This is a genomic window from Saonia sp. (assembly GCF_056326165.1).
This window is the reverse complement of sequence record NZ_JBWFBN010000011.1, coordinates 1-49,243: the sequence shown is the minus strand read 5'-3', so window position 1 is coordinate 49,243 and position 49,243 is coordinate 1. Positions and strand designations below refer to the sequence as shown.

42 protein-coding genes are annotated in these 49,243 nt (G+C 34.5%); 22 read left to right on the top strand and 20 right to left on the bottom strand.

Features of this window, described 5'->3' with window-relative positions; all coding sequences use genetic code 11:
• Positions 1-560: 560 nt before the first annotated feature.
• A complete protein-coding gene (locus tag AC000W_RS10885; protein WP_474748260.1) occupies positions 561-1,181 on the bottom strand; it encodes a hypothetical protein in 621 nt (206 codons plus the stop codon).
• A 133-nt stretch (positions 1,182-1,314) separates the two neighbouring features.
• Between AC000W_RS10885 and AC000W_RS10880 the strand changes: the two genes are divergently transcribed.
• The 9 genes from AC000W_RS10880 (at position 1,315) to AC000W_RS10840 (ending at position 10,764) form a co-directional block, all read left to right on the top strand.
• Positions 1,315-1,617: an ArsR/SmtB family transcription factor gene (locus tag AC000W_RS10880; protein ID WP_474748258.1), complete on the top strand. Its 303-nt coding sequence runs from the start codon at positions 1,315-1,317 to the stop codon at positions 1,615-1,617.
• 52 nt (positions 1,618-1,669) lie between these two features.
• Positions 1,670-2,272, top strand: a complete 603-nt coding sequence (locus AC000W_RS10875) for a short chain dehydrogenase (protein WP_474748256.1) — start codon at positions 1,670-1,672, stop codon at positions 2,270-2,272.
• A gap of 11 nt (positions 2,273-2,283) precedes the next feature.
• A complete protein-coding gene (locus AC000W_RS10870) occupies positions 2,284-3,084 on the top strand; it encodes a PhzF family phenazine biosynthesis protein (protein ID WP_474748254.1) in 801 nt (266 codons plus the stop codon).
• Between the two features lie 226 nt (positions 3,085-3,310).
• The gene (locus tag AC000W_RS10865) at positions 3,311-3,769 is read left to right on the top strand and encodes a cold-shock protein (protein ID WP_474748252.1); all 459 of its coding nucleotides are present in this window, start codon (positions 3,311-3,313) and stop codon (positions 3,767-3,769) included.
• A 66-nt stretch (positions 3,770-3,835) separates the two neighbouring features.
• Complete coding sequence (locus tag AC000W_RS10860) at positions 3,836-4,768, top strand: EamA family transporter (RefSeq protein ID WP_474748250.1); 933 nt, start codon at positions 3,836-3,838, stop codon at positions 4,766-4,768.
• A gap of 95 nt (positions 4,769-4,863) precedes the next feature.
• Positions 4,864-6,417, top strand: a complete 1,554-nt coding sequence (locus AC000W_RS10855; protein ID WP_474748248.1) for a DEAD/DEAH box helicase — start codon at positions 4,864-4,866, stop codon at positions 6,415-6,417.
• A gap of 75 nt (positions 6,418-6,492) precedes the next feature.
• Positions 6,493-7,842: a DEAD/DEAH box helicase gene (locus AC000W_RS10850; protein WP_474748246.1), complete on the top strand. Its 1,350-nt coding sequence runs from the start codon at positions 6,493-6,495 to the stop codon at positions 7,840-7,842.
• A 5-nt stretch (positions 7,843-7,847) separates the two neighbouring features.
• A complete protein-coding gene (locus tag AC000W_RS10845; RefSeq protein ID WP_474748244.1) occupies positions 7,848-9,200 on the top strand; it encodes a DEAD/DEAH box helicase in 1,353 nt (450 codons plus the stop codon).
• Between the two features lie 16 nt (positions 9,201-9,216).
• Positions 9,217-10,764 (top strand): SDR family NAD(P)-dependent oxidoreductase, encoded by a 1,548-nt coding sequence (locus AC000W_RS10840; RefSeq protein ID WP_474748242.1) that lies wholly within the window; start codon positions 9,217-9,219, stop codon positions 10,762-10,764.
• A 225-nt stretch (positions 10,765-10,989) separates the two neighbouring features.
• On the opposite strand, the gene AC000W_RS10835 is transcribed toward AC000W_RS10840, so the two are convergent.
• The 6 genes from AC000W_RS10835 to AC000W_RS10810 all read right to left on the bottom strand — a co-directional run bounded on the left by AC000W_RS10835 (position 10,990) and on the right by AC000W_RS10810 (position 15,331).
• Complete coding sequence (locus AC000W_RS10835; protein WP_474748240.1) at positions 10,990-11,814, bottom strand: carboxypeptidase-like regulatory domain-containing protein; 825 nt, start codon at positions 11,812-11,814, stop codon at positions 10,990-10,992.
• A gap of 66 nt (positions 11,815-11,880) precedes the next feature.
• Positions 11,881-12,240 carry a hypothetical protein gene (locus AC000W_RS10830; protein WP_474748238.1) on the bottom strand — a complete coding sequence of 120 codons (360 nt, stop codon included), beginning with the start codon at positions 12,238-12,240 and terminating at the stop codon, positions 11,881-11,883.
• 25 nt (positions 12,241-12,265) lie between these two features.
• Positions 12,266-12,925, bottom strand: a complete 660-nt coding sequence (locus AC000W_RS10825) for a VOC family protein (RefSeq protein WP_474748236.1) — start codon at positions 12,923-12,925, stop codon at positions 12,266-12,268.
• Positions 12,926-13,017: 92 nt separating this feature from the next.
• The gene (locus AC000W_RS10820) at positions 13,018-13,329 is read right to left on the bottom strand and encodes a DUF2834 domain-containing protein (protein WP_474748234.1); all 312 of its coding nucleotides are present in this window, start codon (positions 13,327-13,329) and stop codon (positions 13,018-13,020) included.
• A 74-nt stretch (positions 13,330-13,403) separates the two neighbouring features.
• The gene (locus AC000W_RS10815; RefSeq protein ID WP_474748232.1) at positions 13,404-13,973 is read right to left on the bottom strand and encodes a hypothetical protein; all 570 of its coding nucleotides are present in this window, start codon (positions 13,971-13,973) and stop codon (positions 13,404-13,406) included.
• A gap of 347 nt (positions 13,974-14,320) precedes the next feature.
• Positions 14,321-15,331 carry an AraC family transcriptional regulator gene (locus AC000W_RS10810; protein WP_474748230.1) on the bottom strand — a complete coding sequence of 337 codons (1,011 nt, stop codon included), beginning with the start codon at positions 15,329-15,331 and terminating at the stop codon, positions 14,321-14,323.
• Positions 15,332-15,713: 382 nt separating this feature from the next.
• Between AC000W_RS10810 and AC000W_RS10805 the strand changes: the two genes are divergently transcribed.
• Complete coding sequence (locus AC000W_RS10805) at positions 15,714-16,163, top strand: KTSC domain-containing protein (RefSeq protein WP_474748228.1); 450 nt, start codon at positions 15,714-15,716, stop codon at positions 16,161-16,163.
• Positions 16,164-16,216: 53 nt separating this feature from the next.
• Here AC000W_RS10805 and AC000W_RS10800 read toward each other — a convergent pair whose 3' ends face one another.
• Together AC000W_RS10800 and rlmF are read right to left on the bottom strand one after the other, a co-directional pair.
• Positions 16,217-17,752, bottom strand: coding sequence for an alpha/beta hydrolase-fold protein (locus tag AC000W_RS10800; RefSeq protein ID WP_474748226.1), 1,536 nt, complete (start codon positions 17,750-17,752; stop codon positions 16,217-16,219).
• A 90-nt stretch (positions 17,753-17,842) separates the two neighbouring features.
• Positions 17,843-18,700: a 23S rRNA (adenine(1618)-N(6))-methyltransferase RlmF gene (gene rlmF, locus AC000W_RS10795; RefSeq protein WP_474748225.1), complete on the bottom strand. Its 858-nt coding sequence runs from the start codon at positions 18,698-18,700 to the stop codon at positions 17,843-17,845.
• Between the two features lie 118 nt (positions 18,701-18,818).
• Between rlmF and AC000W_RS10790 the strand changes: the two genes are divergently transcribed.
• Entirely contained in the window at positions 18,819-19,340 is a 522-nt protein-coding gene (locus AC000W_RS10790; RefSeq protein ID WP_474748223.1) for a PepSY domain-containing protein, read from the top strand.
• Between the two features lie 15 nt (positions 19,341-19,355).
• On the top strand, positions 19,356-20,402 hold the full coding sequence (locus AC000W_RS10785) for an adenylate/guanylate cyclase domain-containing protein (RefSeq protein ID WP_474748221.1): 1,047 nt from the start codon (positions 19,356-19,358) through the stop codon (positions 20,400-20,402).
• Positions 20,403-20,416: 14 nt separating this feature from the next.
• On the opposite strand, the gene AC000W_RS10780 is transcribed toward AC000W_RS10785, so the two are convergent.
• Positions 20,417-21,274, bottom strand: coding sequence for a transporter substrate-binding domain-containing protein (locus tag AC000W_RS10780; RefSeq protein WP_474748219.1), 858 nt, complete (start codon positions 21,272-21,274; stop codon positions 20,417-20,419).
• Positions 21,275-21,426: 152 nt separating this feature from the next.
• Between AC000W_RS10780 and AC000W_RS10775 the strand changes: the two genes are divergently transcribed.
• A complete protein-coding gene (locus AC000W_RS10775) occupies positions 21,427-22,704 on the top strand; it encodes an aminotransferase class V-fold PLP-dependent enzyme (RefSeq protein WP_474748217.1) in 1,278 nt (425 codons plus the stop codon).
• On the opposite strand, the gene AC000W_RS10770 is transcribed toward AC000W_RS10775, so the two are convergent.
• Positions 22,688-23,266: a pseudouridine synthase gene (locus tag AC000W_RS10770; RefSeq protein WP_474748215.1), complete on the bottom strand. Its 579-nt coding sequence runs from the start codon at positions 23,264-23,266 to the stop codon at positions 22,688-22,690. The genes AC000W_RS10775 and AC000W_RS10770 overlap by 17 nt on opposite strands.
• Before the next feature lie 114 nt (positions 23,267-23,380).
• On the opposite strand from AC000W_RS10770, the gene AC000W_RS10765 reads away from it, so the two are divergent.
• Positions 23,381-26,197 carry an alpha/beta hydrolase family protein gene (locus AC000W_RS10765; RefSeq protein WP_474748213.1) on the top strand — a complete coding sequence of 939 codons (2,817 nt, stop codon included), beginning with the start codon at positions 23,381-23,383 and terminating at the stop codon, positions 26,195-26,197.
• Positions 26,198-26,273: 76 nt separating this feature from the next.
• Here AC000W_RS10765 and AC000W_RS10760 read toward each other — a convergent pair whose 3' ends face one another.
• From AC000W_RS10760 to AC000W_RS10750, 3 genes are all read right to left on the bottom strand, one after another.
• Positions 26,274-27,149: a sugar phosphate isomerase/epimerase family protein gene (locus tag AC000W_RS10760; protein WP_474748211.1), complete on the bottom strand. Its 876-nt coding sequence runs from the start codon at positions 27,147-27,149 to the stop codon at positions 26,274-26,276.
• 101 nt (positions 27,150-27,250) lie between these two features.
• A complete protein-coding gene (locus tag AC000W_RS10755; RefSeq protein ID WP_474748210.1) occupies positions 27,251-28,123 on the bottom strand; it encodes a sugar phosphate isomerase/epimerase family protein in 873 nt (290 codons plus the stop codon).
• A 106-nt stretch (positions 28,124-28,229) separates the two neighbouring features.
• Positions 28,230-29,153: a DUF6268 family outer membrane beta-barrel protein gene (locus AC000W_RS10750; protein ID WP_474748208.1), complete on the bottom strand. Its 924-nt coding sequence runs from the start codon at positions 29,151-29,153 to the stop codon at positions 28,230-28,232.
• 171 nt (positions 29,154-29,324) lie between these two features.
• Here AC000W_RS10750 and AC000W_RS10745 point away from each other — a divergent pair, with 171 nt between their 5' ends.
• From AC000W_RS10745 to AC000W_RS10735, 3 genes are read left to right on the top strand one after another with little or no spacing between them, the layout of a single operon-like run.
• Positions 29,325-31,307: a hypothetical protein gene (locus AC000W_RS10745; protein WP_474748206.1), complete on the top strand. Its 1,983-nt coding sequence runs from the start codon at positions 29,325-29,327 to the stop codon at positions 31,305-31,307.
• Positions 31,297-32,121: a DUF2490 domain-containing protein gene (locus tag AC000W_RS10740; RefSeq protein WP_474748204.1), complete on the top strand. Its 825-nt coding sequence runs from the start codon at positions 31,297-31,299 to the stop codon at positions 32,119-32,121. Before AC000W_RS10745 ends, AC000W_RS10740 begins: the two co-directional genes overlap by 11 nt.
• A 33-nt stretch (positions 32,122-32,154) precedes the next feature.
• Positions 32,155-33,000 (top strand): MORN repeat-containing protein, encoded by an 846-nt coding sequence (locus tag AC000W_RS10735; protein ID WP_474748202.1) that lies wholly within the window; start codon positions 32,155-32,157, stop codon positions 32,998-33,000.
• A 62-nt stretch (positions 33,001-33,062) separates the two neighbouring features.
• Here AC000W_RS10735 and AC000W_RS10730 read toward each other — a convergent pair whose 3' ends face one another.
• The 6 genes from AC000W_RS10730 to AC000W_RS10705 form a co-directional block, all read right to left on the bottom strand.
• Positions 33,063-33,701, bottom strand: coding sequence for a response regulator (locus AC000W_RS10730; RefSeq protein WP_474748201.1), 639 nt, complete (start codon positions 33,699-33,701; stop codon positions 33,063-33,065).
• Positions 33,692-35,617 (bottom strand): tetratricopeptide repeat-containing sensor histidine kinase, encoded by a 1,926-nt coding sequence (locus AC000W_RS10725; protein ID WP_474748199.1) that lies wholly within the window; start codon positions 35,615-35,617, stop codon positions 33,692-33,694. The genes AC000W_RS10730 and AC000W_RS10725 overlap by 10 nt, the downstream gene beginning before the upstream one ends.
• A gap of 65 nt (positions 35,618-35,682) precedes the next feature.
• Positions 35,683-36,129, bottom strand: a complete 447-nt coding sequence (locus AC000W_RS10720; protein WP_474748197.1) for a hypothetical protein — start codon at positions 36,127-36,129, stop codon at positions 35,683-35,685.
• Positions 36,130-36,281: 152 nt separating this feature from the next.
• Entirely contained in the window at positions 36,282-37,625 is a 1,344-nt protein-coding gene (locus AC000W_RS10715; protein ID WP_474748195.1) for a putative oxidoreductase C-terminal domain-containing protein, read from the bottom strand.
• 3 nt (positions 37,626-37,628) lie between these two features.
• Positions 37,629-39,002, bottom strand: a complete 1,374-nt coding sequence (locus tag AC000W_RS10710; RefSeq protein WP_474748193.1) for a Gfo/Idh/MocA family protein — start codon at positions 39,000-39,002, stop codon at positions 37,629-37,631.
• Between the two features lie 18 nt (positions 39,003-39,020).
• Complete coding sequence (locus AC000W_RS10705) at positions 39,021-39,980, bottom strand: DUF6807 domain-containing protein (RefSeq protein WP_474748191.1); 960 nt, start codon at positions 39,978-39,980, stop codon at positions 39,021-39,023.
• Between the two features lie 281 nt (positions 39,981-40,261).
• Between AC000W_RS10705 and AC000W_RS10700 the strand changes: the two genes are divergently transcribed.
• The 5 genes from AC000W_RS10700 (at position 40,262) to AC000W_RS10680 (ending at position 49,094) form a co-directional block, all read left to right on the top strand.
• Positions 40,262-40,825, top strand: coding sequence for a mycothiol transferase (locus AC000W_RS10700; RefSeq protein ID WP_474748189.1), 564 nt, complete (start codon positions 40,262-40,264; stop codon positions 40,823-40,825).
• A gap of 181 nt (positions 40,826-41,006) precedes the next feature.
• The gene (locus AC000W_RS10695) at positions 41,007-42,518 is read left to right on the top strand and encodes a PQQ-dependent sugar dehydrogenase (RefSeq protein WP_474748187.1); all 1,512 of its coding nucleotides are present in this window, start codon (positions 41,007-41,009) and stop codon (positions 42,516-42,518) included.
• Positions 42,519-42,758: 240 nt separating this feature from the next.
• Positions 42,759-44,453, top strand: coding sequence for a leucine-rich repeat domain-containing protein (locus AC000W_RS10690; protein ID WP_474748185.1), 1,695 nt, complete (start codon positions 42,759-42,761; stop codon positions 44,451-44,453).
• Positions 44,454-44,875: 422 nt separating this feature from the next.
• Positions 44,876-45,478 carry a hypothetical protein gene (locus AC000W_RS10685; RefSeq protein WP_474748183.1) on the top strand — a complete coding sequence of 201 codons (603 nt, stop codon included), beginning with the start codon at positions 44,876-44,878 and terminating at the stop codon, positions 45,476-45,478.
• A 448-nt stretch (positions 45,479-45,926) separates the two neighbouring features.
• Positions 45,927-49,094, top strand: a complete 3,168-nt coding sequence (locus tag AC000W_RS10680) for an SIR2 family protein (RefSeq protein WP_474748182.1) — start codon at positions 45,927-45,929, stop codon at positions 49,092-49,094.
• Positions 49,095-49,243 lie beyond the last annotated feature (149 nt).

Here is a 49,243-nt window from a genome sequence, read left to right as displayed (position 1 = left end):
AATTTAACCCAACTCTTAATGTGTGTGATTTCTATTCTCTGACCAGCGTACTCTTTTGCTGTCCTTAAAAGTTGAGAAAAATGAATGTCTTCTTGATTCTGTCGGTGTGTGATTGATAAAAGTTCTCATGATGTTGTTTTTTTTGATTGATGATGAATTTTTTGATTGATTCGTTATACCTAATGGGTATGATTTCTACTTTCTGACCATTGTACTCTTTTGCTATTTCTAAAGTTAGAAAAGTAAGAATGTCTTCTTGATTCTGTTGGTGTGTGATTGATAAAAGTTCTCATAATATATTGTTTTTAAATTGTTATAAATAATTGTTTTATATCTATAAGACGAGAACAATTATGTTTTGTTACAGTACTATGTAATAAATAGTACTGTTTTAAACAAAATTTAACAATTTCAATATTACAAAAAATGTATAACTAATTGATTAATAGATATTTAAAATAATTATAATTTTTAAATATTTAACATATATATTTTTGAGAATGTGGCAGAAAAGTCAAAATAGGTACTTTGGTGGTATGTAGAAACTAAATTAATTTGGCTTATTCTTTGTTTAATTCTACTAATAACTCTTCAAAATTTTCTATTCCTTTATATAACCGGCCACCTATATTTAGGATAGGGGTTTTAAGTGAGTCCAATTGTACACCGGAACCATAAGCTTTGCCCAATTGTTCTTTTATATTTGGTTTTTCGTTTAGGTTATAATGTCTAAATATGTAGTTATTGGTCGTTAAGGAATCTACTAGCGTCGTACACGCTTCACAATCATTGGTTAGATACACAGTAACATGTTTTTTAGGCTGTATCTTTTTTGGTGGTACTTTAATAATAGTGAATTCCTTTTTTACTGAACGTCTAGATAAACTATCATTTGCAGTAATTTCATAGGAGTAAGTCGGTTTCTTATCCCTAAACAACACAATGGTCTTTAAGTGTACTTTGGAAGTAGCGGGTATTCGTATCAATCGGGGAGGAGCGGCACTTTGTCTAAAATTAGAACCTTTTACCTTAAATAAAACATCATAATCGGTATCAGTTTCATTTAAACCATAGAATGCCAACCGATTGGGTAATTCTTTTACCTCAATTTTAATAGGTTGTTCTTGAGCGTTTAATTGATTAAAAGCCACAAATAGAATTAGGAGTAATTTTTTGAGCATACTTTTTTTGTTTTCAATGTATGAAAATAGTTTGATTTAATTTGAATAGAGAAGTTAATCTGCTGATTTTATTCGTTTTAAAATAACATATCTATAAATCTGGATATATAAATATAATTTGTATATTTGCACCATGGATATTATAGAAATTAGTAAAGTACTCTCTAATGTAACCAGAGTCAATATATTAAAGTGGCTTAAGGAACCAGAGAAGAACTTCCCACCACATAAAGATATTGATGGTTTTGAGGATGGAGTATGTGTGGGTAATATACAGGACAAGGCTGGTTTGTCCCAATCTGCCACATCAACATATTTAACAATGATGCAGAATGCCAATTTATTAATTCCTACTAGGCATGGTAAATGGACTTATTATAAAAGAAATGAAGAAGTAATTGCAGAATATATTAAATCCCTGAGCAGGGAGCTGTAATTTTTTAAATGCATATATCTATAATTCTAGATAAATAGATTAATAAAAAAATATGAAAATAATAATAATAGGAGGGAACGGGACAATTGGCAACAAGGTATCATCTCATTTTAAAAAGAAACATGAAGTTGTAATTGCTGGAAGAAAAAAGGGAGACATACAAGTTGACATAAAGAATTCCAAGTCTATATTAAAGATGTTTGAGGATATAGGCAAAGTGGATGCCATTATATCCATTGCAGGGGAAGCTAAATGGGCTCCTTTTAATGATTTAAGCGAAGAGGATTTTCATATAGGGCTTCAAAGCAAACTTATGGGTCAGGTAAATTTGGTTAGAATTGGCAAGGACTATCTCAATCAAAAAGGCTCCATAACATTAACCACAGGTATTTTAGCTGATGACCCAGTTAAAATGACGACAAGTGCAGCCATGGTGAACGGAGCACTTCATAGTTTTGTAAAGGCTGTTAAATTGGAAATGAAAAATGGAATTCGTGTAAATGTAGTTTCCCCAGGATTGGTGGAGGATGCAGTCGAAAAATATCAGGATTATTTCCCTGGACATGTTGCCATTACCATGGACAAAGCAGTAAATGGCTATGTAAGAAGTTTAGAAGGCACTGACAATGGAGAAATAATTAAAATTTATAACTAAACAACAGAACAATGAAAACATATATAATAGATTCGTTTACAGATGAGCTTTTTAAAGGAAATCCAGCAGGAGTTAGCCTTGTTGAAAATAACATTAGTGAAGAAAAGATGCAGCATATAGCTCATGAATTGGGATTGTCTGAGACTGCTTTTATAAAGAAGCAAAGTGAAAACGTTTATTCCATTCGCTATTTTTCTCCGTTTGAAGAAATTCCATTGTGTGGACATGCTACTTTGGCTTCAGCAAAAATTCTTTTTGATAATCACAATTTGGAGGAAATTCACTTTATAACTCATAGCGGAGTGGATTTGGTCACAAAAAAGGATGGTGAGTTCATTGCTATGGAGTTCCCTACCTATGAAACAACGCCATCCAAAGCACCCAAAGAACTTTTGGCAGCTTTGGGAATAGATGAAATTGTAAATGCAGAGTATAATAAAGAGAATAACATTCTTTTGGTAGAAATAGCTGACCCTCAACTTTTGATTGACTTGGCACCAGATTTTGTTGCTTTAAAAAAATCATCAAACAATATAAGTGGAGTTTTAGTTACTTCGCCTTCTAATAATCCTGAATATGATTTTCAATCTAGATATTTTTGGCCTTGGGTGGGCACCAATGAAGACCCAGTTACTGGAGCTACTCATACTTTTTTAACTCCGTATTGGGGAAAAAGAAATGGAAAAACCAAAATGAAATCTTTTCAGGCGTCCAAAAGAACTGGTTTTATGGAACTAGAATTATTAAATAACGGGAACTTAATTATTAAGGGAAAAGCGGTATCAGTATTGGAAGGTGCTCTATCTATTTAAGTTTCCATAATTTAAGGGATTAATAAATACAGATATCATAACAGCACTTTTAAAAGGAAATTTTATATTTGCAGTGTTTAAGAAGATAAACATAAACCAGTAATTTAGTTGCAAGCTAGCTTTTAGGTAAAATTTAAGTATACATTCATTGTTCTTTCCAAACATTCGTTTCGTATTTCATCTTCTTTAAACATTAAAGTAAAAGAAGTATAACTAATAATAACGAATGGCAAAATCACAGCAGACATTTAATAAGAGTGAAAAAGAAAAAAAGCGTTTAAAAAAGCGTGAAGAAAAAAGAAAGAAGATGTTGGCTCGTAAAGAAGAGGCAAAAGAGAATGGGAAAACAGGAATTCCTATGGCCTATGTAGATTTTAATGGAAATCTTGTGGATACACCGCCAGACCCAACAATGAAAGTGGAGATTGAAGCTGAAAGTATTGTATTGGGAATTCCTAAGAAAGAAGAGGGTGATGAGGAAGAATTTGACCCAGTAAGAAATGGAAAAGTATCATTTTTTGATACCTCTAAAGGATTTGGGTTTATTATTGATTCTGAAAATCAAGAAAAATATTTTTGTCACGTTAGTGGTTTGATTGATGAAATTTTTGAAAATGACAAGGTCTCTTTTGAGTTAGAGAGAGGTATGAAGGGTATGAATGCCGTTCGTGTAAAGAAAATATAAGACTTTCTAAGTGTTCTAGGCGAAGCTAAAAGGTCAAATTATTACCACTTACTTTTTTGAATCTTTATGAGTAAAACTGAGAATAGAACACTCATCATTCTTGCTTTTTTTTCTATTTATGTTATTTGGGGCTCCACCTATCTGTTAAACAAAATTGCCGTGACAGAGTTGCCTCCATTTATGTTGGCCTCAATACGTTTTGTTGTGGCTGGCATTCTCATATTTATCCTTTCCAAGTTAATGGGTATTTCTATAGCCATTAGTAAAAGGGAATTGTTAAATACAACTATAGCTGGATTTCTATTTTTAACACTTGGTAATGGTATTGCCGTTTGGGCATTAAAATATGTAGATAGTAGTTTTGCGGCATTATTGATTTCTGGGCAACCCTTGGTCATTCTTATTTTAATGAGAATTGTAGAAGGTAAAAAAATACAACCTATGTCTTATGTAGGTGTAGTTTTGGGTGTTTTAGGAATGTATCTTTTGGTAAGTCAAAGACAGATTGTTCTACAAGAAGGCGCTGTCATTGGAATGATTATGATTTTTGTATGCATGATTAGTTGGGCATTTGGAAGCCTTTTTGTTGCCAAAGCAAAATTGCCAAGTAATTTCTTTGTAAATACTGGCTACCAAATGATAACGGGTGGAATTTTAATGGCTGCTTTTAGTTTATCCTATGAAGATGCCTGGTCATGGCCAACACAATGGAGTGGTAAAGTACAATTATCCATGATTTTGTTGATTGTCTTTGGTAGTATAGTGGCTTTTACTTCTTTTAATTATTTATTAAAAGTGGTCTCTCCAGAAAAAGTCGCTACCAATACGTATGTAAACCCTATTATAGCGTTGCTTTTGGGCTGGTACTTTTTAAACGAACAAATTACATTTCAATCAATTATTGCCGCCGTAATACTCTTAACAGGTGTATATTTTATTAATACAAAGAAAAGACTTAGGGGATATTCAAGGTTTTTGGGTAAGAAGTCCAAAGTGTAAAACATCCTTGTTTTTTTACGTTCATCATAATTTTATTGCAATTATTCGTCAAACCTTATTAAAGACAGTAAATTTGCACTCCCTTAAAAAATGGTATGGCAGAATTGGCACAAGAATTACAGGAAAAAAAAACTGACAAAGAACTCTATAGCTATCAGAAAGGCGCTATTGATAAAATCTTTGAAAAATTTGACTCAGCTCCTGATGATTACCATTTGTTATATCAACTTCCTACGGGTGGTGGAAAAACTGTTATTTTCTCTGAAATTGTTCGTCAGTATTTAAAGAACCACAACAAAAAAGTGTTGGTAATGACACACCGTGTTGAGCTATGTAGACAAACTTCAGAAATGCTTACAAGTTTTGGTGTTCTAAATAAAGTGGTAAACAGTACTGCCAATTTAGATGACCAAAATGAGTTCGTCTGTTTTGTTGCGATGGTGGAAACATTGAACAATAGATTAAACGATGATATGTTGGATATTTCTGATATCGGATTGGTCATTATAGATGAGGCACACTACAATTCCTTTACCAAACTTTTTAAGTTTTTTGAAAAATCCTTTATCCTTGGGGTAACCGCAACACCTTTAAGTTCTAACAAGGAACTGCCAATGAAGGATAATTATAATGAACTCATTGTGGGGGAGAGTATTGAAAATCTTATTGAAAACGAGTTTCTAGCCAGAGCAGAGGTTTTTCAATATGATATGGGACTAACATCATTGGAAGTAGGGTCTAATGGCGATTACACAGTTAAATCCTCTGAAGATCTGTATTCAAGTCCGGCAATGTTGGATAAGCTGTTACAGGCCTATCAAAAGCATTCCAAAGGAAAAAAAACATTGATTTTTAATAACGGAATCAATACCTCTATACACGTATACCATACTTTTAATGCTGCTGGGTTGCCCATAATGCATTTGGACAATACAGCTACAAAGAAACAACGTAAGCAGATTTTAAAATGGTTTAAAGAAACCCCGGATGCTATTTTAACATCAGTAAGTATTTTGACTACAGGTTTTGACGAACCCACGATTGATACTATTATCCTTAATCGTGCAACAAAATCCTTAACGCTCTATTATCAAATGATAGGTCGTGGTTCTAGGATATTAAATAATAAGAATAAGTTTACTGTCATAGATTTAGGGAACAATAACTACAGGTTTGGACCTTGGGGAGCCGATTTGGATTGGAAAACTATATTTAGTTCTCCAAAATTCTATATGGAACGTCTGGCAAGTGATGAGGAAATAGAAGGTAATTTTAGGCATGAAATGCCCGAAGAACTTCGAGCCGAATTTTCTAAATCTGAAGAAGTTTATTTTGATATTAAAGATGTTTATACAAATGCCGTTGCAGGAGGTGAGTCTTCAAAAGTTGTGTTGGAACGTTCTATAGCACAACATGCCAAGATTTGTACAGAGAATAGTGAGGATGTTTATGACGCATTGGCATTGGCCAAGTTATTGGAAGTGGATATTGACCAGCGTATACAGACGTACGCAAAATGTATCAGTAGAAGCACCCATAATTTCTTAAGTTGGTTAAAGGATGATTATCAAAAAAAATTGAATTCTTACTTGCGTCAAAATTTTGATTCTATTTTTGAAGAAATTCATGGATATCCTCCAGAAGACTAGTCAACTAGCCCCTATTATTTTAATTTTATTACTGCCACCCTTTTATATACTGTTATCTTTGCGGAAAATTATACCATGTCAAAGTTGTTTTCTGATTTAGGGGTTTCTGATCTACTCCAAAAAAGCTTATCTGATTTAGACTTTTCTGTCCCAACGGATATTCAAAAGAAAGCAATCCCTATTTTATTAGAAAAGAAGGACGATTTTGTGGGTTTGGCAAAAACGGGTACAGGGAAAACTGCTGCTTTTGGTTTACCACTGCTACAATTGGTAAACACAGAAAATTCAGGCGTACAAGCAGTAATCCTTGCACCTACAAGGGAACTGGGGCAACAAATTTTTGCCAATTTAGAATCTTTTGCTTCCAACATGTCAAAAGTTTCCATTGCATCTACCTGTGGAGGTATTCCTATAAAACCACAAATAGAACGTTTAACAAACCCTACACATATTGTAGTGGCTACTCCTGGACGTTTAATTGATTTAGTGCAACGAAAAGCCATCAATATTAAAGAAGCTGGTTATTTGGTTTTAGATGAAGCCGATGAAATGGTAAGCGCGCTTAAAGATGGGTTGGATAAAATAGTAGCTGAGTTGCCAAAAAAGAGAAGAACAATTTTGTTCACAGCCACCATGCCGGGAACCATAAAACAACTTATTCAAAATTACATGTCTAAACATGTAATAGAGGTACGGGCTGATATGGAAACAGTGGGACACCAAGGTATAGACCATCAATATGTAGTGGTAGAACCCATAGAAAAATTAGAAGTTCTCATGCATTTTCTAACATCTAGAGATGGAGAACGTGGGATTGTTTTTTGTAAGACAAAGGCCGCAGTTAATAAGCTTGCTAAAAATTTAGCTATAAATAAATTCTCTTCGGGAGCATTGCACGGTAGTTTATCTCAACCTATTCGAGATAGAATTATGGGGCAGTTTAGAGAAGGTCATATTAATATTCTTGTGGCAACAGATTTAGCAGCAAGAGGGATAGATATTAAAGAAATAGCATATGTGGTTAATTATCATTTACCAGATGTACATGAAGTATATGTTCATAGAAGCGGCCGTACAGCTAGGGCAGGGGCAAAGGGCTTTGCACTAACAGTTTTACAACAGGAAGAAGTTGAAGATATTGCCGATTTTGAAAATGAACTTGGTATTGCCTTTAAGAAATTCAAAAAAGCAGATGCACAGAAAATAGATGAAAATAACACGCTCATTTGGGCCAAGAAAGTTTTTAAAACAAAACCCAATCATGCCGTTTCTAACGAGTTTAAAAATAAAGTGCACACGGTATTTCATCATCTTACAAAAGAAGAATTAGTAGAGAAACTTTTGGCAAGCTATATTGTAGAACACACTAATCTACCTACTAAAAAGATGAATACGTCTGGTGTAGATTCAGAATTTTCAAATTAACGATTATGGAATCTTTTTCAGAATTTAAAATCAATAACCAATTAAGGAATGCCATAATAGATTTGGGTTTTGAGAAACCCACTCCAATCCAAGCACAGGCATTTTCTGTGGTTATGTCTGGGAAAGATGTTATTGGTATTGCGCAAACAGGTACAGGAAAAACCTTTGCCTATATGCTGCCCATATTGCAGACGCTTCCTTTTTCAAAGGAGTTACACCCCAGAGTCTTGGTCGTTGTGCCAACACGTGAGTTAGTGATACAGGTAGTAGAAGAAATAGAAAGGTTTGGTAAATATTCATCTGTTCGTGTTGCAGGGGTTTATGGGGGTACTAATATGAATAGGCAAAAAGAAGCCTTGGCCGAAGGTGCGGATATTGTGGTGGCAACTCCAGGGCGTTTGTACGATTTGGTTTTGTGTAAAGCCCTGCAATTAAAGTCAGTTAAAAAAATGGTGATTGATGAAGTAGATGTGATGCTAGATTTAGGTTTCCGTTTTCAACTCACCAATATTTTTGATTTGCTACCGGAAAGAAGGCAAAACATTATGTTTTCTGCTACTATGACCAATGAGATTGAAACCCTTATTCAGGATTTTTTTAAAGGAACCCAAAAAGTTTCCGTAGCAGTCAGTGGTACGCCTTTGGATAATATATCCCAGCATTGTTATGCTGTTCCTAATTTTTATACCAAAGTAAATCTATTGGTGCATTTGCTTCAAAATGTGGAAGAGTTTCATAAGGTACTGGTCTTTGTTTCAAACAAAAGAAGTGCCGACCTCTTATTTAAAAATTTGGAAGAATTTTTTAGTGAAGAAATATGCCTGATTCACTCCAATAAAACCCAAAATTATAGGATACGTTCCATTCGCCAGTTTGATGAAGGTAAAAACAGAATATTGGTGGCTACTGATGTTATGGCTCGTGGATTGGATTTGGATGAGATTTCCCATGTCATAAATTTTGATACGCCCAGTTTTCCAGAAAACTATATGCATAGGATTGGCAGAACGGGTAGAGCAAAGAAGGAGGGAACCTCACTGTTGTTTTATACGGAGAAGGAAAGGGAAAGTAAAGAGGCTATTGAAAAATTGATGGAGCTCAAAATTCCTAAAAATGAACTGCCTGCATCAGTTGAAGTATCCAAAGAGTTAACGGCAGATGAACGGCCAAAAATAATGGAGCGCAACAACCCTAATAAATCGGAATTAGAGGAACGCGGAGCTAGTTTTCATGAGAAAGCGGAAAAGAACAAGAAAATAAACCAGGGTGGTTCTTATAAGCGTATTATAAAGCAAAAGTATAAAAAGCCCAAAACCAAAGGGGATAAAAATTATAATAAAAGGAATAAACGAAAGTAATACAGCATACAGGTTTATGTCAGAGGGTGATAAATACAAAGAAAGCACAATTACGGAAGAAGAGGTTGATAAGTGCATTGCCTTATTGGAGCAGTTGGTGAATAATACCAATGATATATTTGAAATCCCCAAGGATAAACGTACAGCACTATTAATTGCTTCGGGAAAGCTTTCCAGACCTAGTAGGGACGAGTTTTCCAGAAGAAAGAAAGACGCAAAAAAGGCTCAAAAACGTAAGCAAGCAGCAAAAGATAAAAACGCACGGAAAATTACAGGAATACGCAGTGCCCGTGAGGCCACAGTCTTTGTTGCACCAAAATTATTGCCTGCGGCAGATTTAACCAAGGAGACACCAGAATTGGAATCGGCAAGGAATTGCTATGTATGCAAGACCATGTTCACCAAGCTTCACCATTTTTATGATACCATGTGTACGGACTGTGGTGATTATAATTATGCTAAACGTTTTCAAACATGCGATTTAGATGGGCAAGTAGCCGTTATAACTGGCTCACGCTTAAAAATAGGATATCATATCACCTTAATGTTATTGCGCGCTGGTGCAACAGTTGTTGCTACTACAAGATTCCCGGCTGACTCTGCCCTACGTTATTCTAAAGAAGAGGATTTTTCACAATGGGGACATCGTCTAAAAATCCATGGTTTGGATTTGCGTCATATCCCAAGCGTAGAGATTTTTTGTAATTATATTGAGCAGAAGTATAATCGGTTAGACATCTTAATCAATAATGCCGCGCAGACCGTACGGAGACCCGCAGGATTTTATCAGCATCTAATGCCTAATGAGGAACGACCCATAGATTCTTTACCCAAATACGCTGCGGATTTATTAAGTGATCATGTTGCTTGTCTAACCGAGTTAAAGCAACTGACCACGACAGCCTCACCCAATCAAAATATGCCCGTAACATGGCATGGCCCAGAGCCAGGAATTGGAATACGTGCTTCGGCTAAATTATCTCAGATTCCCTATAGTTTTGACAATTCTTTACAAGCAAGCGAAGTATTCCCAGAAGGTGAATTGGATGCTGATTTACAACAGGTAGATTTAAGAAAAACCAACAGCTGGCGTTTAAAATTGGGAGAGATAGAAACCACTGAAATGATAGAGGTTCAATTAGTGAATTCCGTTGCACCTTTTGTGTTGTGCAATCGTTTATCAGAATTGATGAAAGAGGAGAATACAGGTAAGAAACATATTATAAATGTTTCTGCTATGGAAGGCAAATTTCATCGGTTTTTTAAGGAAGATCGTCACCCACATACCAACATGGCAAAAGCGGCCCTTAATATGCTTACACATACTGCTGCAGGTAGTTTGGCCAAAAATGGTATATACATTAATGCTGTGGATACGGGTTGGGTTACAGATGAAGACCCCACAGAATTGGCCAAGAAGAAAGAAGAGTTGCATGATTTTCAACCTCCCTTGGACATTGTTGATGGTGCGGCCAGAGTAATGGATCCATTAATTGATGGTATTAATACAGGAAAGCATTGGAGCGGCAAATTTTTAAAAGACTACAGACCTATTGATTGGTAGAACCATTGCTTAGTGCTTGTTTATAAGATTTTGTACACCAGAATTTATATAATTTTTGAGAGATTTCGTTATCGGCTCGGCTATAACCTAGTAGCGGGAAATCAGGCAGGGTTTTTAGTCCTCGAACCACCCACATAAAAGTAAGGATTTTGGGGTTATGGGATGGGCAACTATAGATTATAAGTTTTGTTGGCATTAGTTTTTTACAATAATTAAATTTCTTAACTAATATGTTACACTAATATTCAATCCTAAACTCATGTTTTCAATTTCCACCCAACTTGCTTGACTCGCATGTCTTGTAAATGTTGTTGAACCACCCAGAGAGGTTGAAAAATATAAATCTTTATGGCTTAAATTTTCTATCCATTCCATAGAAACGAAAATATCCTCATCTACAACAATATTATAATCACTTATATCTACTATAAAAAGACCTTTATTCTTCTTGCATTCAACAATAATGTTTTTATTAAGAATTGTTTCATATGGAATCCCATTTTTTAAATTATATATGTTTAGCCTGAAATTGAATCGTTTGAGATGGTTTTTATAGATGTTTATATTAACTTTTTTAATATATATGGGGCCTTCTTCAATTTTAATTAGTGTTCCTATTTCATTGCCCAACTCGTTAGATTGAAACCCAAAAACCGAATTATTTGTTATGGAAGTATTTCCCAAAACAACTTCTTTTTTTTCTTTATTTGATATAACTACTTCGTCTAATTGAATTGCTTCTTCTACTAATTGTAGAATAGGATTTTCAAGAATTCTACTTTTAAAATCAATGACAGTAAAAAGTAAATCTTTGTAGCCAATCATTGAAATTCTTAATGTATCATAACTTTGATTTTCACTAAAATCTAATTTAAAATTTCCCATTTCATCAGAAACTGTTCCTATGTTTTTTCCAATTACCCCAATATTTACCCACGGTAGAGGTTGTTTTGATTTACTTTCTATTAATTGTCCTTGAAATGACTTCTGACTATAAATATTTAAAGTTGAAATGATGATTATAGCGGTGATATAGTATTTTCTATTCATTTTTGATTTATTTAAAAGGTATTATTGTTGATTTTAAGAAGAGTATTTTTCATTAAGTAAATGAAATCAGTGTTTTAAGTATGTCAGAGTTAATAAAGTCCAAACTGCTCCGATGATATCAATAAATCCGAAAAGGATGATTTTTGGCTTGGCAATTTTAAAAACCACTAATCCCGAAAACCCTATTAACCCAACAATTCGTGCATAAACAGATGCCCAATAAAAACTATAAACTTCATTTTGTGCAGAATTCAAATAAAAGTATCCCAGAGAGAGGGCAATTATTCCAACAACTCTAATCCAATGATCTTTTGGTTTCTCATGTCCAAAAAGGCTCAGTGTTTTGTCAGGTATAAAAAGTAGAAGTATACCAATTAGCAATACATAGATTCCCCAAATAAAAATACTTAGTGTAACTGCATTCATAGCCGATATTTGAAATTTATTTTTATTAGTATTCTATTATTAAATTTAAACTAGAGATACATATGCTTTTCCCACTTTGATGATTGTCAAATACAAGTGTCATTTGATTTTTGTTTTTTACCTCAAAAACAACCACCCCTTCTCTTTCAAAATAATTGGTAAAACTAGCCTTAAAATCAGATTCCTGAATTCCGAATTTTACTTTGGTTAATTTTTGAATTCCATTTTTGTGCTTAGTTTCTTCCTTTGCTTTTTTTGTTTCTGGTTTAAATGGTAATCTAAAAGTCCAAGGCAAGGATGCTTTGGTGTCATTTGTCAAAATATCAATTGATAATCCTTTGGGGAGATACTCAGGAAAATATTTTTGACTAGCAGAAAATAATGAGTTAACATCTGAAGTATTCTTTAAACATAATCCATAAGGCGATTTTCCGTTTGTTTTAAAGTTCGAGCGTTCCCATAATTTTGTACCAGAAGTTAATTCACTTGTAATTTCACTTTTATTATTGACCCAGAGTATTTCAAGATAAAAATTCTCAAAATAAAATTTTCGATTTATTGTTCCTTGACCTTTATGAATCCGACTACTTCCTTCAGTAAAACCCAATTCAACTAATTCATTGGCTTCTTTTCCATTTTCATTTGAGAATATAAATATGTGGTCAACTTTCATTTTTTTTAACATTACTAAGAGCTTCATCTTTGCTGGAACCAGTAGGGTTTATAAAAAAATATGCAAAAATGAAAGCTTAAAAATATGTTTGAAAGATTCATAATTTATTCATTTATAGAAATACTTTGCTTGTATAAATAGAGTGGAAAAGCAAAGGATAATCCTAACATTAGATTTAGAAAAATATATGCCCAAATAGAATGCTTATTATTTGCATTACGTTTGGTATACATATAATACCAGAAAAAGGAAGAACATAAAAGCAAATCAACACTAAATGCCGAATCGGCAAAATTTGAAAATAATTGATTAGCGAATAGTGAAAAATCAAAACCATGAGTCATGATAAACTGACCAATAAAATAGTTAGGCACTATGAGGCCTATGATTGCGAGCGTTAAGTAAATACTTTTCATGATAAACTTTTAATGTTATTAATTACTGTTTTTAAATGGTTTGTAATATGATGAATAGTCAGTAGACGCCTTTTTTAGTTGGTTTTTGTTATTGGAATAGGAATAATTTCTGTTGGATAACCTTCGGTATCTACTTCTCCTCCATCATTTCCAAAAAGCGCATGATGCATATACAAATTATTGCCCGTATCATCTATAAAGAATACTTGCTTAAATGCTTCCTCTCGTCCATCACTATAAGTCGCAGTTCCATCAATTTTATTGACAATTACTTGATTGCCATTAAATCGAATAGTTGTGGTGCCGGAATTGTTAAAAGTAATAATGACGGCTTGACTTAAAATAGGATCTCCATTGCATTGTAAATCATCATATCCTTTAATATGGATCTGAAGATTTTCATTATTAAAACTTAAAGATTCATTTATAATCATGTTGTTGTTTGCTTCTACACATCCCGAAGACCATATACCATTCATGCTAATTTCATTTCCCGAAATTGTTTTTAACATTATTGTGAATGTTGGATTAGTACCTTCATCTTTTTGACAGGATACCATTACATGGCTTGTTAAAAAAAGAAATGCAATAAACTTTAGAGATTGTGATTTTAATACCTGTTTAATTATTTCTTTTGTTTTCATTGTTTAATAATTTTATTAATAGAAATGTAAAATGAGAAGTAGGAAAGACACTCAGAGATTTTATTGAATGTACTTGACTATTCAATTCAATATCACTCGCTTTAAAGTTATGTGTTATACCTATCCAAGGCGTATGCAATGGAATCTAACTCAAATTCAAAATATTTTTTTTTGAGCTATTATACTGGTCGAACCTGCAATTAAAACAACTATTACTAAGATGATTGTTATCACTATTTCTTGTTTTGAATGATAGTACAAATGTATTTTGACTTACAAAGAATCATTTGACTATCTGCGCAAAAGGTTTGATACATTGCGTAAAAAACAAGGAATGTTATTGAATGTTAGTGCTGCGTTTTAAAGTCGGAAGGAGTGAGTCCTGTCCATTTTTTAAAGCTTCTAGAGAAAACAGAGATGTCAGAAAACCCAGTAAGAAAGGCTACATCTGTTATGTTCAATTCGTTATTTTTTAATTGAGCCATGGACAACTCTTTTCGAACATTTTTTAGAATGGATTGAAACGTGGTTCCTTCATTTTTTAAGTTGGCCTGTAAACCTCTTACACTAAGAGCTAGTTCTTGAGCAATGTCTTCAATTCTTGGGGCTTCGGCCGCCAAGCTTTTTTCAATGGCTTTCTTTACTGATCTTGTATATTGGTTTAACCTATTATGCTCTCTTCCTGCATAAGATAGCATAGATTCAAAATGGTTAAACATGTCGTTATCAGACCCAGATACTTTATTATCTAAATCATCACTTAAATAAGTGATGTATGAATTATCACATCCAAATTCAACTTCTGTCAATTCAAATAGCTCTATATACGTTTTATAGTTGGCAGGTTTAGGAAAGTGAAACCCTACTTTGGTAGGAGACACAGGAAATACCGAACAATTTTTGATCATAAAAACTAGGGCGGAAAGCGTGAAATCTACAGTATATCTAAAGCTATCTTTCCATTCTTCTTGCATAGTATATTCTATTCGAGTTATATTCCCTTCATATATTACTTCACAGAATATGATTGACGCAACAAGCTGTTGGTACAAACATAATTTTTCAATTGCTACCAGTAACGATGGAGAATTCATCATAACATAACCAAGAACCCCAGCCAATTGTAATCTAATTTTTGACCCACTAATTAATCCTATGTCTTCAGAGTTGGTTTGGCGAACAATAGATTCCCAAACTGCCATAGTTGTTTCAACGGATACTCTGCTACTTGATGACGCCAGGATTTTTTCGGAAAGATTTGCGTCTTCAATTATTGTCGCCCTATTCGCTCCAAATGTCTCACCTACAACAATACGTAAATTGATTAAGGAAGCTGGAATATTTTCGGATCTTCTCATGGAATAGGTCTTAAATACAAATGCATTACGTTTTATAGCTATTGAATGCAAATAGCATTTCTCTAATTATCACCAACGCTAATATATAAATCTGTTTTAATAATTTATATCGACTGATACTGAAACATAGTTCAGCACAGGTAACTAAGTTAGCACTTGGGTTTTTTAGATTCAAGGCTTAAGGGAACATACTTATAAAAAGTTTATTAACTATAAAAATATGAAAAGCGTCATCCAAAATGAGAAACATAGTAATGTTGAAAATCTAAGATAGGACAATGGGATTTCTCACAATCGCTTCACTCTGTTCAAAATGACTACGAACTTGGTTATCCTTCTAAGGAAAAGGTGTAATTTTGCGCCTCATTTAGAAAATCTCCATATGAAACGTGTTAATGAGTATAAGAAATTATTTGGTGTAGAAAAGGAAATTGAGTTAAGACCTCTAAAGACTGCCTATAGAAATTTAGTAAAAGAATGGCATCCAGACAAGTTCCAAGATGGAGATGTTAAAAAAGAAGAAGCAGAAACCAAGAGCCGCCAAATTATAGATGGGTATCATTTTTTGGTAAGTATAGCTCCAGAGACAAAAGCAGCCAATCTAGAAGAATACAACAAGACCATTGCAGAATCTGGCATTGCTGATTACCAGCATAAGGGATTGTTATTAGAGATTACTTTTTTGGATGGCACTACCTATGAGTATTTTGGTGTAAACAGAAATGTGTTTATCAAATTTAATAATTCACCAAAACAGATGCGTTTTGCCAAACGTAGTATTTTCAACTCATATTTATACAGAAAATCTAAGAAAGAGTTGGTAGAGGCTTAACGTAAATGGTTATCCATTAGCTGAATATATAGACATTTAGGATGATTCTTCTTTTATTTATTATTTATACTGTCAATTCTTTCTTGAATTTTAAGTAAAACTTCTTTGTGAGAATATTGGGAACAATGCCCTTCCATTGGTGAAAAAACTATTTCCGCATCTGACTTAGGGTTCGTTGTGCCACTTATGAAATCTGCAAAGCTCCTTGTGGCAGGATTTAAATAAAAGTGGTCCATATCTCCCATCCAAATAAAAATTTTCCCTTGTAGTTTTGGTCCTAGTACTTCCCAGTTCTTTTGAGCGTGTATTTTGAAATCATATTTTTTCCAATGTTCAGCAACGTTCGAATCTATCTCACCAGTTAATGGGTCAAATAATGCTTTCGGCAAACCGTTATTTCCTTTTGGACTATATAGCGCAGTATGTGCACTAAATTGTCCACCAGAATTGAGATAGGAATTGGAAGCGCCCAATACATTCTCATATTGAATAAATTCTTTAAGAGATAGCATTGGTTCTCCTAAAGTACTTCTCATTACAGGTCTATCGTACCCAAATTCATTTATATAGGCATTATTATCTTTATATATATTTATTAATTGGTAGTTTTCAAACTCAACTGCATCTGGGCTGTATGAATACACACCGTTAAAAAAATCTGGATAGTACAATTGTAATCCTAATGAAACCCATCCACCAGTTGAACATCCATCCACAAAGCGAGTAGTTGCAGAATTTGTTCCCCTAAATTTTGATTCAATATATGGAATAAGTTCAGTAATCAATGCTTTACCATATGGTCCGCTATTTTCCGAATCCATTTGATAAGAGTCTCCAAATGGGCCTTCTCCATCTAAAAAAACAGTAATAATTTGAGGGGCTTCATTAGATTCCCACCATTTCATAAAGCCTTCGTTGTTAAGTAAATAATTAATTCTGGTATATCTGCCACCATATCCAGCTACGTTATATCTAATTGGATACGCTTTTTTATCATCATAATCATGTGGTAGCAAAACAGAAGCTTTTAAATTTACAGGTTTTTTCCACCAAGTAGAAAGCACTTCACTTTTAATGTCAACTACTTGAGATAAATCGTGTTCTTTTATACTTCTTGCTTCTATGGACTGATTGAGCACCAAATTAATTTTTGTTGGCTGATTTACATTTATTTTTTGTGTTTCACTAAATAAATTCCCAGGTGCATCAATTCTTGATTCCGTAAAATCTTGATCCCATAAAACTTGAACATAGTACTCACCGGTAGGAACTTCATCTAAAGTCCAATCTACTGTGCCTACCCAATCACCATCATTCTTTATAGTTATTAGGGCATTCGATTTTAACCCAATAATATTTTTTGCGAAAATATATGTTTTCTCGGTTGGAGATGGCCATGTCTGCGTACGAGGTTCAGCATTTGGGTTTTGAGAAAGGAAAAGGAAAAGCCTTCCTTCCTCTTTAAATTGTTCTTTTACGTCTTTACTTATTTCTACATTGGCAGAGAATGAAAAATTTAGCTTTTGAGAGTGTAAGCTTGTCAATGACAAGAATAAAATGAGAGCAGATAACAATAGTTTAAATTTCATTTATTTTTTTATGAATGATAACGATAGGTGCACTTGTATCAATATTTTTTTAAATATACTGAATTAATAGAAGAATCAGTAATAAGATATTTACTTGAACTTCCAGGCAACAATTCTACTTTTCTTATGGCCTTGCTCCATGGGAATTACTGTATAAGCAGCATTTAGCTTGCTCAGTTGTTTTTTGATTTTAGGTAGATTTTCGCTTTTAGAAACCAAACACGTAAAAACACCTACTTGCTTGGAAAAAACCACACTTTGCTTAATCATACGCTTAATAAACAAGGCTTCGCCTCCATTACACCAAAGCTCATTGGCTTGTCCGCCAAAATTTAATTCTAGGGTATCAGTACCTTTTAAATTACTTACTTTTTGTAGCGACCTTTTACTTGCCTCTTCCTTGGAGGCATGAAAAGGAGGATTGCAGAGTGTAAAATGAAAGTGCTCATTGGGTTGTATAATTCCTTCAAAAATACTGGCATTGTTTGGTTGGTGCCTTATTTCAATCTTATTTAAAAGTACAGGGTTTAATTTAATATTGTTTTTGGCAGATGCAACTGCTGTTTCGTCAATATCTGCCCCAACCATAGCCCAATCATAGATCTGTGTTCCCAAAATTGGGTAAATGCAATTGGCACCCACACCAATATCCAACCCCTTTATAGAACTAATAAACCCTTCTCTTTCTATAACATCTGCTATGTGGTGAATGTAATCTGCTCTTCCAGGAATGGGAGGACATAAATAGCCCTTGGGAAGCACCCAATCCGTTAGCTTATAATCCTCTAATAGAATGGCTTTGTTTAGTGCTAAAACTGCCTTAGGGTTAGAAAAATCTATAGTTTTTGTGCCGTAGTTGTTTGTGAAAACAAATTCTTTAAGTTTCTCATGACTTTTTATTAATGCCTTAAAATCATAAGGTTTATTATGAAGATTGTTTGAATGCACATGTATGTTTTCAACAAATATATAGAAGCAACCTAAACGTTCACTATTTTATAAATAGATATTCTTATTATTGCATAATAAAATATGAAGTAAGGAAATACAAAAAAGAGATTTTATTATGAGTGCTAAAGCAAAAAAATCTACAGGATTTTATATGAGAATAATCCATCGTTATTTGGGGTTTTTCCTGGCAGGAATTATGGCAATGTATGCCTTAAGTGGAGTTGTTTTAATTTTTAGAAACACGGATTTTCTTAAACAGGAAAAAGTAGTTGAAAAGCAATTGAAACCCAATATGCCCATGGAAGAATTGGGAAGAGCTGCCAGAGTTAAGAATTTTAAAGTAACAAAGGAAGAAGGTGATGTTGTTTATTTTGCCAACGGTGAGTATAATAAAATTACTGGCTTGGCTACAATACATGCCAAGGAATTACCTTTTGTTTTGGATAAAATGACCAAGATTCATAAAGCTACTACAGATAGCCCTCTATATTGGTTGAATATTTTCTTTGGGGTTTCTTTGTTGTTTTTTGTTGTCTCGGCCTTTTTTATGTTTTTACCAAAATCGGACACTTTTAAAAAAGGATTGTACTATACTTTGGGCGGAATTATCCTAACCCTTATTTTACTCTTTGTATAAAAGGGTATATAAACAATGAAATTCAGAGCCAAATATAGATGGAGGATTATTTTAACCTACATCATTGGTTGGACGCTGGCATTTCTTTTTTTGTGTGTAGTAAGAGGTGTGGGGACTATTGAAAAAAGCTCCATAACGTTTCAATTTTGGGAAGCTGTAACTGTTTCTTTTATTTTTGGCCCTTTCTTTGGAAGTATTTCTGGTTATGCACAAATACTTACTGAAGAGCGTATTTATAAACAAACTTCTATTGCCAAGTTAATATTTCTTAGGCTGCTTTTTGCCTTTTTGTTTTTGGTATTGCTCATTTTGGTTTCCTATGTGATGGTGACTACTTTTTTTGGAGAAACCAAAGGGTTGATAGCCTTTATGTTGGAGCCTGGTAGTCCGGCAATTTATTTTTATATTCTTTGTGTGGATATCTTTATGCTTGTTTTTAGGCAAGTGAGTTTACTTATTGGTGAGAATAATTTTAAGAAATTATTATCAGGTAAATTTTATACCCCAAGAGAGGAGGAGCGTATTTTTATGTTTTTAGATTTAAAATCATCTACCGCCCATGCCGAAAAACTAGGCCATATTATGTATAGTAAAATGATGCAAGATTGTTTTAATGATTTAGGTGTGGTTATGAGAAATGAGGCAGAAATTTATCAATATGTAGGTGATGAGGTCATTTTAACATGGGAATTAAAAGACGGACTAAGAAATCAGAATTGTATCAATGCATATTTTAATTTTAAAATACAACTTGTGCAAAAACAAAAAGAATATCTGAATAAATATGGATGTCTTCCATTTTTTAAAGCTGGTTTACATTCTGGTATTGTAACTGTCACCGAAGTTGGTAAATATAAAAAGGAAATTGCCTATCATGGCGACACTATTAATACGACCGCAAGAATTCAGGGTAAATGTAATGAATATAATCAAGGACTTTTGATTTCAAAAAAGTTAAAAAGCCAATTGAAAGGCTCAGAATATACTTTTAACCAATTGGGTGGCTTGGTTTTAGAAGGAAAAGAGAATAAGGTTTTGGTCTATGCAGTTACGGTTACCTAAATGCTTACATAAGGTTAATTTTGAGAAGCTCTGACTTTAATTCCCTCTAACTCCGCATCAAATATTTTTTGGTAAGTACCATCTTTTTGTCTAAGGTGTACCCATTGGTCTATATAGGCTTTAAAAGTGTGGTCTCTTGGCAGTAAATACCCCATTTCAAAAAAGTTAAAAGGGTCTTTTGGATTCACAGCTTCCAATTCGGTGTGAATTAATTCTTGCACAAGGGTTTCAACAGCATCGGTAACCATAAGGTCTGCTTTGCCATCCACAATTTTTTGAAAAACACTTAAGTTGTCATCATTATATATTAATGTTGCATTTGGGAAGTTGGCAATGGCAAACTCTTCATTGGTGCCGCCAGGATTCACAATTACTTTTACTCCCTTTTTATTAATATCCGCTATACTTTTATATTTATCAACATTTTCATCTCTGGTAATAGCTGCTTTTCCACTAGTGAGCAATGGAATACTGAAAAGAGCTTGTTGTTGTCTTGGAAGTTTTACAGTTATACCACTCATGCCAATATCAAACTTGTTGGATGCTAAGTCCTTCATTAGTGTAGGCCATGTGGTTTTAACAAATTTAACATCAACGCCCAAGGATTTTGCCAAGTCTTTGGCTAATTCAATATCTACTCCATAAAAGGCATTACTTTCAATATCTAATTGATAAGTGAAGGGAGAAAAATCGCCTGTAGTACCTACTCTTAATGTTTTGGTTCTTAGAATATTATCCAAAATGGATTCTGATGGGGCAGAAGTGGTCGTATGGTTTGTAGCAACTGTAGCGGAGACGCATCCAGCAAGAAAAATAACAAATAGAAGGCTAAAAATACTAGCTACTTTAATTCTTAGTATTGATTTATTCATAAGTAATAGGTGTTCTTTTGGATTATGAATCTACTTAAAAGTACTACGTACAGTCATTAAATATGTTAAAAAGGGATTCAATAATTAAGAATATCTAACCCCAATTTTTTAAGTTATTCTGTAAATTTAGCAAAAGATAAAATACACTTCCTATGAACCAACGCAGATCCTTCCTTAAAACCAGTTCTCTTGCCGCAATATCAATGCCTTTTATGTCATTTGACGCGAAAAAAAATTGGTCGTTGACAAACTTGACTAAGAACAATGAACTAGGTGAGGATTATTGGAAAATGGTGCGCAAGCAATTTCCTTTAAAAGAGGGAATGACCTATTTTAACAATGGCACCATGGGACCTTCTTCGGGTTATGTTCTAGACACCATGATGAACCATATGCTGCATTGGGGCGAACAAGCAGCAACAATTGATTATAAAAATGGCTCGGGACCAGAATTATTAACAGGTTATTTTCCTTATGAAGAGTTACGTACAAAGTTGGGAAAAATTATTAACTGTGATTTTAAAGAACTATCCCTTACACAAAATGCAACTTTTGGGATGAACTATGTTGGGATGGGTCTTGATTTAAAAAAAGGGGATGAGGTATTAAACACTAATCAGGAGCATGGTGGTGGGTTTGGTGCTTGGCAATTGTTGGCAAAAAGAAAGGGATGTGTTTATAAGCAAGCAACAATGCCCGTTCCTGCAAATGACCCTAATGAGGTGGTTGATGCAATTTTTAAAGAAGTCACTAAAAAAACCAAAGTAATAGCGATACCCCATATAGTATCTGGTTATGGTACAGTAATGCCGGTAAAGGAAATTTGTGCTGAGGCAAAAAAGCGGGGAATTTTCACCATTTTGGATGGTGCGCAATGTGTGGGTCAAATTAAGGTGGATGTAAAGGATATTGGATGCGATGCTTATTATTCCAGTCTTCATAAATGGTTATTGGCTCCCGCAGGGAGTGGTATTTTGTATGTTAATAAAGATGTTGCACCTACTATTTGGACAACAATAGCCAGTTACAACTGGGATAACCAAGAAGACCACGGATTTAGAATGATGCAAACAGGGACAGGAAATGCGGCCTTGTTGGCAGGTTTTGATGCAGCGGTGGATTTTTTTAATACAATTGGACATGATAGATGGATTTCTAGAATAAAGGAACTAGGGTCTTATTTACGAAATGGATTAAAGGAAATGAGGCATGTAACTATACATTCTTCCATCAACGAGGATATGGCAGCAGGAATAACAACCTATACTGTCGCAGGAATTTCAGGCCCAGATTTACAAAAAACAATGTGGGAAAAAGAAAAATTACAGCCACGCTCCGTGGGAGCAGAAATGATGAGACACTCTGTTCACATTTATAATTCCAAAGAAGAAATAGACAGAGCCTTAAAAGTCATTAAAGAACTGGCATAGGTTCTACAATCCCAGGCATAAGGTTTCCTAATTCTATATTCCCAACACGAACCCTTATTAGCCTAAGGGTGGGAAACCCCACAGCAGCGGTCATTTTGCGAACCTGTCTAAACTTCCCTTCGGTGATGGTGATGCTTATCCATGAATTGGGTCGGTGTCTTCCTAGACGTATTTTTTCATTAGGCTCTGGTAGGTTAGGGGTTTCTATTTTTTTCGCTTGACATGATTTGGTAATGTACTTTTTGCCTTCAAAACCAATTTCCACTCCTATTGTTAATTCATCTATAGCCTCATGGGTTATTTCACCATCCAATTGGGCATAGTATTCTTTTTCCATACCAGAACGGTTAATGGTGTCACTCAGTTTCCCATCAGTTGTGAGAAGCAATAGACCTTCAGATTTCTCATCCAAGCGACCAATGGGCATCACTCCTTTTGGGAAGTCATACAAATTGCTCAAGAACTTCTTTTTTTGAAGTTGTTTCTCACTATTGGAACTTAACTGACTAAGCACGCCACATGGTTTATAGATTTTATAATGTTGGTGTTTTGTTTTGGACATTACGTGCGTAATATTTATGTATTTTCAGAATCTCATAAAATAGAGACTTGGGTTTTTTGGTGTTATATTAATTGACTATTTTCAGAAGGAAATTACCAACAAACATCAAATATAATGAAGCTAGTTATCTCTACATTTTTAATATTCCTTTCATTAAGCATTTATTCGCAAAAAAAAGTACTGGACCATTCCGATGTTGATTTATGGAGCACCATTAAAAATAAATCCATCTCCAATAATGGAAATTTTATAATGTATTCTCTGGAAAAAGGCGAAAAGGACAGTCAACTTAAAATCAAGGATGCTAAAACTAACCTTGTTTTTAAACATGAAAGGGCGGAGAAAGGCCAATTTACTTACAATTCTGGATTTGCGTTGTTTACTATTAAAGCATGGAAAGATTCTATTGCAGATATGAAAAGAAGAAAAGTAAAGAAGGAAAAGCTTCCAAAGGACTCTTTGGGAATTTACAATTTAAAAGAAGAAAGCCTTGTTAAGATTGGAAATGTAAAATCATACAAAGTCCCGAAAAAATGGTCTAGCCACATTGCATATTTACTTGAGGAAATCAAAGCAAAAAAAGATACGGTAAAGAATGCAGATAAAAAGGTTGATGAAAAAGAGAAAGATGAGAAGAAGAAAAAGAAAAAGTTGAAAAAGGTTGGAAAAGACAATGGCTACCATCTTGTCATTAGAAATTTAATTTCTGAGAAGCAAGACACCATAAAATATGTAACAGACTATGTTTTTGCCAAAGAAGGGAAACAATTATCTTTTGTAACCACCGGTAATGATAGCCTTATGAAAGCAGGTGTTTATATAATGAATTTGGAGAATGAAATGCTTACACACGTATATGAGGCAGAAAAATCCAAATACTATCAATTAAATTTTAGTGAGTCAGGAAAAAAACTGGGCTTTGTTGTTGATAATGATACAACAAAGGCATATGTAAGGCCCAATGAGCTTTATATATGGAAAGATGGTACTTCTATGGCAGAGAAATTATTGGACGGTACCTCTAGCCCCAAAGGATATAGGGTTTCATCGGATGGTAAAATCAGTTTTTCTAAAGATGAGACTAAATTATACTTCGGTTTGGCCACTCCGGCAATTGTTCAGGATACTTTGTTAAACGATGATGAAATAGTGAATGTAGAAGTTTGGACCTATGATGAACCAAGGTTGTATACAGTACAAGAGCTTCAGGTTAAAAAGGACAAGGAGAAAGCATACCAAACAGTTATTCATTTAAACAATAGTAACCAACTAGTACAACTGGGAACCACTTCCTATCCTAATGTATTGCTTGGAAATGAAGGAAATGCACCTTATGCCCTAGTAAGTAACCCAGAACCATATCAGTTAGAAAGCCAATGGAATGGGGTATGGACGAACGATTATGCTGTTGTAAATACGGTTACTGGAGAAACAATAAAGGCATTGACTAATATTGGTTCAACTGCACGTTTAAGCCCAGAAGGAAAATATGCTTATGGATATAGTCCAGCAGATAGCACATGGTTCGCCTACGGAATTGCCACTGGAAAACGTGTTGATTTAACTAAGGGAAAACTCTTTTATAATGAGTTGAATGATTCACCAAGGCATCCCAGTTCTTACGGTATTGCTGGTTGGACAGAGAATGATGAAGCCCTTCTGATTTATGATCGATATGATATTTGGAAATTTAACCCCAATGATGGAACAAGCACTAAGCTTACAAATGGAAGAGCTGATAAAACCACCTATAGATATGTAAGACTGGATAACGAAGAGCGATTTTTAGATACGAATGAGAAATGGCTGTTCTCCACCTTCAATGAGGTCAATAAACATTCAGGTTATTATGAATTTATTCCAAAGTCCAATAGAGGAAAACAATTTGTAACTGGACCATATAGATATTCTAGACCTATAAAATCTCAATTAGGTAATAACCTCATATTTACTAGAGAGTCTTTTCAGGAATTCCCAAATATCCGAGTGTCGGATTTAAGCTTTAAAAAGGACGCCATAGTAAGTAATGCCAATCCACAACAAAAGAACTACAATTGGGGGACATCTGAGCTTGTAAGCTGGATTTCTCTAGATGGAAAAAAATTAACGGGAATGCTCATAAAACCGGAAGACTTTGACCCAAACAAGAAGTATCCAATGATCGTAAATTTCTATGAAAAAAGCTCCAATGGACTTTTTAGACACAGAGCACCCTCTTATGGACGGTCAACTATAAATTATAGCTTTTATACAAGTAGAGGTTATGTAATTTTTAACCCAGATGTGTATTATCGTATTGGATACCCTGGTGAGAGCGCCTATAATTGTGTAATTCCAGGAATTACATCTTTAATAGAAAAAGGATTTGTAGATAAGGATAATATTGGTGTGCAAGGACACAGCTGGGGAGGATATCAAATAGCGTACTTGGTCACAAAAACAGATATTTTTAAGGCAGCAGAGTCTGGTGCTCCCGTTCCCAATATGATTAGTGCCTATGGAGGCATACGTTGGGGAACAGGTTTAAGTAGGCAGTTTCAATACGAGCATACACAAAGTAGGCTAGGAGGAACACCATGGGAGTACCCATCTAGATATATTGAAAATTCACCCATTTTTAATTTGGATAAGATAAACACACCCCTCTTGGTTATGCATAACGATGCTGATGGGCATGTGCCTTGGTATCAAGGAATTGAGTTCTTTGTTAGTTTAAGACGTTTAGGCAAACCGTCTTGGTTTTTAAATTATAATGGCGAACCACATTGGCCTTTAAAACTTCAAAACAGAAAAGATTTTAACTTACGTATGGCCCAATTTTTTGACCACTATTTAAAAGATGCCCCAAAACCAGTATGGATGAAACGCGGTGTGCCTGCTATTGAAAAGGGAATCAACCAAGGATATGAACTGCTAGATGGTTCAGAATAGCAACAGTAAAACTTACTTTCCATAAAAAAAGGAGAAAACTAAATGTTTTCTCCTTTTAACTTTGGTCTCGTTAAAATTATTTAAACCCAATTTTCTTTAACCCAGCATGACTGATTTTAATTGCCTCTAGGGGTTCTTCATTAAAAGTTCTGTCTTGTTCTACTAAATAGTATTTCATTCCAGATTTCTTTTTGTTGGCTAGAATTTCAGTAAAATCTATGCTGCCAGTACCAACAGGAGCAAACCTACCTTGGTCATCCATATCTTTTACATGCCAGCTTTTAAAGCGTTTTGGGTATTTATTAAAATAGGCTATTGGGTCTGCACCTGCTTTGGTTACCCAAAATAAATCCATCTGAAAGTTTACATACTTTGGGTCACAGTGTTCCAACAAATATTCAATCGGCACAACACCATCCTTATCTTTTTTAAATTCAAAATCATGATTGTGGTATAACAATTTAAGACCATGTTTTTTGGCTTTTTTACCCAGTGTAGTTAGAACAGTAGCAAGTTCTTGGTTACTGCACGTCATACCCATGGACTGGGTTTCTTGATAATATTTAAAATAGCCCATAGGAGGAACGGGAACCACAAAATATTTAAACCCAGCAGCTTTTGCACTGGCAAATTCTTTATCTGCATTGTCCAATGTTATAGAAGACTGGTGTGTACTCAATGGTTTTAACTTCATCTGCATTAGTAACTTTTTAAATGCAGAGGGTGTCATGTTATAGTATTTCCCATCTTTATAGCCAGCAGCTTCAACGTTTTTATATCCGGCATCGGCAACAGCTTTTAAAGTGCCAATGGCATCTGTACCCATTGCATCTCTTACTGTATAAAGTGCTAATCCCCCAAATTTTTCTTGGGCGGTACTTATTGTTGACACTCCTAAAAAGAGCGTAATTATTACAAGTTTAAGAGTCGATTTAATAAAAGAAGTGTTCATTGGGTAGTTTTTTGAGTTAATTAAAAGAGAATTTTAAAAAAATTAAATGATTATGTAAAAAATGGAATGACAAGTTAGATATCTTTTGTCAATTTGTTTTGTTATTTAAAACCAAATTTCAATAATCCCTTATGGCTCATTTTTATGGCCTCTAGAGGTTCCATAGTAAAGGTTCTGTCTTGCTCCACCATGTAATATTTCATTCCAGATTTCTTTTTGTTGGCTAGAATTTCAGCAAAATCTATACTGCCAGTGCCAACAGGGGCAAACCTACCTTGGTCATCCATATCTTTTACATGCCAACTTTTAAATCGCTTTGGGTATTTATTAAAATAGGCTATTGGGTCTGCACCAGCTTTGGTTACCCAGTATAAATCCATTTGAAAGTTTACATACTTTGGGTCACAGTGCTCCAACAGATATTCAATGGGTACAATTCCATCTTTATCTTTTTTAAATTCAAAATCATGATTGTGGTATAACAATTTAAGCCCATGCTTTTTTGCTTTTTTCCCCAACGTGGTAAGAATTTCTGCCAATTGGGCATTGGTAATGAACATTGTTCGCTGGTTGTTCTCATCCCTTCCATAATGACCCATTGGGGGAATTGGCACAACAAAATACTTAAAACCCGCAGCCTTAGCACTAGTAAATTCTTTATCTGCATTGTCCAATGTTATGGAAGACTGGTGCGTACTCATTGGTTTCAACTTCATTTGCTTTAAAAGTCTTTTAAATGCAGATGGTGTCATATTATAATACTCTCCATCTTTATAACCAGCAGCTTCAATATTTTTGTAATTGGCATCTGCTACTGCCTTTAAGGTGCCTATAGCATCTGTTCCCATTGCATCTCTTACCGTATAAAGAGCAAGTCCACCAACTTTTTCTTGGGCAGAACTATTGAATACAACTCCAATTAAGAAGGATAGAAGTATAAGTTTAATTGATGATTTTACTAGGGTAATTTTCATGGTTTTTTTAGTTATTTATTGTTCTTTAAAAATACTAAATGTTTCTATATGAATTACAATCTAATAAAAGGAGCAGTAGTAGAATTAACACCCAAAATAAAAGCATTCAATCTTTAAAGTGAAACCTATATATAAGCTCAAACTTACCGATTATACCATCATCAAAACGCTGGTTTAATTGGGTCCTGTCATCACCAAAATAGATGGAGCTCAGAGAAAGGGTTACTTTGTCATCTTCATCAAACAATCGATAATTTCTGGCGATGGAATACCCTAATTTAGTTTTTAAGATTAAGGATTTGGTTAACGGTAATCCCAAATAAAAATAAAAATCATTGGAGGATTTGTTAAGATATCTTGCATTGTTCCCAAAAGTTGAATTGTTAAGGTGATAACTCCCGGCAAGACTTTCAAAAAACAAGCCTGCCCATATGCTTTTGTTTAGTTTGTAATTCAAATCCGCAGAAGCTGGTAAAATGGCGTTCAGTTCAAATTTGTTGTTCGGACTTTTATAATAAACCCCTAACAAGGGCACTATTAAAGGCCCAAATCGTTCTGTATTTGCATAAACCCCAAATTTATAGGAAAGGCGGTCCGTTTTTTTAATGCTTATCAACCCAAGCACTCCAAATTGAACATCTTTTTTATGAATATTCCCAAAATCTGAAGACAGTCTTGGAATCAACATGTATGTGCCAGATACTTTTTTTGAATGAACCAGATTGAGACCAAACTCCATAGCCATGTACCCCACGGTACTTGTGGAAGGAAGGCTAGTATCCAATAACAAGGTATTTGTCTGGGCTGAAAAACCCGTAAGGAATACTGTTTTTTCATTTAATACAAAAGGGAAATCAAGTTGTATATCCAATTGTTCTACTTTGGTAGATTGCTCACCCGTTTCAAAACTATTGGATGGGGTATTGGAATATGAAATGATTGCCAAATCTAGATAGTTTTGTGCCATTGTAAAGGCAACACCAAATAACATGAAAGCAATTACCAAGATTTTGGATAAGAATTTTTTCATTGTATTTGCGTAATATAAATGGGGAAGCTATTACCGTCTAAGATACAACTGAAAAAAATAAAACCATAGAGAAAGTGATTATAACCTACACAATAATATTGAAAACTAATTAAAAGAGTTCTTTAAAATCCAAAATGCATTATTTTTCGTAAAATAGGTAACACTATATTTATGACTGGTTTTTTTTATGACATGATTCGGTTACGAATTCCATCTATTTTACTATTCTTCACTTTATTTTACTGTTTTTTCATCTCTTGGAATGCACACTCTCAAGAGACTCAATCATATGAAGGCCCATTGAGACTTGGAAAGTATGAGGGGGCAGTTAATTACACCTTTAAGACTGTAGGAAATGACACTGTGTTTCATGGCCCTTTTGAAATGGAGCGCTCCAATTTGGATGCTTTATTGAAAAAGGAAGATGCTTCTTTTTTGTTTAAGGGAGCTTTTGAAAATGGGCAAGCAGAAGGTCCTTGGACATTTCAATTTGGAGAATTTCAATCAGGTAGTCAATCCAGTGTGGTGGATTATGAATATCGGGTACTCATTAGTGGTATTCAAGAAGAAGGCAATGGTGTCATTACCAATGGAAAACCAGATGGAGTATGGTTCTATCAGGTGAGCCAGATTAAAGACTCAGAAATTGAGCATATTCTTTTTAAGAGCGAAATCACTTTTAAGGAAGGTATCCCCCAACAAAATTTTAAAATTGAAGATATAGAGTATGCCCTTGTTGGGCGCTTTCTCCGTAACGGACTTGCCCATGATGAGTGGTCGGCATTTGCTACCAATGACATAAACAATAGTGAGAGTTGGCTTTTTGAGGATGGAGTTTTAAGAAAAATCAAGATTGTCGAAGGCGATAAAGTCCAGGATATTGATGTATTTAACGATACAAGCAGTAAGTTTAGGACAATATCTTTAGATGAGGCTTTTATAAAGATTGTCAAAGCAACTCTTGCCTCAAAAAATTTAATAAATATTTCAATGGGGATACCAAACCTGTTGGGTCAAAATTTAAAGTATTACCAAAAGATAGATAGTCTATTGGTGCAACTGGAATCCTCTGATTTTCAACCCGATTTTAAAGCAAAGGTGCCTTACTACCCAATTGACTCCCTTGGAAAATCTCAGCTGGACACTATTTTAAAAAACATAAAGATTGCAAAGGCCAGTAGTGCTTCGCTTTTAGAAAATAGCCACCTAAACATTATAAAAAGGACCAATGAAGATGCCTTGTTCTACTACAATACAGTAGTGAATATTTCAAAACAATTTCTTGACCCCATGGAAGAACTCATGGAATATGGTGAAGACGGAATATTGGAATATTTAAATATGCCATCATTAATTAAGGAGTTATGGCCAAATGGAAAACCAAAAACCAGCCTGGAAGTTAATGTAGGAAGCAATAAAAGAGCCTTTGAGCTTCCCAATGCAATAGATTATAATTTTGAAGGTGACAACCTAGCTGCACTTCTTCAAATAAGTAATTATGCCAGAAAGGGTTTGGAATCCATTTCAAAAAAACTATCCAGCCAACTGTACGATCAAGAACAATTGCAAGTGTTGAATGGGGTAGAGGAAGACCTTATTGATAAAAACCAATTGCTCCTAAAAAGCATAGATTCTGTTTTAGATGAAATTCCTGGGGATTATAAAAAAACCCTTCAAAGAATAAAGGACATAGAGAGTTCTCATTTAAATGAATATGCTTCTATAAAAAATTCAGAAGAAAAGCTACTGCTTGGGAATAAGTTTAAAACATGCTTTTCTAATTATAATGAACTGGCCGAAACTATAATATCCCAGCCAGACAAAATAAAAGAAATCAAGGAAATGTATCTGGATACTATTTGGAATCCGTTTATGGCAAACGTCATGGAAGAAGAAGTGAAGAAAAGGGTAATTGATGCCTATTCTGAAATAGTGGTACCATACTTTCTTAATGAAACGAGCACCGGACTCAACTGTGACAATGTGGTGGATATGAACAACCAAATCAATCAAATGAATAAGCGAATGGTGGAGTTGAGGGAACAAAATACAAAAAAGCTGGAACGTAAGCTTAGAAAGGAAAAGAATCCCATTGAAATCATCAATTTACTTCAACAGAAATCAACAGCCAAAGTAGGTAGGAATGAGCATTAAACACACCCCTTTAATTTGGCTTGTATTTTTTTTGTTTAGCCTTCCACAAACTATAATGGCACAAGAGGAAGAAATATTGCCTTCCTACTCCAAGTATAAAGACCCAAAGACCAAGGTTTGGTTCAATACCTATGGAAACATTCGCATTGGCAAAAGATTCTTTTGGGATGCGCAGACCCATTTTCGTTTTCAGGAAACCAAAAACACTCCTTTTATAGGGCAAATAGGACAGATTTATAATAGACATGCCATTGGGTACATTCATTCCAAAAAGACAAATTTTAGTTTGGGTGGAGTAGTGCGTATCAATTTTAATACGGATGAGGATTCCGAAGATAGAAATGTGGTTCCAGAATGGCGGATATGGCATCAGTATCAATTTGCCATGCCCTTTTATAGTGCTATGCTTTATCATAGAATTAGGATAGAGCATAGATGGACTCAAGGTTTTGAAGAAAATAGCGAATATATTTTTAGGAATAGGTGGCGATATATGTTCAGGGCAAAAATTCCTTTAAACGACCATAAGTTAAAACCCAAGACTATTTATATATCTCCAGAGGCCGAACTCATTATGCAAAGTGGAAAGAAAGTTGTGGCAAGCCCCATGGAAGATTTGCGTTTGACGACGACGGTTGGTTACATTGCCACTCCACGTTTGACGTTTGCAGCAGGGCTCATGTACTCACAGGGACAAGACCTATACAATGGTGGATATTACAAACAAGCATGGACCATGCGTTTTCATATGTACTTTTCTCCGGATTTTAGAAAAGTAAAAAATAAGCTTCCCGAAATCCATTTGAACGATTAAGTCGTATGTATGAATGTTCTTAACCTTTTGAATATGAAATTTAAGAAACCATTTGCCTACTTCACCCTTGCCATTGCAGTTATTGGAATGCTTTTTTTTGGGATTAAATCCAATAGTTTAAAAAATAAACTGATCCTTTTGGAAGCCCAGCAAAGTGGCCTGGCGGAAAAATTGGATAGTTATGAGCAATTGGTGAGAATAGATTCCATCTTACTGCAAGGTGATTATGATACTGCCATTGAATCTTACACGGCTACCAACGATGTACAATGGGAAAATAAAATGGGTATTCCCTTGCGTATTGCACTTGCGGAAAAGTTATTGGAAGACAAAACAAGTGGAAATCATCAGCAAGAAGAGAAAAATTTACCTTTGGATACCTTGGCTGAAGTGGTAGAAAAAAATCCGTTTGAAATCAGAAAATTGGATTCCCTTAATTTTGTATTGGAAAAGACCAAGGTGCAATTGACACAAGTAAAGCACCAGTTGAAACAGAAATCTTTTGGCGGGTATCTACAATTCAAGAGTAAAAAAGGCAATCTGTTGCATTATGTGGGAGAGGTGAAAAATGAAAAAGCAAATGGTTTTGGGATAGCTCTATTAGACTCTGGAAGTCGTTATGAAGGCCAATGGAAAAACAATGAGAGACAGGGAGAAGGCACATTTTATTGGCCTGATGGGGAATATTATGTAGGAACGTACCAAAATGACAAACGAAGCGGTTATGGCACTTACTATTGGCCGAACGGTGAGAAATACGCTGGTGAGTGGGAAGAGGACAAGCGTAGTGGTATTGGGGAATTCTTTGCAGCTGATGGTGATTTGGTTGCCGGTGGCGAATGGAAAGATGATAAATTGGTAACTGTCAACGAAAAATGACATGAACATGCATTATGATTATGCCATTTTAATTCCATTGGTAGCTCTATAGCATTTTTACATTATAATAATTCTTTTTCCATTGCAATTTTAATAATGCCTACACTGTTTTTAGCTCCGAGTTTACTCATAATATTCATGCGATGACTTTCTACAGTTTTTGGACTGATAAATAATTTATCAGAAATCTGTTGGGTTGTTAACTCTTCTGAAATTGCCTTTAAAACATCCAGTTCTCTCCGAGTTAGATTGGGTTTAAGCCCATTGTCGTTTGTCATCTGTTTTGGAGATTGATTTAGGAGTTTTTTATGAATATCGCTCTGTAAAAATAATTCTCCTGCCAACACAGCCTTAATGGCTTTTAAAAGTTCAATTTTATCTGTATTCTTTAGGAGATAACCATTAACTCCATTCTTGAGCATTCTTTTAACAAAAGAAATATCCTCAAAATTGGTTAATGCAATTATCTTTAAGTCGGTATACTTATGGCGTAGTTTTTTACATAAATCAACACCATTAATATCCGGTAAATTTACGTCGAGGAGAAGTACATCTGGATTGTCTTTTTCAATATGTTGTAAGGTGCTACTAGCAGAATTGTATGTTCCAACAACATTAATTTCGTCTATACTTTGCAGCATTGAAACTACCCCTTCAATGACCATTTGATGGTCATCTGTTATCGCAATTCTTATGCACATGGCAACTCATTTTTATTCATGGTTATTGAATAGGAAGTACCTTCTGTATTTGAAATTACATCTATATCTGCCTTCAGGTAATCTACTCTGGATTTTATATTGTTAAGCCCAATTCCATTTGTGTGTTTTTCCTCTACATTAAAGCCTTTGCCATTATCCTCTACGGTGAGCTGAATCTCATCATCTCTACAACTCAGTTGTACATTAATTAAAGTAGCCTCAGCGTGTTTTAAAGCATTTATTATAAGCTCCTGGGCTATCCTAAAGATGTTCACCTCTGCATTTTTTGACAATTCTATTTCACTGCCCATATGCTGAAATAAAATGCTTGGCTCATGAATGGCATTTGTATTCTCGCAATATTCGGTTAAAGCTTCAGAAAGATTAAAATTCTCCAAAGAAGGAGGTACTAAGTTATGAGAAATTGCCCTTACTTGCTTGCAAGAATCATCAATCATAGTTATGGCTTCATTAATTACTTTATTATTCTTTTCAAGTAAAGAAGACAATTTAAATTTTATGGCCGATAAATCCCCGTTAACCCCATCATGCAATTCTTTTGCAATCCTAAAGCGTTCTTTTTCTTCACCTTTAATTAAGGATTCCAGTGTTTTTATTTGATGCTCCCTTTTAAGCGTGGTAATTTCTTGGTTTTTCCTTTTTTGACGTTGTCTAAAAATAAACCCTAAAAGAAATAAAGCACCCAGTAAAGAATACAACAAAGTATTTCTTCTATTTAAAGCATTGCTTGTTTTTTCAATTTCTAAACGTTGCGCCAATATTTCTTCATTTTTAGTAGCGGTTTCGTACTTGGCTTCAGTTTCGGCAATGTTTTTAAGGTTTTCAGTCTGTAATATGCTGTCTTTGTAAACACTATAAAGCTTATAACTTGCTAAAGCTTTTGCTGGGTTCTTCCAATCGTCAAAAGTGTTACTTTTTGCCAAGTAAATATCGGCCACTAAATCATGGTCTTTTATTTCTTTTGCTAACTGTAGCGCAGTTTTAAAGTGTGACTCAGCGTTTGATTTTTGCAAAAGTTTACCATAAGTACTTCCCAGTTGGTAATGGGTTTCGGACAATTCTTTTTTATTACTCAGTTTTTCTCTTATTGCAAAAGCTTTATTTAGGAACTCTAGAGATTTTTGATAGTCATTTTTCTTTTCATAAACAGTACCAAGGTTTTGATAATTTCTCGCTATTTCTTTTTCGTTATCCGAGGCTACATTTGCTTCTAGAGATTGGTTAAAATAGTTGAGGGCTTCATCATACTCATGCATTTCTACATATTTGGCACCAACTCCGTTTAAAATAGTGCCAAGGGCATACTGTATGCTTGGATTTTCACTTTTCTCAGATATTGCAACAGCTTCCTTTAATAAGGAAATAGATTTTTCATGATTTTCTAAAATATCATAGACATTAGACAGGTTATTTAGCTTAATGAACTTACCATATTCATTGTTGTTTTTATCATCATCACGAATACCTTCATAATAAACATCTACCGCTTTTTGGTATTCCCCAGTACTTTTGTACAACATACCCAATGAGGAATATAATGCAGACATGTTCATACTATGCGTCGTAGAAATTTCATGTGATTTGTTATAGTACACTTCTGCAGAATCTGGTCTGTCTGAAAATAAAAAAGCATTCCCCAAGTATAAATTAGACTTAGCTCTTACAGGGTGGTATTTTATTCTATTTGCAAAAATATTTGCCTGTTTGCCATAAATTATGGCTGTATCATTGTTTTGATATAAATAGTAATATGATAAATCATTTAAAATTTGAGCCTTAATAGTATCTTCCTGTTTTTTAGAAAGTTCAATTTTTAAACTGTCTATTATTTTACCAGTTTGAGCAGGTAATATTGAAAAAAACAGCAATGCGATGAGTATGTAGAGTGAGCGCATTAAATCAACTTATAATTTTATAGAAAGAAAGATAACACATCTATTTTAAATAGATGTGTTACATATTAATTGCTTAGGTCATCTGTACCAACCCTATCTTCAAAAAAGATAGTTCTTGTTGCACTTACTTTATTGTCAGCGGTATCAACAACTTCAAATGTTACTGTATAGGTGTCAGCAACATCTATGCTAAAATTCCTAAACACTTCTAATGATGGAGTAGTTACTCTGGTGATCTCCTTTTCATAATGTACTTCTGTACCACTGCTATTTACCACAGTAATAGAAATCCAATCTACGGTTACATCATCTCTTCCCCAAAAATGAAAATCGGCTTGTCTATTTAGACCTTCACTGGTATAATAAACATCATTGTCATTTGGTGATATTACTTCAATTGTAGGTGGTTTACTAGCTTCACTGAACGGGTCTTCGGTTGCTCTTGTACAGTTGGTAAATGCTAATAAGATTAGGGCTCCTGTAATAAATACATTCAATTTACTTTTTTTCATGACTTTATAATTTGCATTATTAATTGGTGTGCAAATTAGAATGCAATGCTTAAAATAAAGTCAGGGTATTCTCTGGTTTTAAATAAATAGGGGAATACCCTTAGAACCAAATTTGATAATATAGGAGGTAGAAATTAAGAGCAATTACTGAGTTATTTAACCAATTCTGTTGCTTTAGTAGTGATGTAGTATTTGGTTACCATATTGTTCCATTCCCAATCGGGCATACTACCATTGTGCCAATATTCTATAAACTTTTCTGTTACCTGACTAAAATGTGCTTCATGTCCTACGCGATATTCATTGGGTACCATTACTTGCCATCCTTTAGAAGTTTCTTTTAATGATATTCCAGGGTATTTATTAGACAAAGTTTCAAATGTTTCCATAACCAACTCACCATTAAAATTTTCCCCAACAGGTTCTATATAAAGTGTAGGCTTAAAATTTTGTTCTGCACCCTGTCTTATCACTAAATTAGCTTTAGTTCCCCGTATGATGGAAAAGTGTGTGTCACCACCACCTTTGGGTGCCTTATAGTCCCATATCACCGAAACGCGAGCATGCAAATCTTTTATTTTAAAATTGATTTCACCATTACAATTCACATTTAGGGTATCATTTTTAATGTCTTTTTCTAAATAGTTTGGAAAAGAAGTATTGGTAACTTGTTGAAACTGTTCCGAGGACAATCTTGTTGGCCATAAGGAAGATTTATCCACACTAATATCCAAAGTATCCAGTATTTGTTCCGGAAAACACTGCCATTGCACTAAATCTACCAAATGCGTAGTAACATCAACTAGGCCATTACCTTCTTGCTCAACATCAAAAAACCATGGTGGACGCACAAGAGCATTACCAGAAACATATTTAAAAAAATGATGAACACTTTCTTTGGTAATTGCGGGATTATCGGGGCTTCCTTTTTCCATTTTGCCAAAAATCTCAGGAATTTGAGTAAGCTCACGCTGTAAGATTGAAGTTATCTCATACCTTTCGGTCATAATATCATACAGTAAAACATTTTTCTCCTTTGATTTCTTAAGAGTTTCCAATAATAGCTTGTACCCATTGCGATTAATGGCCATGGGTTTGTCCGCCAACACATTTATATCAGCTTCAATGGCTTGGCTTATGTATTCCGTTTTCTTTTGGTTGTTGCCAGCAAGTACCAGAACATTTCCCCTTTTTTCGGCGAGCATTTTTTTCCAGAAATCTGGGCCTCGGTACACTTCACTATTCCATTGCGTAGGGTTTTCAGTCCTTGTGTTAAATCCTTTAATTCGGTTAAGGTGCAAATCCACATCATCTCCATCTGGAGCGTAAATATGAACGGTAGAATCCACAAGGTCATACATGTTTTTTTGAACTAAAGCTGCATGAAAATGTCCTGGATCAACAGTAACCAATTTTATGGTTTCCTGAACAGGTTGCTTTTGTTTTTCACTGCATGAAATAAATGCAAGCAAAATGAATGCATAAAATCTATTCATAAATTACACCAGTTTGTACGGTTCACGTTGCTCAAAAGATAATAAAGCATTGGCTTCCTTGTCTTTTTTAAATTTCTCTTTTTTAGGATCCCAATATAATTTTCTATCCAATTTCATGGCAATATGGTGCAATAAGCAAGCAGAACAAGACCTGTGGGCTTCTTCCACTGGAGCAATAGGCTGTTTTCTAGATTTTATAGCGTCTAACCAATTTCTATGGTGGTTCTCACTTACAGGGAGCAGTATTCCAGTCGCGGGGTTAATAGGAGAATTAATAATACTAGGGTTGCTAGCTTCAAGAGGTTTTACTCCTTCCTCATTGGCTACAGGATCAGAAGCAGTAACTTTATAATCGCCACGGGTAACAAAAACCCAACCTTCGGTTCCTTCAAATTTCACACCATTTGGTGCCGTGTTAGAGACAATCATTTCGACTCCATTTTCATAAAGAGCATGTGTTTTAAATTCCCCATGAACATTCCATAAGCCGGAAGTTGGGAATTCTGCATCTCCCCAAATCTCAATGGGTCCAGTACGAGTGGTATCCATTCCCCAATGTGCAGAATCTATATGGTGAGAACCCCAACCTGTAATCATACCAGCACCAAATTGTTGACAACGTAGCCAACCGGGACGGCCATAACCCACCTGAGGATGCACTCTTTTTTCGGTGTAATAAGCTTTTGGGGTAGGGCCTAACCACATATCGTAATTTAAATTTTCTGGAATTGGCAATTCAGGCTCTTCTTCACCAGACGGATCCCCTGGCAAGCCTACATAGACTTTTTTAAGTTCCCCAATACGACCATTTCTAACTATTTCAGCAGCGAATCTCCACTGATTACTTGATCGTTGTTGGCTTCCAATTTGAAAAATAACTCCAGATTTTTGAACTTCATCACTCAAAAACCTACCATCACTAATAGTTAGCGAAGCTGGTTTTTGCATAAAAATATCCTTGCCAGCTCTTGCAAAATCAACCCCTAGTTTTGCATGCCAGTGGTCCGGAGTACTAATTAATACAGCATCAATATCATCTTTGTTTAAAAGCTCTCGGTAATCTGTATACTGGGCAGCTTTGCTATATTCTTTCCCATACTTTTTAAAGTAGTGGTTGTCTACCAATTGTGCTCCTTCCAATGCACGCTTGGCATCTAAATCGCAGACCGCTACCAATTGCACATCATCATGAGCTAATACTTGCGGCATATCCATAATACGAGAAATTCTCCCCGCTCCAATGGCTGCAATGTTAATTCGGTTACTTGGTGCATTTTTACCAAATACACTGGCAGGAACAATGTTGGGAACTGCAATGGTAGCAACAGTTGCCGCGCTTGTTTTTTTAAGGAAACTTCTTCTATTTATTTGCGTCATGTTGTATGGGTTGTTTGATTATTCAGATTTTATAAATTCTTGCCAGTATTGCTCGGATTTATCTTTATCCAATTTTCCGTCAAATACGACAAGTTGATAGTTTAAGGTATAGGTGTTGCCAGGTTCAAAGAGCCAGTCGGTATTTTTTGTGGTACAAAAACAGGCAAAAACGTCTCCACGGTCATATTGATCTATAGGCCAGATTCTTAGGGGTTCGGGGTGATTAAAATTATTAGGGTTGGATAGCATAAGCGCACCACCATAATCATCACCTAGAGCACCTTGCACCAAACACCAACGGGCGGTACTGCCATCGGCCTCAATTCTAGATTTACCTTCAGAGGTCAATACCTCACTGTTTTTATTGTTCCATTCTTCGGTTGCCCGCCAACCAAAACCAGCGTAGCGGTATTCTAAAATTAAAAAGGGTTTATCGGTAGCACATTCGTATGTAAAAGTTAGGTCAACTGTATACGTTGATGGGTCTTCGCCTGGAGTAATTTTTACAGTTTGCCACTCGTTTAGCGCCACTTCGTTTTTACTATCCTTAAGAACTACATGCTCATGTAGGGCCGTATACCCATCATCTGTTATTTCTTTAAATTTTGCAAACCTAACCGTTCCTTCCTTTTTTTTAAGGTTCCAAAAATCTATGGTATCACCATCATAAAGTGTATGCGTCCATGGATTCCATATACCATAATGGTGGTAGTGGTCTTCTGGTTGTATTCGTGTTAAGATTTTCCCTTTTGGAGTTCGTAGCGGGTGTATATAACCACTTCGCTGATATGCGGAGTCTACGCCTGCTGGTGGGTATTCGGTTTCAAATTTGTATCCCAGAATAGCTTGTTCTGCAAGCTTAACCAATAAGGTTCCATCTTTTTTTTCTGTTTTCAGTAACGATTTTTCATTTTTGGTCTCTTCACAGGCCGCTAAAAATAGAACACAAAGTATAAAAAGTGATTTTTTAAAATACATAGGTAATTTATTTCGCAATCGATTGCGTATTCAATGTTAATGTAATTTCATGGGAAAAGCAAATGATTAATTAATGTTAACAATTGATATTTAGGTATTTGAATAATATATCATATAAAATATTCAGTGTATTGATTTATGCGATGTTAAAATTTTATCAAAAGGCCTTTTAATTATTGATATTCTTATTTAATCAATTACCTTCTACAGAATAATGAATGACCAGAAATTTTAACTTTGAATATCCTTCCATATCAATATATTAATTTGAACATGATACTATGAAATCTCTGAAAACAAAAATCACATTTTTATTGCTTTTACTACCAATAATCCTGTTGAACGCTCAAGGGGAGCTAAAATCAGTTGAGGGCTATTCGCCAAATATTGGCACAATGGTCTATATGTTGGAAGACTTAAAAGATAGAATTACACAACAAGTTAAGGACTTAGACCAATCACAAGTTGATTTCTTGTATGATGCTAATGCCAATAGCATAGGATCATTGATTATGCATTTGGTGTCCACGGAATCGTATTATCAGATTGCAACATTGAAAGGTCGAGAATGGACAGAAGATGAATTAAATAGATTTGGTATTGCAGGAGAACTTAACGAAGAAGTAAAAAGTATTCTTAAAGGTGAACCGATTAGGTATTATTTGGATTTATGGGATGAAGTCCGTGAAAAAACCTTGCATGGACTCAAAACCAAAGATGATGTTTGGTTCTCCTCGAATATAGAAGAGGGATTAAACTACCACTATATCTGGTATCACGTGATGGAACATTCGGCAAATCATATGGGGCAAATTGCAACCATAAAGAACCGATTGCCTAAATAATTACGAGAATGTTCATTTAAAAATTTCTTTACAACATTAAAACTTTAGTAGAAGTGAAGTAAGAAATTAACAAGCACTTAGCACTAGTCTACTTATATCCAATACCATCTAGACTTCCCAGTCGAATAATTTATTTTATTAATGAACGTTATGATTATATAAAGTTGATATACAAATTGTTATGCATACAATTACCTCAAATCTGTCTTCTGAAAGTACGTTCAAATTAAAGTACGTAAGCAAATGGTTGAAAACTACTGCGCAATTTGTGATGCTGTGTTTTATGCTCATATTGTTGGGCTGCAGTAACTCGCAGGATCCCGAGCCGCCCGAAGAAGAAATAGATCCGAACAATGAAGTGGTTGAACCACAAGATGTGGCCTTAATCTATAGGAACCAATGCGGAGGTTGTCATGGACAAGATTTGGCCTCATTTGTTGAACGGGATTGGACTTATGGCAATTCTGTGGAAGATATTATAGAATCTATAACCGATGGGTATTCTGGCAATGGTATGCCAGCGTACGTTTCTAACTTAAGTACACAAGAAATAGAGGATTTGTCCAACTATATACTTACCGAGATCGATGGAAAAACCAAAGCGATGTTGGAGGAGGACAACCCAGATTTGTCTGGTTTGATTATATCCGATGACCTTAGCTTCCGATTGGAAACCATTACAGATGGGATTCCTGGCATTCCCTGGGGGATAGCGCAATTGCCCAATGGTGATATTTTGGTGACCGAACGTGGAGGAAGACTGTTTTTGGTAAGTACTGATAAGCAATTAACAGAAATTAATGGTGTTCCAACTGTTGCTTCGGAAGGGCAGGGTGGATTGTTGGATGTGCTCATACATCCAGATTTTGAAAACAATTCATTTGTTTATCTATCCTATTCCCGTGTCAACCCCGATAATTCATCTGAACGGACTACGGCAGTAGCAAGGGCTAGACTAGAAGGGAACAACTTAGTTGAAGTGGAGAACATATTTACGGCACTTCCGTATCTCAATAGTTCTCACCATTATGGTTCCAGACTTGAATTTGATAATGAAGGTTATTTATATGTTTCCGTTGGGGATCGTGGATATAGGGATGTGTACCCTCAGGAATTGGACAATTCCATTGGTAAAATACACCGTATCCATGACGATGGCGAGGTTCCTACCAATAATCCTTTTTATAATACTGCAGGAGCGGTTAATTCAATCTTTACTTACGGTACACGTAACCCGCAAGGAATGACCCTGCATCCAGAAACTGGAGCAATTTGGGAAGGCGAACATGGACCTCAGGGAGGTGATGAGATTAATCTATTGGAAGCAGGGAACAACAATGGTTGGCCCATAATTTCATACGGTATCAATTATGATGGCACCTCATTTACTGACCTTACGGAATTGGATGGCATGGAACAGCCTATACATTACTGGACTCCTTCCATTGCTCCCTGTGGTATGACATTTGTGTCAGGAGATTTTTATGGAAATTGGAAAAATGACCTATTCGTTGGCTCTCTAAAATTTGAATACCTCCATCGTTTAAAGATGAATGGCAATGAGGTCATTGGCCACGAAGAACTATTGAATGGTATTGGTAGGGTTCGTGATGCGCATATGGGTATAGATGGTTATCTGTATCTTGCAGTTGAGGGTCCTGGCAGAGTAATACGCCTTATACCGGAGCAATAGGATGTACCTAGTCCTGAGTGAAGTCGAAAGGATAGGAGGGGAGGGAAACCGAACCTAACTGGGGTTCATGAATTCCAATGTTCAAAATTACTAGCGATGAATAAATGTGTGTGGGATGAAATATTACCGAAATAAACGGGAAATTAACTGTTAGACATACTCATATTTAGAAAAATATTGTTTCTTTATTATCAGAATAACCAATTTAAAATTGATTTTTTCTTTGACCATTATCATTTTATGAAGACATCGTTCTATCTTTTATTATTATTATTAATAGTTTCATGTTCCGAAGAATCCGAATCAGAAATTATACCAGATTCTCAACCAGAGGTTATTGAACCAGAACCATCTCAAGGAATACAGGTATTTCGTATAGATTTAAAAGAGCTTTCAGCAAAAATAAATGTAAGTGAACAAAAAAATCTAGAACCCGCCTTTGCCCTTGTGAGCATAAACGATGGTGAAGGATCTACGATTCTCACAAGAGAGAAGATTGTTTTGACTAAAGTAGGTGACAGCTATATTACTGCTGACATTTCTTTAGAAGCTGGCACTTATATATTGGTAGAATTTATTGTAACCGATGAAAATGATGTGGTCATTTCTATAGCTCCGAAAGAAGATTCGGTTTTAGCTCAATTTGCTAGTAATCCTTTACCATTTGATTTTGTGGTCTCGCCGGACGAAACGAAGGAAACGGCTACGGAAAATATCAACGCAGCGGGGTATACTTCCGTTGATTTTGGTTATACAGGATTAAGTTTAACGTTTCCTGAAAACACAGATTTCTTTAGTATAACCGTAGATGATTCAAATGTGCTCACAACAAAAACTCTAAATTTAAAATCAATTACCGGTTCTACCTACCTAGTTGACTGGGGAGATGGAACCATTGAAGAATATGTATCTACAATCACTGATTCAGGTATTGAAAATACTATAATACATACCTATACTGAAAAAGGTGTGTATTCAATAAGCGTCAGTGGTTCCATAGAGGCCATTGATTTTCTAGATTTTAATAGTAATGATCAAGAGAACAATTGGCAAAGCAATCTCGCTTCCATAGATATTACAAAATTGACCTTGCTCAAATCATGTCAATTGTATTCTGGAAAACTTACAACTTTGAATACCTCCGAAAATGAGGCCTTAGAATTTCTAGGCCTTGGTTATAATCAGGTTTCGAGTTTAGATTTTACCAACAATCCAAATTTGAAAACAGTATGGTTACGGTACAACCAATTGACGATGTTAGACGTTTCCCAAAATCCAAATATGGAATTTCTTTGGGTAGATGGCAATGAAATCTCGAAGCTTGACCTTACAAATAATTCAAAATTAAAGGTGGTATTGGCGAGGGAAAACAACTTAACCAGTGTAGATTTTTTCGGTAATTTAGATTTGGAACGGTTCGATGTAGCGAATAATGCAATAGCGTCTATTGACATTTCTTCAAATCTGGCCTTAACAGAAATTAATATAGGAGCAAATAATCTTCAAAGTATAGACTTGTCAAAAAACACAAATCTCGTTCGTGTCGATTTGTACATGAACCAATTGACTACTATTGACGTATCTGGTAATTTAAAGTTGAAAGATATATATATTGAAAATAATAATTTGATAGACATAGATGTTTCAACAAATATTGACTTGGAACGACTTTACATTAAGAACAACAATTTTAACACTTTAGATATTTCACTTAATACCAAACTAACGCATTTAAACATTGGGGACAATCAATTTAATGAAACTGAGATAGATCAAATAATTAATCTAATGTATGACCAAATAGTTTTTGATGCTATTATGAACGGATATATTAATTATTTAAACAATCCAGGAACTTCTGCTGTTTCTGATACTACCGTTTCAAAAATAAATGACTTAATTATAAATTATAATTGGTCTTTCAATAATGGTTAAAAGTATATAGAAAAGGTCTACTAGACTTTTTTTAGCGAATGAGCCAGGTGGCGCTTTGGCAAACTACAGTTTCTTCAAAAATTTTTATTCCAGAAGTTTCTTTACAATGTTAACACTCTTTTCCAATATGATGGAGTAGTGGAATAAAAGTGTGTAAAATGATTTGTTATAATACTCCCTAATTGATTTTCATAAGCAATAATAATTTAATAGTTATTGGTGGGTTGAAAGACCTACTAAATCAATTCATCCATACTATTTAACAGTTCGGTAATTCGTATTAAATTTTTATTGCAAGTTGAAAGATGTTTGTGGCATAAAACATAATACCATTAGTAATTATTAACTAATGAATATTTAATTAAAAACAAAAATCATCGATTAAAACAATCAAAAAACAATCAATCATGAAATCAATTAAAATGAAAACAATCAAAAAACAAATTTTATTAAAAATGGCTTGTGTTGCCTTTGCATTAGTATCTAGTGTAACATACGCACAAAACACAAACCCAGAAACAACAACGCAAAGAGAAGGTTTTATCTTTGAATTTGTAGTAGGTGGTGGCATTATTAGTTTAGAAGATAGTGCAGGTATTCAAACGTTTGATAAATCTCAAGGAACGTTCGTTTTTCCAGATTTAAAATTTGGCTATATGTTAAACGAAAGACTCGCCGCTACTATAGCTATGCCTGGAAACATATACAAATTTGAGGATAACGACAGGCATTTCGGAGGTATTATTCCATCCCTACAATATTGGGTAAAAGATCGCTGGTGGATTCATGGTGGTATTGGTTTAGCAATAGATTCGCCAGCATTATATGACATTAAAGACAATGTAAATGACGATTGGAACTTTGGTTGTGCTGTTATGGCAAGTACTGGGCACGAAATTTATAAGAAGAAAAACTTTGCGCTTAACATACAGTCTAAATTAGTGCTAGGTCGTGCGTCTTTAAATGGAGATGCACATAGAGATGCAGCAATTTTTAATGTAGGATTAGGATTTAGCTGGTTCTAAATCGGTAGGCGTTTAACCCACCATAAGTAATTGCGTATAAAAGTAAATGCGAGGGTATTTACTTTTATACGCAATTTTAGTTTTAGCAGTGGCTAAAACTAAAACATAAAATGTAATATAATGTTGTGCGTGGCGCCTGTCCCGAACTTGTTTCGGGATAATTTGAGCTTTGGTTGCGGCATAAAAATAAAGATTAAGAATTTTTCTTTTTTGAGCGAGATGGTGCGCGGGTAAAGTTGTTACCATCTTCTTTGTTTTTTTCTTTTTAAAAACTTTCTCCTTAAAAAGGTAATGGAATACTTATTATAAGACCCGACGGTAGGAGGGGAGTGTAATGTGTGTGTGGAAAGGCATTTAATGTTAATAGTTAATAATAAACTTTAAGGGTTGTAATTAATAATTTGCAGTTTTATTATTATTTTTCTCACAATTAACATTGACCTTAAATATGGAGCACATTCTCAATTTAGACGACCAAAGCGAACAGTTAAATCAATTGTTCCTTAAAATAGCTCAGGGAAATTCAATATTGTTTTTAGGGGCAGGAGCCTCAGTTGGAGAAAAAAAGTATCTCAGCAAAGAGGTTATTGAATATTATGAAAATTACTTGGGTAATGAATACGGTGAACCAGACATTACAAAATTCGTAGATATGCTTTCCGCCGATCCTAATTTTGATAGGAATCATTTTGATGGTGAGGTGGTCAAAATGTTAAATAAATACAAAGTTTCTGAAGGACATCTAACTATGGCTTCTATTCCATGGAGAGAGATAATAACTACCAATTACGATTTGCTAGTCGAAAAGGCATTTGATGAGGTAAAAGATAGTCCAAATCATGTCTTTGATTTAGTGCCAATAAGAAATCATAAGGATTACCATTTCAGGACTAGTAACTCCGAAATCAAGTATGTTAAACTAAATGGCTGTTTATCGGATAAAAGAAAGTACCCTTTTGTCTTTTCTACAGATGATTTTAAGCAAAGTGGTAAATTTTATAAAGTTGTATTAAATGATTTGAAAGACCCCTCGGACCAAATATCATTTATTTCAATGGGGTATTCTTTTAGTGATTCGTTTGGTAAAAAATTGTTAGACAAATTTGATTCGTATAATTTTCGAGAGAGAAGATGGATCTATAACGTAGATCCTTTTCCAAATGAAAACGCACTGCATTACTACAGACAAAATAGAGTCTGTATAATCAAGGCGTCATTTCAAGATTTCTTCAAGGCCTATCAAAAATGGAATGAGGCTCAATTAGGGGCGGTAGTACGAAGAAAAAGAATTTCTTTCACAAATAGCGAGGATTCCAGAATTCAAATTCCGCATCGACTTTCAATTAATTTAGAAAACAGTATAAAGCAATTAAATTCAGAGAATAAACACCACTATATAAAGGATGTTGATTTTTACAAGGGCGAAGAGCCTAATTATGATATAATTAGACGTGGAGTAGATGTAATTAAAAAGGATTTATTTGAAAAAGTGAAAGAACAGATCGAAGAAAATATTAACGGCACAAAGGATCTTTTTTTACCAATTTTCTTTTTAACTGGAGAATTCGGAATAGGAAAATCAACATTTGCACTTAGACTGATTAATGAACTTACGAAAATCAAAGAATTAGGACTTATCGCTTTTGAAGTGTTAGACTTTTTAAAGCTTAGAAAAGAAGATTTAATAAGCTTAATCAATGCTAGCAATTCCAAAAACATTTTACTGTTCTGTGATGAGTTAGAAGTAGAAAGCTCTTTCAAATCAATGCTAGATTTGAGAAGGGAGTTGAGTATAGAACAGTTCAATGATTTTAATGTTTTCTTTTTAGTGCCTATAAGAGAAAATATTTTAGAAAAGTACAAATTACAGCGAGAGCTTAAAACCTCAATAGAAATTAAAGTTAACGCCGAGTTCGCAGATGAAGAAAGTGATGAACTTTTAACAAAGTTGAAGAATGTTGGATTAGTTGATTATCGTGATCAGGCTGAAAAGAATGAACTTCTCAAAACAATCAAAAACTTATATAATAATGATTCATTCATTTCATTATTGCAGTTGGTAACCAATGGAAGACATATAAATGACTTATTTAGCGCTTATAATGAATTGTCAAATGAAGGTCAAAAGGCATTCCTGTATACAGCCTTGTTACATCAGTTTAAGCTTTTGATGCCCGCCAACTGGTTAAGAAGTATAATTTCTTTAGATTGGACGCAATTTATTGATAAGGTAGTTAAGGCTGAAGGCAAGGGAATTCTTATCCAAGAAAGTATCAATGCCTATGGGACTGAACCTGATTTATTTTTCAGAACAAAACATCCAATTATAGCTACGGCTCTCATTAATCTAATCGAACCAAATAGGGATAAACAATATAGGTTATTCGAAAAAATGTTTCATTCATTAGACATGAGCACATCTAGTTCATACCTAATAAATAACTTACTAAAGACATTTGTTCGGGCTGGTTATTATTCTGAATCAAAAATTGATAAACTACATGATTATGCTTATTCAAAGCTATCAGATGACCCGCATTTCCTTCTTAATTATTCGATGAATCTTCAAAGGCGAAGGACAAAGGTATCGCTAAAAAAAGCTCTTGATATTCTAATATATGCAGAGTCGTTATTGGAGTACCGCAATCATCGTTTTATACACAGAAGGGCTGTTATTAATTTTGATATGGCAAAATTTTTGTTCGAAGAAGAAAAAGAAATTAGGGGTATTACTACTATTTATCTAAATGAAGCCAAAGAACTTTTTCATGTAAAGCAATTGTTAGACCCTTTCTCAGCATACAGTTATGCGGATTACATTAGGTTGTTAATATGGGAAATGAAAAAGATGAATTTTGAAGAAGAAGATGAAATTATCCAAAGAATTCAAATTGATGAATTATTTGAGTTAGCTGAAAATACGGTTACCGAAGAAATCGACAGGATATTAGAGCTAAAAACCAACTATATTTCTAACGTTCGCCATACTATTACCCTTTCAGAGTACAAGGATTACCTGACTGATTTATATTCAGACTCGACTTTAAGGCCATACGCGTGTATTCTTCTTTATAATTTTTATGATGAGAACCATGAGAAGTATTTGGACTGGAAAGACAAGTGTTTGGATTATATAAAGGAAATGTCAAATTATACAGACAATAACGAAGTAGTCAAATTTTTAGCCAAACATTATGGGCAAAGATTGTATGACCCTAATAATAGGATTAAATTTTTTAGGTTGTGTAAACGGCACACTTTCTTAGAAAAGGAAATCCCATTAAGATTTCATTATTTTAATTTCATTGCAGAAACTTATGACCTTAATTTTGATCATGGAAAAAGTGCTCTTAAGCAAATAAAAAAGAGATATAACAGCCTGAACCCTATATTTCATTATGTTTGGTCAGACCCAGATAATGAAGAAGTTATTTTCGAAGGAATTGTTACACCTTGGTACAGAACTAAATTCAAAGCAGTCAAAATAAAAAAATATCAACAGTTCATCCAACTTGTAAAAGGAGATTACAGAAATCTCAATCTAAACACACCAGTTAAGGTCAAAATTCATTTTTATCTTTATGGTTTAAAAGCTGAAATAGTTAAAACGGAGTAAGCGCGGCCTAAGAGAATTTTGGCAAAACAATAGGGGATAGGAGCGTTAAGAACTTTAGGGGGCTGGTACTACATTTTCTTAGACGCTAAAATATTCCAAAAAGTTGAAAGCAGTCTTAAGAAGTTAGAATGGATCCTAAAATTTAGTGA

Coding starts and splice junctions, on each gene's coding strand:
- AC000W_RS10885 (WP_474748260.1), bottom strand. CDS start 1,181: ATGCTCAAAAAATTACTCCTAATTCTATTTGTGGCTTTTAATCAATTA.
- AC000W_RS10880 (WP_474748258.1), top strand. CDS start 1,315: ATGGATATTATAGAAATTAGTAAAGTACTCTCTAATGTAACCAGAGTC.
- AC000W_RS10875 (WP_474748256.1), top strand. CDS start 1,670: ATGAAAATAATAATAATAGGAGGGAACGGGACAATTGGCAACAAGGTA.
- AC000W_RS10870 (WP_474748254.1), top strand. CDS start 2,284: ATGAAAACATATATAATAGATTCGTTTACAGATGAGCTTTTTAAAGGA.
- AC000W_RS10865 (WP_474748252.1), top strand. CDS start 3,311: ATGGCAAAATCACAGCAGACATTTAATAAGAGTGAAAAAGAAAAAAAG.
- AC000W_RS10860 (WP_474748250.1), top strand. CDS start 3,836: ATGAGTAAAACTGAGAATAGAACACTCATCATTCTTGCTTTTTTTTCT.
- AC000W_RS10855 (WP_474748248.1), top strand. CDS start 4,864: ATGGCAGAATTGGCACAAGAATTACAGGAAAAAAAAACTGACAAAGAA.
- AC000W_RS10850 (WP_474748246.1), top strand. CDS start 6,493: ATGTCAAAGTTGTTTTCTGATTTAGGGGTTTCTGATCTACTCCAAAAA.
- AC000W_RS10845 (WP_474748244.1), top strand. CDS start 7,848: ATGGAATCTTTTTCAGAATTTAAAATCAATAACCAATTAAGGAATGCC.
- AC000W_RS10840 (WP_474748242.1), top strand. CDS start 9,217: ATGTCAGAGGGTGATAAATACAAAGAAAGCACAATTACGGAAGAAGAG.
- AC000W_RS10835 (WP_474748240.1), bottom strand. CDS start 11,814: ATGAATAGAAAATACTATATCACCGCTATAATCATCATTTCAACTTTA.
- AC000W_RS10830 (WP_474748238.1), bottom strand. CDS start 12,240: ATGAATGCAGTTACACTAAGTATTTTTATTTGGGGAATCTATGTATTG.
- AC000W_RS10825 (WP_474748236.1), bottom strand. CDS start 12,925: ATGTTAAAAAAAATGAAAGTTGACCACATATTTATATTCTCAAATGAA.
- AC000W_RS10820 (WP_474748234.1), bottom strand. CDS start 13,329: ATGAAAAGTATTTACTTAACGCTCGCAATCATAGGCCTCATAGTGCCT.
- AC000W_RS10815 (WP_474748232.1), bottom strand. CDS start 13,973: ATGAAAACAAAAGAAATAATTAAACAGGTATTAAAATCACAATCTCTA.
- AC000W_RS10810 (WP_474748230.1), bottom strand. CDS start 15,331: ATGAGAAGATCCGAAAATATTCCAGCTTCCTTAATCAATTTACGTATT.
- AC000W_RS10805 (WP_474748228.1), top strand. CDS start 15,714: ATGAAACGTGTTAATGAGTATAAGAAATTATTTGGTGTAGAAAAGGAA.
- AC000W_RS10800 (WP_474748226.1), bottom strand. CDS start 17,752: ATGAAATTTAAACTATTGTTATCTGCTCTCATTTTATTCTTGTCATTG.
- AC000W_RS10790 (WP_474748223.1), top strand. CDS start 18,819: ATGAGTGCTAAAGCAAAAAAATCTACAGGATTTTATATGAGAATAATC.
- AC000W_RS10785 (WP_474748221.1), top strand. CDS start 19,356: ATGAAATTCAGAGCCAAATATAGATGGAGGATTATTTTAACCTACATC.
- AC000W_RS10780 (WP_474748219.1), bottom strand. CDS start 21,274: ATGAATAAATCAATACTAAGAATTAAAGTAGCTAGTATTTTTAGCCTT.
- AC000W_RS10775 (WP_474748217.1), top strand. CDS start 21,427: ATGAACCAACGCAGATCCTTCCTTAAAACCAGTTCTCTTGCCGCAATA.
- AC000W_RS10770 (WP_474748215.1), bottom strand. CDS start 23,266: ATGTCCAAAACAAAACACCAACATTATAAAATCTATAAACCATGTGGC.
- AC000W_RS10765 (WP_474748213.1), top strand. CDS start 23,381: ATGAAGCTAGTTATCTCTACATTTTTAATATTCCTTTCATTAAGCATT.
- AC000W_RS10760 (WP_474748211.1), bottom strand. CDS start 27,149: ATGAACACTTCTTTTATTAAATCGACTCTTAAACTTGTAATAATTACG.
- AC000W_RS10755 (WP_474748210.1), bottom strand. CDS start 28,123: ATGAAAATTACCCTAGTAAAATCATCAATTAAACTTATACTTCTATCC.
- AC000W_RS10750 (WP_474748208.1), bottom strand. CDS start 29,153: ATGAAAAAATTCTTATCCAAAATCTTGGTAATTGCTTTCATGTTATTT.
- AC000W_RS10745 (WP_474748206.1), top strand. CDS start 29,325: ATGACTGGTTTTTTTTATGACATGATTCGGTTACGAATTCCATCTATT.
- AC000W_RS10740 (WP_474748204.1), top strand. CDS start 31,297: ATGAGCATTAAACACACCCCTTTAATTTGGCTTGTATTTTTTTTGTTT.
- AC000W_RS10735 (WP_474748202.1), top strand. CDS start 32,155: ATGAAATTTAAGAAACCATTTGCCTACTTCACCCTTGCCATTGCAGTT.
- AC000W_RS10730 (WP_474748201.1), bottom strand. CDS start 33,701: ATGTGCATAAGAATTGCGATAACAGATGACCATCAAATGGTCATTGAA.
- AC000W_RS10725 (WP_474748199.1), bottom strand. CDS start 35,617: ATGCGCTCACTCTACATACTCATCGCATTGCTGTTTTTTTCAATATTA.
- AC000W_RS10720 (WP_474748197.1), bottom strand. CDS start 36,129: ATGAAAAAAAGTAAATTGAATGTATTTATTACAGGAGCCCTAATCTTA.
- AC000W_RS10715 (WP_474748195.1), bottom strand. CDS start 37,625: ATGAATAGATTTTATGCATTCATTTTGCTTGCATTTATTTCATGCAGT.
- AC000W_RS10710 (WP_474748193.1), bottom strand. CDS start 39,002: ATGACGCAAATAAATAGAAGAAGTTTCCTTAAAAAAACAAGCGCGGCA.
- AC000W_RS10705 (WP_474748191.1), bottom strand. CDS start 39,980: ATGTATTTTAAAAAATCACTTTTTATACTTTGTGTTCTATTTTTAGCG.
- AC000W_RS10700 (WP_474748189.1), top strand. CDS start 40,262: ATGAAATCTCTGAAAACAAAAATCACATTTTTATTGCTTTTACTACCA.
- AC000W_RS10695 (WP_474748187.1), top strand. CDS start 41,007: ATGCATACAATTACCTCAAATCTGTCTTCTGAAAGTACGTTCAAATTA.
- AC000W_RS10690 (WP_474748185.1), top strand. CDS start 42,759: ATGAAGACATCGTTCTATCTTTTATTATTATTATTAATAGTTTCATGT.
- AC000W_RS10685 (WP_474748183.1), top strand. CDS start 44,876: ATGAAAACAATCAAAAAACAAATTTTATTAAAAATGGCTTGTGTTGCC.
- AC000W_RS10680 (WP_474748182.1), top strand. CDS start 45,927: ATGGAGCACATTCTCAATTTAGACGACCAAAGCGAACAGTTAAATCAA.